The sequence below is a fragment of the Morganella sp. HMSC11D09 genome, from assembly GCF_001807955.1.
GTDB classification, from domain to species: Bacteria; Pseudomonadota; Gammaproteobacteria; order Enterobacterales; family Enterobacteriaceae; genus Morganella; species Morganella morganii.
Window position 1 is genome coordinate 1 of sequence record NZ_KV791661.1, and the last position, 57,671, is coordinate 57,671.

Annotated in this window: 50 protein-coding genes and 2 pseudogenes (1 of these 52 running past the window's edge); 32 read left to right on the forward strand and 20 right to left on the reverse strand. The window is 49.3% G+C overall.

Translation table 11 applies throughout. The features are described 5' to 3' along the window. Nucleotides 1–577: 577 nt before the first annotated feature. The 8 genes from HMPREF3119_RS02650 to HMPREF3119_RS02685 all read left to right on the forward strand — a co-directional run bounded on the left by HMPREF3119_RS02650 (nt 578) and on the right by HMPREF3119_RS02685 (nt 8,446). Nucleotides 578–1,738 (forward strand): N-acetylneuraminate epimerase, encoded by a 1,161-nt coding sequence (locus HMPREF3119_RS02650; protein WP_070578330.1) that lies wholly within the window; start codon nt 578–580, stop codon nt 1,736–1,738. 82 nt (nt 1,739–1,820) lie between these two features. Then, on the forward strand, nt 1,821–2,510 hold the full coding sequence (locus tag HMPREF3119_RS02655) for an oligogalacturonate-specific porin KdgM family protein (RefSeq protein WP_036418029.1): 690 nt from the start codon (nt 1,821–1,823) through the stop codon (nt 2,508–2,510). Nucleotides 2,511–2,714: 204 nt separating this feature from the next. Continuing rightward, nucleotides 2,715–3,413 carry an N-acetylmannosamine-6-phosphate 2-epimerase gene (locus HMPREF3119_RS02660; RefSeq protein WP_004237807.1) on the forward strand — a complete coding sequence of 233 codons (699 nt, stop codon included), beginning with the start codon at nt 2,715–2,717 and terminating at the stop codon, nt 3,411–3,413. Beyond that, the gene (locus tag HMPREF3119_RS02665) at nt 3,410–4,279 is read left to right on the forward strand and encodes an N-acetylmannosamine kinase (protein WP_004237806.1); all 870 of its coding nucleotides are present in this window, start codon (nt 3,410–3,412) and stop codon (nt 4,277–4,279) included. The genes HMPREF3119_RS02660 and HMPREF3119_RS02665 overlap by 4 nt, the downstream gene beginning before the upstream one ends. 51 nt (nt 4,280–4,330) lie before the next feature. Beyond that, nucleotides 4,331–5,821 (forward strand): sodium:solute symporter family protein, encoded by a 1,491-nt coding sequence (locus HMPREF3119_RS02670; protein ID WP_036418027.1) that lies wholly within the window; start codon nt 4,331–4,333, stop codon nt 5,819–5,821. Nucleotides 5,822–5,833: 12 nt separating this feature from the next. After that, nucleotides 5,834–6,307 carry an N-acetylneuraminate anomerase gene (nanQ, locus tag HMPREF3119_RS02675; RefSeq protein ID WP_036418025.1) on the forward strand — a complete coding sequence of 158 codons (474 nt, stop codon included), beginning with the start codon at nt 5,834–5,836 and terminating at the stop codon, nt 6,305–6,307. A 188-nt stretch (nt 6,308–6,495) separates the two neighbouring features. Further along, the gene (locus HMPREF3119_RS02680; protein WP_004237804.1) at nt 6,496–7,383 is read left to right on the forward strand and encodes a MurR/RpiR family transcriptional regulator; all 888 of its coding nucleotides are present in this window, start codon (nt 6,496–6,498) and stop codon (nt 7,381–7,383) included. 172 nt (nt 7,384–7,555) lie between these two features. Beyond that, nucleotides 7,556–8,446 (forward strand): dihydrodipicolinate synthase family protein, encoded by an 891-nt coding sequence (locus tag HMPREF3119_RS02685; protein ID WP_004238807.1) that lies wholly within the window; start codon nt 7,556–7,558, stop codon nt 8,444–8,446. A 229-nt stretch (nt 8,447–8,675) separates the two neighbouring features. Here HMPREF3119_RS02685 and HMPREF3119_RS02690 read toward each other — a convergent pair whose 3' ends face one another. The 6 genes and pseudogenes from HMPREF3119_RS02690 to HMPREF3119_RS19065 form a co-directional block, all read right to left on the reverse strand. Then, nucleotides 8,676–9,335 carry a class I SAM-dependent methyltransferase gene (locus HMPREF3119_RS02690; RefSeq protein ID WP_070578333.1) on the reverse strand — a complete coding sequence of 220 codons (660 nt, stop codon included), beginning with the start codon at nt 9,333–9,335 and terminating at the stop codon, nt 8,676–8,678. A 338-nt stretch (nt 9,336–9,673) separates the two neighbouring features. Beyond that, nucleotides 9,674–10,252, reverse strand: coding sequence for a beta/gamma crystallin-related protein (locus HMPREF3119_RS02695; RefSeq protein WP_123805119.1), 579 nt, complete (start codon nt 10,250–10,252; stop codon nt 9,674–9,676). A 256-nt stretch (nt 10,253–10,508) separates the two neighbouring features. After that, nucleotides 10,509–11,207: pseudogene (locus HMPREF3119_RS02700) on the reverse strand (ABC transporter ATP-binding protein). A gap of 21 nt (nt 11,208–11,228) precedes the next feature. Next, on the reverse strand, nt 11,229–12,929 hold the full coding sequence (locus HMPREF3119_RS02705; RefSeq protein ID WP_004237798.1) for an ABC transporter permease: 1,701 nt from the start codon (nt 12,927–12,929) through the stop codon (nt 11,229–11,231). Beyond that, nucleotides 12,913–13,947 carry a Fe(3+) ABC transporter substrate-binding protein gene (locus HMPREF3119_RS02710; RefSeq protein ID WP_032097909.1) on the reverse strand — a complete coding sequence of 345 codons (1,035 nt, stop codon included), beginning with the start codon at nt 13,945–13,947 and terminating at the stop codon, nt 12,913–12,915. Before HMPREF3119_RS02710 ends, HMPREF3119_RS02705 begins: the two co-directional genes overlap by 17 nt. Nucleotides 13,948–14,106: 159 nt before the next feature. Continuing rightward, nucleotides 14,107–14,275, reverse strand: a pseudogene (locus HMPREF3119_RS19065) (IS3 family transposase); the annotation flags it as partial. 591 nt (nt 14,276–14,866) lie between these two features. Between HMPREF3119_RS19065 and HMPREF3119_RS02715 the strand changes: the two are divergent. Further along, nucleotides 14,867–17,638, forward strand: coding sequence for an autotransporter outer membrane beta-barrel domain-containing protein (locus HMPREF3119_RS02715; protein ID WP_070578336.1), 2,772 nt, complete (start codon nt 14,867–14,869; stop codon nt 17,636–17,638). Nucleotides 17,639–17,701: 63 nt separating this feature from the next. On the opposite strand, the gene HMPREF3119_RS02720 is transcribed toward HMPREF3119_RS02715, so the two are convergent. Further along, complete coding sequence (locus HMPREF3119_RS02720) at nt 17,702–18,955, reverse strand: nucleoside permease (RefSeq protein ID WP_004235905.1); 1,254 nt, start codon at nt 18,953–18,955, stop codon at nt 17,702–17,704. Between the two features lie 129 nt (nt 18,956–19,084). Beyond that, entirely contained in the window at nt 19,085–19,903 is an 819-nt protein-coding gene (locus tag HMPREF3119_RS02725) for a purine-nucleoside phosphorylase (RefSeq protein ID WP_004238831.1), read from the reverse strand. A gap of 169 nt (nt 19,904–20,072) precedes the next feature. Between HMPREF3119_RS02725 and HMPREF3119_RS02730 the strand changes: the two genes are divergently transcribed. The 11 genes from HMPREF3119_RS02730 to HMPREF3119_RS02780 all read left to right on the forward strand — a co-directional run bounded on the left by HMPREF3119_RS02730 (nt 20,073) and on the right by HMPREF3119_RS02780 (nt 32,060). Continuing rightward, nucleotides 20,073–21,281, forward strand: coding sequence for an ROK family protein (locus tag HMPREF3119_RS02730; protein ID WP_004238832.1), 1,209 nt, complete (start codon nt 20,073–20,075; stop codon nt 21,279–21,281). A 194-nt stretch (nt 21,282–21,475) separates the two neighbouring features. Then, nucleotides 21,476–21,877, forward strand: a complete 402-nt coding sequence (locus tag HMPREF3119_RS02735; RefSeq protein WP_024472682.1) for a DUF4878 domain-containing protein — start codon at nt 21,476–21,478, stop codon at nt 21,875–21,877. After that, nucleotides 21,877–22,440 (forward strand): YiiX/YebB-like N1pC/P60 family cysteine hydrolase, encoded by a 564-nt coding sequence (locus HMPREF3119_RS02740; protein WP_036425593.1) that lies wholly within the window; start codon nt 21,877–21,879, stop codon nt 22,438–22,440. The genes HMPREF3119_RS02735 and HMPREF3119_RS02740 overlap by 1 nt, the downstream gene beginning before the upstream one ends. 42 nt (nt 22,441–22,482) lie before the next feature. Beyond that, the gene (gene rnz, locus HMPREF3119_RS02745; RefSeq protein WP_070578339.1) at nt 22,483–23,400 is read left to right on the forward strand and encodes a ribonuclease Z; all 918 of its coding nucleotides are present in this window, start codon (nt 22,483–22,485) and stop codon (nt 23,398–23,400) included. Between the two features lie 91 nt (nt 23,401–23,491). After that, nucleotides 23,492–24,415: a LysR family transcriptional regulator gene (locus HMPREF3119_RS02750; RefSeq protein WP_024472685.1), complete on the forward strand. Its 924-nt coding sequence runs from the start codon at nt 23,492–23,494 to the stop codon at nt 24,413–24,415. Between the two features lie 324 nt (nt 24,416–24,739). Beyond that, on the forward strand, nt 24,740–26,320 hold the full coding sequence (locus HMPREF3119_RS02755; RefSeq protein ID WP_070578342.1) for an L-lactate permease: 1,581 nt from the start codon (nt 24,740–24,742) through the stop codon (nt 26,318–26,320). Nucleotides 26,321–26,366: 46 nt separating this feature from the next. Then, the gene (gene lldD, locus HMPREF3119_RS02760) at nt 26,367–27,509 is read left to right on the forward strand and encodes an FMN-dependent L-lactate dehydrogenase LldD (RefSeq protein ID WP_004238839.1); all 1,143 of its coding nucleotides are present in this window, start codon (nt 26,367–26,369) and stop codon (nt 27,507–27,509) included. A gap of 356 nt (nt 27,510–27,865) precedes the next feature. Next, a complete protein-coding gene (locus tag HMPREF3119_RS02765) occupies nt 27,866–29,440 on the forward strand; it encodes a PTS sugar transporter (protein WP_049241500.1) in 1,575 nt (524 codons plus the stop codon). 123 nt (nt 29,441–29,563) lie between these two features. Beyond that, complete coding sequence (locus HMPREF3119_RS02770) at nt 29,564–30,406, forward strand: hypothetical protein (RefSeq protein WP_004235917.1); 843 nt, start codon at nt 29,564–29,566, stop codon at nt 30,404–30,406. A 42-nt stretch (nt 30,407–30,448) separates the two neighbouring features. Continuing rightward, complete coding sequence (locus tag HMPREF3119_RS02775) at nt 30,449–31,258, forward strand: Cof-type HAD-IIB family hydrolase (protein WP_070578345.1); 810 nt, start codon at nt 30,449–30,451, stop codon at nt 31,256–31,258. A gap of 43 nt (nt 31,259–31,301) precedes the next feature. Next, on the forward strand, nt 31,302–32,060 hold the full coding sequence (locus tag HMPREF3119_RS02780; protein ID WP_070578349.1) for a DeoR/GlpR family DNA-binding transcription regulator: 759 nt from the start codon (nt 31,302–31,304) through the stop codon (nt 32,058–32,060). 11 nt (nt 32,061–32,071) lie between these two features. Here HMPREF3119_RS02780 and HMPREF3119_RS02785 read toward each other — a convergent pair whose 3' ends face one another. Continuing rightward, a complete protein-coding gene (locus HMPREF3119_RS02785) occupies nt 32,072–32,749 on the reverse strand; it encodes a DUF421 domain-containing protein (protein ID WP_070578352.1) in 678 nt (225 codons plus the stop codon). Between the two features lie 310 nt (nt 32,750–33,059). On the opposite strand from HMPREF3119_RS02785, the gene HMPREF3119_RS02790 reads away from it, so the two are divergent. Together HMPREF3119_RS02790 and HMPREF3119_RS02795 are read left to right on the forward strand one after the other, a co-directional pair. Further along, nucleotides 33,060–33,569: a hypothetical protein gene (locus HMPREF3119_RS02790; protein WP_004235922.1), complete on the forward strand. Its 510-nt coding sequence runs from the start codon at nt 33,060–33,062 to the stop codon at nt 33,567–33,569. Between the two features lie 428 nt (nt 33,570–33,997). Continuing rightward, nucleotides 33,998–35,998, forward strand: coding sequence for a BCCT family transporter (locus HMPREF3119_RS02795; protein WP_004235923.1), 2,001 nt, complete (start codon nt 33,998–34,000; stop codon nt 35,996–35,998). Nucleotides 35,999–36,040: 42 nt separating this feature from the next. On the opposite strand, the gene hpaR is transcribed toward HMPREF3119_RS02795, so the two are convergent. Then, nucleotides 36,041–36,472 (reverse strand): homoprotocatechuate degradation operon regulator HpaR, encoded by a 432-nt coding sequence (hpaR, locus tag HMPREF3119_RS02800; protein WP_004235924.1) that lies wholly within the window; start codon nt 36,470–36,472, stop codon nt 36,041–36,043. Between the two features lie 238 nt (nt 36,473–36,710). Between hpaR and HMPREF3119_RS02805 the strand changes: the two genes are divergently transcribed. The 4 genes from HMPREF3119_RS02805 to ggt all read left to right on the forward strand — a co-directional run bounded on the left by HMPREF3119_RS02805 (nt 36,711) and on the right by ggt (nt 42,741). Continuing rightward, nucleotides 36,711–38,183 carry an NAD-dependent succinate-semialdehyde dehydrogenase gene (locus HMPREF3119_RS02805; RefSeq protein ID WP_070578355.1) on the forward strand — a complete coding sequence of 491 codons (1,473 nt, stop codon included), beginning with the start codon at nt 36,711–36,713 and terminating at the stop codon, nt 38,181–38,183. Nucleotides 38,184–38,330: 147 nt separating this feature from the next. After that, entirely contained in the window at nt 38,331–38,855 is a 525-nt protein-coding gene (gene hpaC, locus HMPREF3119_RS02810; RefSeq protein WP_015422505.1) for a 4-hydroxyphenylacetate 3-monooxygenase, reductase component, read from the forward strand. 408 nt (nt 38,856–39,263) lie between these two features. After that, entirely contained in the window at nt 39,264–40,733 is a 1,470-nt protein-coding gene (dtpB, locus tag HMPREF3119_RS02815; RefSeq protein ID WP_015422504.1) for a dipeptide/tripeptide permease DtpB, read from the forward strand. Between the two features lie 244 nt (nt 40,734–40,977). After that, on the forward strand, nt 40,978–42,741 hold the full coding sequence (gene ggt / locus HMPREF3119_RS02820) for a gamma-glutamyltransferase (protein ID WP_049246473.1): 1,764 nt from the start codon (nt 40,978–40,980) through the stop codon (nt 42,739–42,741). An 83-nt stretch (nt 42,742–42,824) separates the two neighbouring features. On the opposite strand, the gene HMPREF3119_RS02825 is transcribed toward ggt, so the two are convergent. The 6 genes from HMPREF3119_RS02825 to HMPREF3119_RS02850 form a co-directional block, all read right to left on the reverse strand. Continuing rightward, the gene (locus tag HMPREF3119_RS02825; protein ID WP_004235930.1) at nt 42,825–43,400 is read right to left on the reverse strand and encodes a TerD family protein; all 576 of its coding nucleotides are present in this window, start codon (nt 43,398–43,400) and stop codon (nt 42,825–42,827) included. Nucleotides 43,401–43,461: 61 nt separating this feature from the next. Further along, a complete protein-coding gene (locus HMPREF3119_RS02830; protein ID WP_070578358.1) occupies nt 43,462–44,040 on the reverse strand; it encodes a TerD family protein in 579 nt (192 codons plus the stop codon). A 42-nt stretch (nt 44,041–44,082) separates the two neighbouring features. Continuing rightward, nucleotides 44,083–45,117 carry a TerC/Alx family metal homeostasis membrane protein gene (locus HMPREF3119_RS02835; protein WP_036418001.1) on the reverse strand — a complete coding sequence of 345 codons (1,035 nt, stop codon included), beginning with the start codon at nt 45,115–45,117 and terminating at the stop codon, nt 44,083–44,085. A gap of 22 nt (nt 45,118–45,139) precedes the next feature. Beyond that, nucleotides 45,140–45,595, reverse strand: coding sequence for a tellurite resistance TerB family protein (locus HMPREF3119_RS02840; RefSeq protein WP_004235933.1), 456 nt, complete (start codon nt 45,593–45,595; stop codon nt 45,140–45,142). 19 nt (nt 45,596–45,614) lie between these two features. Continuing rightward, nucleotides 45,615–46,778 (reverse strand): TerD family protein, encoded by a 1,164-nt coding sequence (locus tag HMPREF3119_RS02845; protein ID WP_004235934.1) that lies wholly within the window; start codon nt 46,776–46,778, stop codon nt 45,615–45,617. Next, a complete protein-coding gene (locus HMPREF3119_RS02850) occupies nt 46,778–47,365 on the reverse strand; it encodes a TerD family protein (RefSeq protein ID WP_070578360.1) in 588 nt (195 codons plus the stop codon). The genes HMPREF3119_RS02845 and HMPREF3119_RS02850 overlap by 1 nt, the downstream gene beginning before the upstream one ends. Nucleotides 47,366–47,659: 294 nt before the next feature. Between HMPREF3119_RS02850 and HMPREF3119_RS02855 the strand changes: the two genes are divergently transcribed. The 6 genes from HMPREF3119_RS02855 to HMPREF3119_RS02880 all read left to right on the forward strand — a co-directional run bounded on the left by HMPREF3119_RS02855 (nt 47,660) and on the right by HMPREF3119_RS02880 (nt 53,305). After that, the gene (locus tag HMPREF3119_RS02855; RefSeq protein WP_070578363.1) at nt 47,660–48,718 is read left to right on the forward strand and encodes an ATP-grasp domain-containing protein; all 1,059 of its coding nucleotides are present in this window, start codon (nt 47,660–47,662) and stop codon (nt 48,716–48,718) included. Nucleotides 48,719–48,725: 7 nt separating this feature from the next. Continuing rightward, nucleotides 48,726–49,868, forward strand: a complete 1,143-nt coding sequence (locus HMPREF3119_RS02860) for a phosphoribosyltransferase domain-containing protein (protein ID WP_070578366.1) — start codon at nt 48,726–48,728, stop codon at nt 49,866–49,868. Continuing rightward, complete coding sequence (locus HMPREF3119_RS02865; RefSeq protein ID WP_004238860.1) at nt 49,858–50,643, forward strand: HAD family hydrolase; 786 nt, start codon at nt 49,858–49,860, stop codon at nt 50,641–50,643. Before HMPREF3119_RS02860 ends, HMPREF3119_RS02865 begins: the two co-directional genes overlap by 11 nt. After that, nucleotides 50,636–51,715 carry a cysteine protease StiP family protein gene (locus HMPREF3119_RS02870; protein WP_070578369.1) on the forward strand — a complete coding sequence of 360 codons (1,080 nt, stop codon included), beginning with the start codon at nt 50,636–50,638 and terminating at the stop codon, nt 51,713–51,715. Before HMPREF3119_RS02865 ends, HMPREF3119_RS02870 begins: the two co-directional genes overlap by 8 nt. Beyond that, complete coding sequence (locus HMPREF3119_RS02875) at nt 51,712–52,659, forward strand: HpcH/HpaI aldolase/citrate lyase family protein (protein WP_070578371.1); 948 nt, start codon at nt 51,712–51,714, stop codon at nt 52,657–52,659. Before HMPREF3119_RS02870 ends, HMPREF3119_RS02875 begins: the two co-directional genes overlap by 4 nt. Nucleotides 52,660–52,822: 163 nt before the next feature. Continuing rightward, complete coding sequence (locus tag HMPREF3119_RS02880; RefSeq protein ID WP_004235942.1) at nt 52,823–53,305, forward strand: hypothetical protein; 483 nt, start codon at nt 52,823–52,825, stop codon at nt 53,303–53,305. Between the two features lie 55 nt (nt 53,306–53,360). Here HMPREF3119_RS02880 and fbaA read toward each other — a convergent pair whose 3' ends face one another. From fbaA to tkt, 4 genes are all read right to left on the reverse strand, one after another. After that, nucleotides 53,361–54,437, reverse strand: coding sequence for a class II fructose-bisphosphate aldolase (gene fbaA / locus HMPREF3119_RS02885; protein WP_024472706.1), 1,077 nt, complete (start codon nt 54,435–54,437; stop codon nt 53,361–53,363). Nucleotides 54,438–54,516: 79 nt separating this feature from the next. Next, nucleotides 54,517–55,680 (reverse strand): phosphoglycerate kinase, encoded by a 1,164-nt coding sequence (gene pgk, locus HMPREF3119_RS02890; RefSeq protein WP_004238864.1) that lies wholly within the window; start codon nt 55,678–55,680, stop codon nt 54,517–54,519. Nucleotides 55,681–55,749: 69 nt separating this feature from the next. Next, a complete protein-coding gene (gene epd / locus HMPREF3119_RS02895; RefSeq protein ID WP_004235945.1) occupies nt 55,750–56,772 on the reverse strand; it encodes an erythrose-4-phosphate dehydrogenase in 1,023 nt (340 codons plus the stop codon). Nucleotides 56,773–57,037: 265 nt separating this feature from the next. Next, nucleotides 57,038–57,671, reverse strand: the end of a protein-coding gene (gene tkt, locus HMPREF3119_RS02900; protein WP_015422500.1) for a transketolase. The gene runs 1,361 nt beyond the window's last position; only the last 634 of its 1,995 coding nucleotides appear in the window; its start codon lies beyond the right edge, outside the window — the gene reads right to left on this strand; it ends in the stop codon at nt 57,038–57,040.

Consider the following 57,671-nt stretch of genomic DNA (forward strand, 5'->3'; position numbering starts at 1 on the left):
ACCCTTGTGAACAGAAACGGATAAAGAAAGTGTAAGTATCCCGGAAAAACGAACCATTAACTTTAACAGATATGTCGATTTCAGCTTTTCATTCACACCAGGCTGTCAGGTTGGATTGTATTCTATCGACGAAACCTGTCAGCTTAAGTCTGAGCTGATACAGTCATGCTACGATCTAATGTGTCTGGCAGATGTACATAAAATGATAGGTGCAGCAGTATTCTGCGCTATTTAATGAGTCCTATCCGGAATACGGAAAGAAACCCGGAGCGGTATATTCAACTATGTCGGAATGTTTTATAACAGTAAGCGTTAGCATAGCTTGCGTGTTCTTATATCACCAACGCAATATAAACATCAATATTATCAATTAGTAACCAGTATTTTTATCGCTCACATTAATTCAAAATTAAATTAAGACTGACCTTCAGGTAAGGAAAAAACATAGAGTTTAAAAAGATAACTTGATCATCTTCACATTTTATAAAACTTCAATTTGAAGTTTTACTCCATTTGATGTTTTATGTTGGAATTATATTTTAAATTGAAATCTCACTTATAACCACCACAAGAGTGAATGCATATGAAAATAATAAATAAAATACCTTATCTCTTTTTCACCATAATACTGTCTTCACCAATATTCTCATCGACCAGCTTTGCTGATAAACTCCCTGACCTTCCTGTGGCATTAAAAAATGGAACCGGAGTAATTAGCCAAAACATTATTTACATAGGTTTAGGTAGTACAGGAAACTCATGGTATAAACTTGATCTTAATGAAAATAAAAAATGGGAAAAAATAGCTGATTTCCCGGGTACGCCAAGAGACCAGGCTATAGCAATTAATTTAAATAATGATATTTATATATTTGGCGGAGCGGGAAAAGAAAATATTGAGAGTGAAACAATAAGCTCATTAACAGATGTTTATCGTTATTCACCAAGTGAAGACAAATGGAGAAAAATAAAAACCAGTTCACCTTATGGCTTGGTTGGTCATGCAGGAGTTAGTATCAGCACCAATAAAGCCATCATTCTCGGAGGAGTAAACAAGCAAATATTTGATAAATATTTCATTGATTTAAATAATACTAAAAACAATTCACCCATGAAAAATAAAGTTATTAATGATTACTTTAACAAACCTATAGAAAGCTATTTTTTTAATAGAGTAATACTGACTTATAATGCAGATAATAATCAATGGAATTCATTAGGTACTATTCCTTTTAATGGAACTGCGGGTTCTTCATTAGTAAAAGATAACAATACAATAACCTTGATTAACGGCGAATTAAAACCCGGATTACGTACCAGTGAAATACAAACGGCTCTATTAGAAAATAATCAACTACAGTGGAATACTACTGTACAGAAACTTCCTCCACCATCACCTGAGCAGCAGCAAGATGGCTTAGCTGGTGCATTTGCAGGTTATAGCGCTCATACTTTACTTGTTGCTGGTGGTACTAACTTTCCGGGCTCTCAGGCTAAGTATTCACAGAAACATTATTTTGCACATCAGGATTTAGATAAAAAATGGCATAAAGAAATTTATGGGTTGATTGATGATCAATGGAAAGTAATTGGTGAACTGCCGATCCCTCTTGGTTATGGAATCACTATTGAGCATGGTAATTCACTATATTTAATCGGTGGTGAAACTACAAAAGGTGAGGCAGTTAATTCTGTAATCACTTTAACAATAAAAGATAAAGATCTAATTATTAACTAAACCAATCACATATATAAATTATAATAATCAACCAAGAACTCTATATTAAATTTATGGCATCCTATCCACTCAGGTAAAAATTATGCTTAATAATAAAATCTTGCTGGCATGTTGTACTTTTTTTATATCACTTCAATTAAATGCGACTACACTAGACTTTCGTCATGAATATTCAGATTCATCGAGAATAAATAAAGACCGCATTGCGTTTATTCATTCATTTTCAAATGGCATAGGTTTTTATATTGATGCCAGTATAAAATCAGGTGGTGTTGATGGTGAAAAAGATAAAGTATTTAGTGATGTTGTTAATAATGCCATCGAAATGGGGCTGAGTTACAATCATAAGATAAATAATAATATAACGTTACAACCAGGCTTAATATTCGAAACAGTTACGGACACATCAATTTACAAACCTTATTTAAAGGCACAATATAATTTTGATAATGGTTTATATATTGCTGGTCGTTATCGTTTTGATTATGCCAGAAAAACAAAACAAGGTGTTGACGACGAGAAAACAAATCGCTTTGATACTTTTATTGGTTATAAATATAGTAAATACAAAGTTGAATATGACTATACACAAATGTATAGCGATGCTATAAAACATGATAATAAGAAACGTAATTATGAACATAATGTCTTTTTTTCTTACCAATTGAATGACACATTTACTCCTTATATTGAAGTTGGAAATGTTGCAGTGAGACCGACCAGTGACGCCCGTCAAACCCGGTATCGCTTAGGATTACAATTCCACTTTTAAGTCCTCTATAACATAATACCAAACCTTGTAGTGAATAATCACCCCATTATTCACTACATTATTTTATATGTTTATCAACCAATTAAATGCAACACTCTATTATTTGATCTCCTTCACAAATTACACCTTTCTCAATTGAGAAATTACACTCCATAAAATAATATCAAATGGAGTTACATTTCAAAAAAGAATGGTGAATTCAAAATGGCATTAATTGAAAAAATGACTAAGGATATTCAACAAAAAGGAGGGCTGATCGTTTCTTGTCAGCCTGTCGATAATAGCCCTATGGATAAGCCAGAAATTGTGGCAGCAATGGCCCGGGCTGCTGTAAATGCAGGTGCCGTAGCAGTACGAATTGAGGGGATAGATAATTTAAAAGCAACCCGCCCCCTTATTGATGTACCAATTATCGGTATTGTTAAACGTGATTTACCGGATAGTCCGGTCAGGATCACGCCTTGGTTAAGTGATGCAGAAGCATTAGCGACAGAAGGTGCCGATATTATCGCTTTTGATGGTACGGATCGTGTACGTCCAGTTCCAATTAATGAGTTACTGGCTTGCATACACCACCTTAATAAATTAGCGATGGCAGATTGCTCCACATTTAATGAGGGAATGCATTGCCGGAAATTAGGAGCAGAATTTATTGGTTCAACAATGTCGGGCTACACAGGTGGCGAAATACCGAAATTACCTGATTTACAATTAGTCACTGCATTGGCTGAAAATGGGTGTCGTGTAATAGCCGAAGGCCGTTATAACACCCCAATAATTGCAGCAAGAGCCATACAAGCCGGAGCCTGGGCTGTCACTGTTGGTTCCGCATTAACCCGACTTGAACATGTTTGTGGTTGGTTTACTCATGCGCTCAAGTTACAGCAGGAGTTAGTTAAATGAATATATTAGCAATTGATATTGGAGGAACAAAGATTTCGGCTGCATTAATCAGCCGGGATAATCAACTTACACAGCATACTCAAATTACAACCCCTGCAAGTGCATCACCAACTCAGCTCTATGAAGCGCTGGCCGCGATAACAACACCACTAAAAGCACATGCAGATGGTGTCGCCGTAGCCTCTACAGGGATCATCTGTGATGGTGTATTAACGGCATTAAACCCCGATAATCTGGGGGGATTAAAAAATTTCCCGTTGAAAAAAATACTCTCTGCATTAACGGATCTGCCTTGCTGGTTACTCAATGATGCTCAGGCTGCTGCATGGGCTGAATATGATTACCGCCATGAAAATATCTCTGATATGGCATTTGTTACAGTATCGACAGGTGTTGGTGGCGGCTTGATTCAGCAAGGACAATTACAGGCAGGAAAACGAGGTATTGCAGGCCATCTTGGCCATACCATTGCTGATCCTCATGGCCCTCTTTGCGGCTGTGGTCGTTATGGATGTGTCGAAGCTATCGCTTCCGGCCGTGCCATTGCTTCACAAGCTGTAAATGAACTTGCAGGGAAAGATGCGAAAGCTATTTTTGCTGCCTATCACCAGGGAAGCCTTCAGGCGAAGACAATAATTGAAAACTCAGCAAATACTATAGCTAATTTAGTTGCTGATATTAAAGCAACAATAGATGCCGACTGTGTTGTTCTTGGTGGAAGTATCGGGTTAGCAAACGGATATATTGAGCTCGTTCAAACAGCTATCAGACAACAACCGGAGGCATTACAGGTGCCTATTTTAGCAGCTCACTATCATCATGATGCCGGACTTTGGGGTGCGGCTCTCTGGGCCAGAGTAAACTAAAAAACTGTCGTACTTCTTACCTTTTACCTTACATATGGCAGGACTAAAAAAATGCAACTACATGATTTTGGTTTCGTTAATTATGCAGTGCTGTTTGGTTATTTAGCAGCAATGCTACTCGTTGGTGTTTATTTCTCTAAACGCCAGAAAACAGCAGATGATTATTTTCGTGCCGGGGGACGGGTTCCCGGTTGGGCTGCCGGCGTTTCTGTCTTTGCAACTACATTAAGCTCAATTACCTTTATGTCTATTCCGGCGAAAGCTTATACCTCTGATTGGACTTTTATTATTGGCCAATATTTAGCGATCGCCATTTTGCCATTAGTATTTTATTTCTACATCCCTTTCTTTAGAAAATTAAAAATCACCTCTGCTTATGAATATTTAGAAGCCCGTTTTGATATACGAAGTCGTTTATTCGCCAGCCTGTCATTTATGTTATTTCATATTGGTCGAATTGCAATTATCACTTATTTGACCGTACTCGCATTACGTCCTTTCATAGGGATAGATCCGATTATATTAGTTGTACTGATTAGCCTGTTATGTATTATTTATACATGGATGGGAGGGATTGAAGGTGTTATTTGGACTGATGTCATTCAGGGATTATTACTTTCAGGTGGTGCTGTTTTAATCTTTATCATGATCTGTTTTAAAGTTGATGGAGGAATTAGTGAGATTTTTACCACAACAGCACAAGCTGATAAATTTTTCCCAGAAGCACAGTTACGCTGGAGCTGGACTGACAGTACTATTCCTGTATTAATGATTGGTTTTTTATTTGCCAATATTCAACAATTTACTGCAAGCCAAGATGTTGTCCAGCGCTACATTGTGACTGATTCTATCGAACAGACTAAACGTACTTTAATCACAAATGCTAAATTAGTTGCTGTTATTCCTGTTTTCTTTTTTGCCATTGGTTCAGCCCTGTTTGTGTATTACAAACAAAATCCAGGTTTGTTACCTGACGGTTTTAATACCGGGGGTATCTTACCCTTATTTATTGTTACAGAAATGCCAGTGGGTATTTCCGGGCTAATCATTGCAGCTATCTTTGCCGCTGCTCAATCGAGCATTTCCAGTAGCTTAAACAGTATTTCAAGTTGCTTTAATTCTGATATCTATATTCGCTTAAGTAAAGTTGAACGACGTTCAGAACAAAAAATGAAAGTCGCCAGATTAGTTATAATTATTGCTGGAGTATTCAGTAGCTTAGCAACAATTTGGTTGGTTTTATCTGACGAATCTGAAATATGGGATGCTTTTAACAGCTTAATCGGTTTAATGGGTGGTCCTATGACCGGACTATTTATGTTAGGTATTTTTGTTAAACGTGCTAATGCAGGTAGTGCGGTCGCAGGCATTATAGTAAGTATCATTGCTGTATTAGCAGCCCGTTATGGCAGTGACCTTAACTTTTTCTTCTATGGTGTAATTGGTGCTATGTCAGTAGTTATTGTTGGTACAATTACTGCGCCATTTTTCTCCGCAGCAAAACAAATTTCATTGGATGATAGTGAAATATCCGGGAACTAACAGGAGGTATCTATGTTATTTGGTCATATATCTGACGTGGCAATAATGCCTGAAATGAATTTGGTATTACGTAATATAATTGAAAAGGCACTCGCACTCGATCCATTATCTTTAGAACCCGGAAGCTATCCTATTGATGATAATGATGTATTTATGAACGTAATGTCATTTGAAACACAATCCCGGGAACAAAAATGTGCAGAATTACATCATCGCTACATTGATATACAAATATTACTATCCGGTGAAGAAGTTATAGATTATGGCGTTCGTCATTCAGCTAAAAATGCCACTGTTTATCATAAAGATGATGACTATCAACTCACTGATACTATTGAAAATAGTCAAACATTATCTTTAACCCCCTCTATGTTTGCTGTTTTTATGCCTTACGAGCCCCATAGACCCGGAATAGCTTCAGAACAAGGAAATAGTATCCTAAAAAAAGCCGTGATTAAGGTAAACTCTGCCCTGCTGGAAAATTAATTTTTGCCGATTCAGTTAAACGCTTTATTCTAAAATATCAGAAATTTTCACTTTGATATCAATGGAATAAAGCGTTTTGCCATTATCACATAATTATCAGAGCAAGGCTTTTTTTAACCCGCCAGAATTGGTACTCTTGTTAGCAGAATTCCACTCCCTTTGAACTTCAGCAAACAAGGATAATTTTCATGACAAAACAGTCAGTTACCAGACTGAAGCCAGGTAAAATACTCGACACACTGGGGGCAATGAAAAATAGCCTGACGCGAGTATCACAGCGTATTGCTGAATATATCCTGTTTCATCCTGTTGAAGTCACTCAGCTTTCCATCGCACAACTTTCCCGGGCGACTAAAGCTGGCGAAGCAACTGTAGTACGTTTTTGCCGCACTCTGGGCTATAAGGGCTTTCAGGACTTTAAAATGGATTTAGCCATTGAAATGGCGACATCGGATAGTGAAGAATCACCAATCCTTGATGCTGAAGTTAACCATCAGGATGATATCCATACTATAGGTTTAAAATTACAAGCAACCATCAATAATGTGTTATCAGAAACATTAAATTTACTTGATATGACGCAAGTTAAAGGCGCTGTAAATGCGTTGCTATCATCGAATTATGTTTTTATCTGCGGCGTGGGTTCCTCGGGGATCACAGCAGAGGATCTAAAAAATAAACTGATGCGTATTGGATATCGGGTGGATGCTGTTACCAATAACCATTTTATGTATATGCAGGCTTCCTTATTGAAACCGGGTGATATCGCGATCGGTATCAGCCATTCCGGAAATTCACCGGAAACAGTTCATGCACTGAAACTTGCAAAAGAAGCAGGGGCTACCACAATTGTGCTAACGCATAATTTAGGTTCACACATTATGGAATATGCCAATTATTATCTGATTAATGGTAATCGCCAGGGGAAATTACAAGGTGATTCTATTGGTACAAAAACAGCACAACTGTTTGTTTTAGATTTACTGTATACCCTACTTGTCCAGGCTCAGCCTGAAATGGTCAAAGAGCAAAAACTGCGTACACTAAATGCATTGAAAAGTACCAATTCAGCATGAGTTTATAATTAGTGTTATGTGGTCTTGAATAAAACCAGCTAAAGATCACACTTTCATTTTTCTCTTTCTTTAACGCTAATTTCATTATTGCGTTCTGAACGATTGAGTCTTAATATAGAGTCAAACTCCATTAAATAACCAATAAAGAAACATGGCTCCAAAAGGAATAATAATGAAAAAACTCTCTGGGTTAATCGCTGCACCTCATACACCTTTTGCTGCCGATGGCAGTGTTAATTATCCTGTCATTGATAAAATTGCAGAACATCTTATTGCAACTGGTGTTACAGGTGCTTACGTATTAGGAACAACAGGAGAAGGTATCCATTGTTCTGTCGAAGAACGCAAAAAAGTCGCTGAATACTGGGCTGCTGCCAGTCAGGGACAATTAGATATAATTGTTCATACAGGTGCTCTCAGTATTGCAGACACTATAGAGCTATCCCGTCATGCTGAAACATTAGATATTCAAGCTACATCAGTGATTGGCCCTTGTTTCTTTAAACCGGGCAATGTAGATGACTTAGTTGAATATTGTCGTTTAGCAGCGATGAACTCGCCTTCTAAAGGCTTTTATTACTACCACTCTACTATGTCGGGACTAAACATTGACATGGAAAAATTTTTACAAGCGGCAGGAAAAACAATTCCGAATTTATCCGGAATGAAATTTAATTCTCCTGATATGTACGAATTTCAACGTTGCTTACGTGTTGATGGCGGTAAATACGACATTCCATTTGGTGTAGATGAATTTATACCGGCAGGGTTAGCGTGTGGGGCGTTAAGCGCTGTAGGAAGCACCTATAACTATGCTGCTCCTTTATATCTTGAAATAATTGATAAATTTAACAATGGTGATTACAAGGGGATCACTGCGTGTATGGATAAAGTAATTGCAATTATTCGTGTGCTGGTAGAATACGGTGGTGTTGCTGCAGGTAAAGTTGCAATGCAATTACATGGCATTGATGTTGGTGACCCCCGCCGTCCACTACGCCCATTAACTGCAGCACAAAAAACGGATGCACTGGCAAAATTTAAAGCAGCTGGTTTCCTATAATTAACCTTACTCTTGTTGAGTATTAACAATACAAGCTTACTTTTTTACATCTCCCCCATTTTATGATGACAGTGGCTTTCGAAGTGAAAGCCACCTTTTATTTCTTAAAATATTCTCCGGTCAGTCATCCGATTAAGCTGAATAACATCATGTATAAAACAAAAAAGAATATATTGTCACCTGTATAAGAAATTTGCTTTTATTACAGATAATTATATTTTACTACACTTTATTTTTTATTTTTAGCAGTGAATAATGCAACCGTACCCTGAATATTAACTGAAACATCTTCAAACAAAGACGAAAGCATAGTTTCAAGTGAATCCGCAGAGTCATAAACGTTGCTAAAAATCCCTTTTTTGTTATAGACTGACATTAGCTTACTTCCAAAACGGTTATGCTTAACCCCCTCTCCAAGAATAGTCGCGCCATATAAAATGCCATCATCTTTAAGTGTTTCAGTGATATTTATTATCGCTTGTTTCTTATCACTCATTTTCCCCGGCAAACAATGTAATAAATAAAATATGGATACTGAATCAAATACCCCCCTCAACTGACCAGTAAATCTATTGAAGATATCATGACATAAACAAGAATTTAATTTTTCATCAGAAATATATTTTTTAGCACATTCCAAACTATGAACATTAAGATCGGAAAGCGTTATTTTATTAATTTTATCTGCGGATCTCTTTAAATAAAAACCAGTTCCAACACCAATATCCATATGGTTGTTACCAAGATGAAATTTAAAGTGAGGAATTAAAAATTTATCAGTATTACAATGCCATGCATAGTTATTAGATATCTTTAGCACCCACCAGTCATATAGAGACAAAGAGAGAGGTGTATATACTTTAGAACCATCGTTTGTGTTCAATGACATAAAATCCCCAGAATGGAAAACATATATATTATTTTTTTATTATTTGTTTTAATAGTCGAAAATAATGAGTAATAAATCAGGTTATCATATGTTATAAGTGCATGATAATATACCTGATATTATTCAGAATTATTTATATCACATACCATCCCTGGTATGCTTCATCCGTAATAATCATAAATCACATGTTTTTCTAAAAATTTCTCAGAAACCATTTATACAGATACTGAATAAAAACCACGAGGTCACGAAATACAAAATAACCAAACGCAATTATAACGATTAAAATTAACACCATTCACACAAGTAAATTAACAAGTTATATTTTCATTATCTTTTTATTTCTTTCGAAGTATTTTCATTGAGCTAATACTGTGTGGAAAATCATCTGCATTTCCCTTTCCTGAAGAGCGGGTATAATAGTCACCCTGAAAGTTTTTTTCTTTGAAAAACCGCACTGTCCATCCATCCGGAATATCAAACGACATGATCTTGTTATCAAAATTATATGTACTAAAATCATCAATACTTTCATTGACCAGCAAATGCTGACCTGTTTGATCAAATCCATTAAATAATACAATAGCAGAGAGCCCCTGGTGACGACTATCTCCATTACTCAGTATCACCGTTGCTGTAGTACACATGGCATCTTTTGGCGTACAAAAAATACTATTACTACCCTCTTTATTTTGACAAGACTGACTGGCGTTGAATTGTGCTTGTGTTTTTTTCACATCAACACCGGCATACATCTTGTTAAATGGGGTTAATACACATACATATACACTTTCTTTAAACTCCCGATTATCAGGGTAAGAGTACACAGGGGAATTCACCGTCACGTGAATATTATCAGCTATAGCAACCAAAGGTAGTCCTATCAATAAAAACAAACCTATAACTCGTTTTTTCATATTAAATTCCAAATCTATTTTTACCACTGCGGATCAAAAGGGTCTGTATCCGGGCTATACGGAATCAGATGTCTTCCCCATATGCTTTGCAGCTTTCAATTGAAAATCTTCCCTAAAAGACTATCCTGTAAAGATAAATAGCACATATGCCCCGTTGCGGCAAACCAGAACAACACAGGGAAAAGAACGGTCAGATGGTACAAAAAATAAAATCGTAGTATCAACTTCCCGTGCACTATTTATCTCATTTTTTATTTTAAGTATTTCTGATTTTGGTTTTCTCATCATTCTGAATTAATCTGCCATTTTTCAGGTAGTTAATTTTGTCAGCCATCAATTGTGCTTCATCTTCGCTGTGAGTCACTAACAGTGCTGTTTACCCGGCTTCCCGTAAAATATCTCTCACTTCCAGCCCTAAACGTTTACGGCTATCCGGATCTAAGCTCGACAAAGGCTCATCTAACAACAATACTGCCGGCTGTGTCGCCAATGCACGTGCTAAAGCAATACGTTGCTGTTGCCCACCAGACATTTCATGTGGATAACGCCCGGCAAGTTCTTTTAATTCTACTAAATCCAGCAGTGTTTGAACTCGTGTTTGCTGATATCCTTTCGGTTGTTTTCTCAGACCGAAAGCAATATTTTGCGCTGCGGTTAAATGGGGGAACAGCGCGTAATCCTGAAATACCATTCCCACATTGCGTTGTTCCGGCGGAAGATGAAGGCCCTCTCCTGCAACACAGCGGCCACCAACATGGATGGTTCCCTGCTCTGTACGTTCAAACCCTGCAATAGCACGTAATGCAGTGCTTTTTCCGCAGCCGGAAGTACCGAGAAGACAGCCGATCTCCCCTGCATTAATGTGCAAAGAAAAGCCTTTCAGAACATGATTACGTTGATGTTTACTCCCGTAAGAGACATGCACATTATCAAGAACTAACGTTGTGTCTGACACCTGATGACGACTCCCTTCTGATTATCGTTGTTTTGGCCCGGATGAAGATAATTGACTACGTGCTAATAGTATTACCGGGAGCGTTCCGGCCAATACAATCAGTAATGCTGCAACAGCCCCCTCCTCATAGGTACCTCTCGCCGCTTCTGCATACAAAGATGTTGCTAATGTTTCAAAGTTAACCGGACGAAGTAATAAAGTAGCCGGTAACTCTTTCATCACATCAGCAAAAACCAGCAAAGCACCTGTCACTAATGCCGGACGCAATAACGGTAAATGTACGCGGAAAAAGGTTCCCGACTCACTTTCACCAAGTAATCTTGAGGCCTGTTCCATGCCCGGCGGAATACGGGTTAACCCGGCATCAATCGCCCCGACTGAAATCGCCATAAAGCGGATAGAACAACAGATAACTAATAAAACCCCCGAAGAGAGCAGCGGTAAACCGCGATAATTGAACAATTCGGCCAGTATATTATCCAACGACATACCCGGTGTTAATAACCCGATGGCCAATACCGTTCCCGGCACCGCATAGCCCAATGAGGCAACTTTCATCAATGTACGTCTGGCCTCCGGAGCCCCCCCCGAAATCGCACTTGATCTCGCATACCACGCCACAATCAGGCTGACAAAAGTCACCACAAGGGTAACTCCTGCCGCTAATAATAATGAGTTTTGTAATGATTGCAGGAGGCTGGCAGAAATTTCCATACTATCACTAAAACGCCTGATACTTTCCCAACCCAGAAATAGTGCAGGGGCAACAAAGCCCAGTAAAACAGGCAGAGAAGTCAATAAAGTCGCCAGGCATGCGTGAATTCCCGTTAATCGTGCCGGTAAAATCCCCCGCATTTGCCGGCCGGAATTATAACGCTGATTCTTGCGCCCATAATATTCCAGGGCCAGCAACAGAATAATTACCGTCAACATGGAGCACGCAATTTGCGCTGCTGCCGCCAAATCAGAACGCGTCACCCACGTGGTATACACTGTGACTGTCAGAGTATTCACGCCAAGGAATTCGGATGCGCCAATATCATTCAGTGTTTCCAGTAATGCTAAGCTTGTTCCTACCACCAGTGCGGGACGTGCCATTGGCAGCGCCACCCGGAAAAATGAGCCGGTTGAACTTAAACCAAGTGTGCGGGCTGCTTCCAGTAAATGCGCCGGCTGGCTCATAAACATCGCCCGCATGGTGAGATAAACATACGGATATAACACCAGACCCAATAACAAAATCGCGCCGGTCATGGAGCGAAGATCCGGAAGCCTGAACTCACGGGGGTTGCTATAGCCCAACAGGCTGCGAATGACTTCCTGAACCGGCCCGATGGGATGCAGTAAATCAAGCCAGGCAAATGCCACTATGTAGGTTGGCATGGCGAGGGGAAGCAGCAATGCCCAACTAAATAGCCGCTTTCCCGGGAAATCGAATGCAGTGACTAACCAGGCGCACCCCGCACCAATAAGCATGACCAGTACGCCGACACCAAGTAATAAAATCAGGGTATTGAGTATCGCATCAGGCAACACATACTTCAGTAAATGTTCCCAATGACTGACACCTGAGCTTACCGCGAGCCATAACAGGAATAACAAAGGGGTCATTACACCAAGCGTAATGACCACCACAGTAAGACTTAAAGGCGAAAAACCGAAACGCGGCGCTCCTGCGGCGCCACGTAAATCAGATAAGCCTGTTTTATTGATCGAATCCAACTTTATCTACCAACTGGCTGGCTTGTTTACGGTGTTTAACGATTTCAGCCAGTGGAATGTTATCAACATTGATTTCACCAATCGCACTGTTGATCGTCGCATCCAAAGGAACCCCTTTACGGATTGGATATTCGTAGTTAGCTTGCGCATACAGCTGCTGAGCAGGAACTGAAACTAAATACTCCATCAATTTCACAGCTTGTTCTTTATGTGGCGCATTGCGGGCAACTGCAGCACCAGTGATATTGACGTGCGTTCCGCCACTGGTAAAGGTTGGCTGAACGACTTTAATGGCATCCCCCCACTGACGGGCATCAGTGCCTTCTTTCGCATTTTTCATATGACCAACATAGTAGGAGTTCGCTAAGCCAACATCACAGATACCACCGAGGATGTCACGGGCAACATCACGATCGCCACCAGCAGCTTTACGGGCTAAGTTATTTTTCACGCCACGTAACCACGCTTCTGTTTTCGCTTCACCATCATGAGCAATCATTGCGGCTACTAATGCTGTGTTATAAGGGTGTTGTCCCGCACGAATACAGATTTTGCCTTTCCATTGCGGGTCTGCCAGGTTTTCATACGTGATGCTGTTTAATGGTATGGATTTTTCTGCATACAACACACGTGCACGCATTGACAAACCAAACCATTGGTTGTCTTTATCACGTAAAGAAGCCGGAATAACTTCTGTTAATACTTCGGATTGAACAGGTTGAGTTACACCTGCTTCAACTAAATCGATGAGGTTACCTGCATCAACTGTCATTAATAAGTCAGCCGGAGAGTTTTTACCTTCGGCTTTTACTCGTTCTAACATACCATCTTTGATATAGACAGTATTTACATCAATGGCAGTTTCTTTCGTAAAGGCATCGAGAAGAGGCTGAATTAAGCCCGGTTCACGTGTGGTATATAAAGTGAGGGAATCTTTTGCCATCGCTGGTAATGCACAGGTAACCATAAGCGATGATGCCAACGTAATCAAACGAGTCTTATTACATAAAAAAAACATTTTTTTCAACATGTTGCGATCTTCTCCATAGTGAAGTGATGCTTAATTTAATCTATTGAATATCTTGCAGGCTGTAAAAAAGTATATATGATAATAAGTCTCGTTTGCAAATTAGTTTCATTAAAAAATAGTAAAGTTAAGTTATAACTAAAATGAATGCATTCTAAGGTAATCGAAGATCTCTGTTCGGGCCAAACTCCGGCCTTATAAATACGCTTTCTGATGCGCTCTTTTTTCAGTAAAACGATTAGATCAAAGCGTTATCGCGGCAGTTGCCACTCCGGCTGATACTCTGTACCAGGTTGTTGGCCCGGCAGAAGCGCAGCCAGTGCCAGTTTGCGTGAGAGGGTAGGTTCCATAGCCCCCCTCACCCGGGCTGAATTATCTGCTGTGGTGGGGTGTCAGCTCAGAACATAACGGTCAATGTATAAAAAGGGGCATATTGTGGGTCCCTGACAAAAAGATATCCTCAACACTACTCCGCCGCAACGAATATTATAGAAATAACGTAGCACTTGTAATGTGCACCATAAAAAACCTTACTTCATTCAATATCCGAACCGGAATATTTTTCATTGCCTCTGAAAGTAATTTATTAAAATAGATACAGCCTGATAAACCATCCCGTATTTTTCACCTGTCACTGTTATTCCCTTACTATTCTCAAATTGTTACACATTACCGCCTTATTACAACACATATGAGTAGAGACATACGCGTCTGAGTGGTATTTTTCTTATTAACGAGCTGTATATCTGAATTAATTCCGGCGGACGGTATTTACTGGCTGTTTCATTATTTTATCACCTGTTAAAAAATAATATTCCGTTTTATTTCCGGACGATTTTCTTACAGCTCACAGCACCACATTCAATCTGATAAATAATTTTAATTCGCTTTTTAAAGCAAGGATTTGGATATGACATTTAATAATTCAGTGCTGATTGCACTGTTTTCCGCTTCTTTCAGCGCTTATGCCACGGAACCACCACCACCTTATCAGTCAGAAGTTGAAGTTCCTGATATTAATACCATTCTCAGCAGTGCCACTGATGGCTGGCCGACCGCAAAAGATAAGTGGGATAATAAATATCAGTCAATTATCACCGGTAACCAATATATTAATGGTCAGACATTAACCAGAACCTGGTTCCCGGAACAATTTCTTTATGTTGAGAATAATTCTTACAGCCTGAATAACACCATTGATTCCTTCCAGACCACATTCCGGAGCGGCAGTGTCGCTATCGGAAATATAGTCAAAGGCGGAATTACCAATCCGTCCGATCCTTCCAAAGTCTATCGCGGATTTATGTCGATGATGGAAGACTCCATAGCGTATAACACTATTGTTGAAGATAACGGCAGCCTCAGCCTGGGGAATGACGCCAAAGCGTATAACACCACAGTGAATACCGGCGGCAGAATGGTTGTCGGTACACGGGGCTATGCACAGGCAATTTTGATCGACGGCGGTTATCTGGAGCAATCCGTTACCAGTACCTCAAATACCAAAGATGTGATTGTCGTGAATGGCGGACAGCATATTATCTACGGCGGTACGGCAACCAACAGCCATATCGGCAGCGGCAGCTATCAGATGAGCAGCGGCAACACGATAGATACCGTGCTGTATGACGGTGCAGTTCAGCAGATTTATGCCGGGAAAGATGGTGTGACTGACCGCAATACCATCGTTAACCACGGTGCATTACAGTTTGTGACCCACGGTAATACAGAAGATACCCGTGTTTACGGTACCCAGATTATTACCGGTGTTGACGGGGAATGGGAAAACGGCGAGTGGACATCCGACGATTCTTTCCGGATTGATGATCAGACAGCCAAAAATGCCACCATTTATGCCGGCGGTGTGCAGCGTATTCAGACTGGCGAAGCCATTGATACCCAGGTTTACGGACAGCAGATTGTCAGCGGCAAAAAAGGCGGCTGGAGCGGCGGACAATGGGTTGAGCAGGACGCCTGGATTGGCAAAGATCAGGTTGCCACCGGCTCAGTGATCCACCAGGGCGGTGAACAGATTGTTGAATACTATGCCGATGCGGTTGGTACGCTGGTTAACGGCGGTACACAACTGGTCAAGGAGTTTGGTCATATTCAGGATACTACCGTTGAGAACGGAGGTTCATCCTTTATCGCTTACGGTGCCTACTCCACCGGTGACCTGAATGTTAATGACGGTTCAGTAACGATGGAAGGCGGTAGTCTTCACAGCTGGACCGGCGCACTGGATGCAAAAGGCGCTTATGTTACCCGCCTTAATCTGGCCGGTGACAATGCGTTTATGTATCTGAAGCATAATGACACCACCAGCGAATCCGAAGCAACGATTGAAACACTGGCTAACAACGGTACCGTGATATTCGGCAGCAGCGACGGCACTGACGCCGGTAAATACAGCCGGTTACAGATTTCAGATCTGACCGGTTCCGGCACCTTTGTGATGAACACCAATATTAACGGTGGTACCGGTGATTTCCTGAATATCAGCAACAGTATCAGCGGTGAGTTTAATGTCAGAGTAATGGATTCCGGTCAGGAGCTGAAAAGCCGCGGCGGTGTGAATCCTCATCATCTGATCTTTGCCAACGGCAGTGACAGCAACAGCTTTGCACTGGTGAACGGCAGTGTTGACCTGGGTGCTTATAAATATTACCTGGTACAGGGTGATGAGCAGGACAGCGATAACTGGTATTTATCACCGAAAGCAACCGATCCGGCACCAAATCCGGATCCGGAGCCGGGTCCCGATCCGAAACCTGAAATCTCCGAAAGCGGGAAAAACGCTATCGCGATGGCCAACGTGACGCCAACTATCTGGAACAGCGAATTATCCACACTGAGAACCCGGCTGGGCGATCTTCGTGATAACCAGACGGCACAGGATGGTGTGTGGGGCAAATATATCGGCAGCCGTAACCGCATCTCAACCAGTAATGTCGGTTACACCCAGGATATGAACGGGCTGATGCTGGGCGGCGACCACGCGATTGCGCTGGAAAACGGCCGCCTTCTGGTCGGGGGAATGTTCTCCTATACCCATTCAGAACTGGATGCCCGCACCAGTGACGGCAAGGTGGACAGCTTAGGTCTTGGTGTCTACACCACCTGGATGCACAACAGCGGTTACTATGTGGATGGCGTGCTGAAAGCCAACCATTTCAGAACCAAAAACAGCGCGCAGTTTAATGACGGAAAAACCACCGCCAAAGATAACACCAACGGCATCGGTTTCTCTGTGGAAGGTGGTAAACACATCACCGCAGGCAGTTACTTTATCGAGCCTTATGTGCTGGGATCTTACTTCCGCGGCGAAAAAACGGCCTACCGTTTCAGCAGCGATATGAAAGTGAAAGCGGATGCTGCTGAATCTGTTAAAGGTGAAATCGGTACCACCTTCGGTAAGACGTTTGTCACTGAAAACGGCGGACTGATTAAACCTTATGCCCGCCTGGCGGTCAGCCACGAGTTCAAAAAGAACAATGATGTGGTGATTAATGACACTGAATCATTCAGCAATGATATGTCCGGAACCGTCGGTAAATACGGCGTGGGTCTGACAGCGCAGATGAATAATCAGTGGTCCGCCTATGCAGAGTTCAACTATGCCAAAGGCAGCCATGTGGAAACCCCTTACAGCGGCAACCTGGGTATCCGTTACAGTTTCTGATAACCCATACAGTACAGAATGACAAAACCGGCCCTTAAGGCCGGTTTTTTTTATGCTGTTTCTTTATACCACCGCTTTTTCTGCGGCTTTTTCAGTCCTATGGTCATAGCGGAAAGTGAACTGGAAAATAATCGCCAGCACCACAGTATAAGAGGCGAATATCAGCCAGATTGACTGCCAGTCTTTCACGCCGTCCACCGTGAACATATCCACAACCTTACCGCTGACAATCGCACCGGCATAGGCTCCCACACCGTTAACCATCATCATGAACAGTCCCTGCGCACTGGCGCGGATTTTGGAACTGACGGTTTTTTCAATGAAAATCGAGCCGGAGACATTGAAGAAATCAAATGCACAGCCATAAACAATCATCGACAGCACGAGGAAGAAGAAACCGATTGATACCGGCTCACCAAAGGCAAACAGACCAAAACGCAGTGTCCAGGCAATCATACTGATCAGCATCACGGTTTTGATGCCGTAGCGTTTAAGGAAATACGGGATCGCGAGGATAAACACCACTTCAGCCATCTGTGAGACAGAAAGCAGCACAGACGGATACTGCACCACCAGCGTGTCTTTATATTCCGCGATACGGCCGAAATCATGCAGAAACGGGTTACCGAATGTATTGGTGATTTGCAGCACTGCGCCGAGCAGCATGGCAAACAGGAAAAACACCGCCATGACCGGCTGTTTAAACAGCACAAAGGCATCCAGGCCGTAACGCTGTGCCCAGGTGGTCGTACCGGTCTGTTTTACCACCGGAATTGCCGGCAGTGTCAGTGAATACAGTGCGAGCAGCAATGATGCGCCGGCGGCAATATAAAGCTGCATATTGCTCAGCTCGAATTTCATCAGACTGACCGCCCACATCGCCGCGATAAAACCGACAGTACCGAACACCCGGACAGACGGGAAATGCGTAACCGGATCGAGGTTATATTTTTGCAGGCTTGCGTAACTGACGGAGTTTGACAGGGCAATGGTCGGCATAAAGGCCATCGCATTCAGCAGCATCACCCAGAATAGTACATTCACATCGGTGACAGTTGCGGCATAAAAGAGTGCACCGGCGCAAATCAGGTGACACAGGCCGTAAAGCCGGTTCGCCGGAATAAATTTATCGGCAATAATCCCGACCAGGCCCGGCATAATCACCGCCGCCAGCCCTTTGGTGCTGTAGATCCAGCCCACATCAGCCCCGGTAAATTTGAGGGTTGCCATCATATACGAGCCGAGGGTGATTAACCACGCGCCCCAGATGAAATACTGGAGGAACAGCATCGCTTTCAGTCTGACTTTTATATCCATGGGTATCTCCGCTGAGATAAAGAAAAAAAGGCCGCCGACGTCCCATGATGTCAGGGCGGCCTCTGAACGACGGTTTTCTTAATGTTATACTGAGAAAAAGAAAACCACGCTTAGCTGATGATTATCTGATTAAAAACGGGAAATAATACCGGTAACCAGCTTCAGGAAAGTGCTTTTCACCCGCTCAGCGGTTTCAATCACTTCGTCGTGGCTCAGCGGCTGGTCGAGAATACCGCACGCCATATTCGTCAGGCAGGAAATCCCCAGGGTTTCAATCCCGGCGTGGCGCGCCACCAGTGCTTCCGGAACGGTGGACATCCCCACCGCATCCGCACCCAGTGTGCGGATCATCCGGATTTCTGCCGGTGTTTCATAAACCGGGCCGGTCCACCACGCGTAGACACCTTCGCGCATAGTCACACCCTGCTCTGCGGCGACCGCTTTGGCGATACCGCGCAGATTTTTGCTGTACACTTCACTGACATCCAGAAAGCGCACACCGAGATCCGGATTATTCGGCCCGATCAGCGGATTATTTGCCGTCAGATTGAGGTGGTCCGTGATCAGCATCAGGTCGCCCGGGGCAAAACCGGTATTTACTGCACCACAGGCATTGGTGATGATCAGCTTTTCGACACCCAGCGCTTTCATCAGACGCACCGGGAAGGTAACCTGATCCAGCGACACGCCTTCGTAATAGTGGAAACGGCCTTTCATCGCCACCACGGTTTTGCCGCCCAGCGTGCCGATAACCAGCTCATTGGCATGGCCGACAGCGGAAGAGCTGGCGAAATGCGGAATATCGTTGTACGGAATGCGGACAGCATTCTCCAGGGTATCGGCAAACGGTCCCAGGCCGGAGCCTAAAATGATACCGATAGTCGGTTTAACAGTGATCTGCGCTTCGACGAACGCTTTGCTTTCTGCGATATCAGCGGTGAGATGCATTATTTATCTCCTGAATTTATCCGGGATGTAACAATTGATGAAATGTATGCCGCGATTGTAGATCAGATGTAAACACGGAAACAGGATCTTCTTCTCAATATGAGAAAAAGGATCCGGATACAATGATGAATAACAGACAGTGCCCCGTGATAAAAGGAGATTCGGGCTTATGACGTTATCCGGCATACTCAGTGAATTCCGGTCATCCAAAAACTCCAAAACCCGGAAACTGAAAACCCTCTGGCAGCTGATTCTGAATGACGGGCCTATCCGAGCGGAAACGCTGTCAGAAAAAGCCAACATGAATGGCGCCACCTGTGCGCGGCTGCTGGATGAGCTGAGCAGGCTGGGCCTTATCAGCGCGGCAGAACTGGGGCAATCCACCGGCGGGCGCAAACCGATTCTCTACAGTGTCAATCCGGACAGAGGGCGGCTCGCCGGGATTGAAATCAGCAATATCTATTCCACGATTGTGCTGCAAAACCTGAAGCTGGATGTGCTGGCGACCTGCAAAATCAAAGCTGCCGGACAGGAAACGCCGCAGGTGCTGCTGGAGCGTCTGCTCACCCGGCTGTTATCACTGCTGGAGGAACATCACCTCAGTACGGATGATCTGCTCGGTATCGGCATTGCGGCGGATTACACCCTGCCTCCCGGCAGTGACCGCCGCGCCATGAATGATTATCTGATCCCGTTACTGCGTGAGATGGCGGAAAGCCGTACCGGATGTCAGGTGACTATCGGCAGCGGGGTGAATTTTGCCGCACTGGCAGAATACCGGCTGCGCCACAAAGAGAGCCGCCGCCTGTTTTTCACCACCTGTGACGCGGAGATCCGCAGCAGTACCATTCTCAGCGAGCCTGTCCGCTTTATGCCGCCGGGCTCGGAAAATGCGTTCGGGCATATGACGCTCGATCTCCACGGCCGCACCTGTGAATGCGGCTCGTTTGGTTGTCTTAATCAGTACAGTTCGCTGGAAGCTATCCGCAAAACCGTGATTCAGCATCTGCGGCGCGGCAAACCCTCCGTCATCACCTCGCTGGTCAGTGATGAGCAGGAAATTGATTACCATGTGATTTTTAAAGCCCTTGAGCTGGCTGATCCAATCTGTACCGATGCACTCGAAGAGGCTGCTTATTATTACGGTCTGGCAATCGCCAATACCATTCTCTCCTTCCAGCCGGATGTGGTGGTCTGCGGCGGGACGCTGACCCCGAAACACACTTTCTTCGCCACTGTGCAGAAAACCGTGGCGCAAAAACTGGCCGGATTCCCGCAGATTAACACCCGGATAGTGCCTGCGTTTGATTCCTATGAAGTGGTTTCTCAGGGAGCCGGCGCGATGGTGCTGGAGAGCCTGCTCAGTGATACGCCCTGATAATCCTCTGCCGGGGTTTTCCTGAACAGGTATCCGCATAATAACCTGCGCAGTGTCGCCCTCACTGCGCTATCTTTCCCTGAATCCGCCGTCAGCGTTATATACAGGATTGCCAAGCCGCCGGATGTCCGTATACTGCCGGTATTTTCATCAGAAAATAATAAAAACACCTGTTGTCTTTTAAAGGAAAAACTATGTTTAAAAAAATCGCCCTCACCCTGATGCTGCTGGCCGGCAGTATGATGCTGACCGCCTGCGGCAGTGATTCCCCGCAGGATGTTGTTAAACAGTTCTACAGTGCTGTTGAGAAAAAAGATGCGGATAAAGCTTATGATCTGCTCGCCATCCCGGAAAAAGATAAACAGAAAAATGAGATGGAAATCAAAGGCAAAGTACAGATGATTGTCGGTGATATGGCGCGCCGTATTGAAGGCAACGGCGGCGTGGAAAGTACAGAAGTGAAGTCCGTCGATATTGATGAAAGCAAAAAACGCGCAACCGTGATCCTGACGGTCAATTTCAAAGACGGCAAACAGAAAGATGAGCGTTTCCTGCTGACAAAAGATGAAGGCGACTGGAAAATCATCCTGCGCTGATGAGACACACACTCTGCGCCGGGTTTCTGCTCCCGGCGCTGCTGACAGCCGCATTGCCGCTGCGGGCAGCAGTACCGCCGCCCGGCATTCAGAGCGGTGACCTGGTTTTCCGTGACGGCGGCGAAGCCATCAGTGATATTGTCAGAAGTATCGATAACAGCGGTTTCAGCCATGTCGGTATTGTTGATATCACGCCGGAAGGCACTTATGTTATCCACGCCACCCCGCAGGAGCACCCGGACGGTATCAGCGGCGTGAACCGCGATCCCCTTGATTTCTTTATTGAACACGCCAAAGACGGACAGGTTGCCTGGTATGCCGTACAGGCAGACAGCGAAAATCACCGCCGCGCCCGAGATAATGCCCTTGCGCAGCTCGGCACGCCTTTCAGCATCAACCCGCAGGACGGGCTGTACTGCACACAACTGGCAGCAGATACCTGGCAGTCGGCCGGGGTCACGATCATCACCGGCAAAACCCGTCTGAGTTTACCGCTGGCGGAAGAACCGTTAATCTTACCGGAAAATATTACCCGCTCGCCGCAACTGCGCCGTATTCCGTAATACCGGCCTCCGCGCGGCGGCAACTGCAATACAGGGAACAACATGGAGTTAATTTTTCTGGGTACCGGTGCCGGTGTTCCGTCGAACAACCGCAACGTCAGCAGCCTGGTGCTGGATCTCAAATCATTACAGCGCGGCCTGTGGATGTTTGACTGCGGCGAAGGCACTCAGCATCAGATCCTGAAAAGTCCGGTCAAAATCCCGAAACTGGAAAAAATCTTTATCACCCACCTGCACGGCGACCATATTTTCGGCCTGCCCGGCCTGTTATGCAGCCGCTCCATGGGCGGATGTGAGGACCCACTTACTCTCTTTGGCCCGCAGGGGCTGGCGCAGTTTGTTGAAACTGCACTAACACTCAGCGGCTCGTATCTGACCTTTCCGCTGGAGATCATTGAGATAGATGAGGAAGGGGTGATTTACGATGACGGACAACTGAAAGTCAGCGCTTACTCACTCGAGCATCCGGTGATCAGCTACGGTTACCGGATTGAAGAACATGACAAACCCGGCGCACTGGATGCACAGCGCCTGAAAACCGAAGGCGTACCGGGCGGCCCGTGGATGCAGACTCTGAAACAGGGCGGCGAAGTGACACTGGACGATGGCCGGGTGATTTGCGGGGCGGATTATCTCGGCGAACCGCAGCGCGGACGTCATCTGGTGATTTTCGGAGATACCGCGCCGTGTGAAAATGCGCTGAAACTGGCACAGAATGCAGATGTGATTGTGCTGGAAGCCACACTTGACGGCACTATGACAGAAAAAGCCAACAGCCGCGGACACTCCTCCACCGTGCAGACCGCCACTCTGGCGCGTGATGCCGGGGTTGGTACGCTGATCGCCACCCATTTCAGCGGGCGCTACAGCGAAGAAGATTGTGAGCGTTTACTTCGCGGGTGTCAGGCGATTTTCCCGGCCACAGTGTTTGCCTTTGACCACATGGTGTACCCGCTTTAACCTGTCTGTCTCCGGCGTGATTATCACTGTTACACAGATTTTGATATAGTGAATGCTGTTTATTATTTCATTCACTGCCGGAGGTTTTACCATGCTGCCCGCCCACGAGTACGCTAATGATCTGATTTTATTTGCGCTGATTGTGGATTGCGGCTCATTCAGTAAAGCGGCGGAAATGGCCGGTGTCACCGGCTCTGTGCTCAGCAAGCGGGTAGGACGGCTGGAAAAAGCCCTCGGTGCCCGTCTTCTCTACCGCACCACCCGCAGCCTGTCTGTCACGGAAAACGGCCGCGTACTGTATCAGCATGCCAAATCCCTTACCGGCCAGGTTCACAGCGCCCTGCAGGCAGTCAGTGCCAACAGTGATGAGCTGACCGGTCTTATACGTATGTCAGTACCCACTATCTCCGGAGAACTGGTTCTCAGCGACAGCGTCGCGGAATTCTGTGAAAAATACCCGAATGTGAAAGTGGAAATGCATCTGGAGAACCGGTTTGTTGACCTGGTGAATGAACGGATTGATCTGGCTATCCGCACCGGGATGATGAGTGACTCCAGCCTGATAGCCCGTCCGCTGATTGATTCTCACTGGGTGATCCTCGCCTCCCCCCGCTATCTGGAAAAACACCCTGCGCCGCAGAATCCGGAAGATTTGCTGACACACAACTGCCTCACTTACACCTATCAGCAGAGCGGTACCTCAAACTGGCTGATGCGCCGCCCGGATACCGGTGAAATCTATGAATTGCAGGTAAGCGGTAATATCGCTTTCAATAATGCCCGTGCCATCCGCAAAGCGCTGCTCAGCGGCCACGGTATCGCCATGGTGCCGCGCTGTATGGTGCATGAAGATCTGGAAGCCGGGCTGCTGACGGAAGTCCTGCCGGGTTACAGCGGCAAAAAACTCGGCGTGTATGCCGTGTATCCGTACACCCGCCATCTGCCGGTCAAAATCCGCCTGCTGATCGATCATATTCAGCAGTCATATCAGGCAATCCGTCCCTATTTCGGCTGACAGATTCAGGATTGTTATATATCTGTAATGCCGATTAGTCGATTTTTGGAATTTCTCTATTGACCATAGTGGCCTAATTAATGTGACCCCGTCCTTTTATCATACAAATTAACCTATTAATTTACTGATAAATAACATTTTTTTATTTCCTTTTTTCGCCTGATTTTCTGCGTTTTCCGTCATTTCCCTCCCGCATTCAATTGTTAAAAAAATGCAGCATAGATAATTCTTTTTGGTTGTGATTAAAATAATTACGTAATGAAAATTTAACGAATCCTGCATGCAACATTAATTTTTAAAACAATAATAATGTCAGAGGGCTTTATGGCTATTTTTTTCAGTCTTGCACCGATCGTGATGTTAATCTGGATGATGACAAAACGCCGCAGTATCCCTTCTTACGTCGCATTACCCTTCACGGCCGCCGTGGTGTTCTGTATCCAGCTGTTCTGGTTTAAAACGGATCTCACACTACTGAGTGCCAATATTGTCACCGCCTTTATTTCTGTGCTGACACCGATCACCATCATTGCCGGGGCAATTATGCTCAATAAGCTGATGCAGGTGAGCGGCGCGGAAAACGTGGTGCGCAGCTGGCTGGAAAATATCAGCCCCAATCCGGTGGCACAGCTGATGATTATCGGCTGGGCATTCGCCTTTACCATTGAGGGCGCAAGCGGGTTCGGAACGCCTGCCGCTATCGCCGCACCGATCCTGGTCGGTCTCGGTTTCCCGGCCATGCGGGTTGCCCTGCTGACGCTGGTGATGAACTCCGTGCCGGTTTCGTTCGGCGCCGTCGGTACACCGACCTGGTTTGGTTTTGCCAACCTCGGGCTGAGTGAGGAGAGTGTTTATCAGATAAGCCACTACTCCGCGCTGATCCACTTTGTGGCTGCATTTGTGATCCCGCTGCTGGCGCTGCGTTTTATTGTCAGCTGGCAGGAGATCCGCCGTAATATCGTGTTTATTCTGATCAGCGTGCTCGCCTGTACCGTGCCGTATCTGCTGCTGGCCCAGGTCAACTATGAGTTCCCGGCGCTGCTCGGCGGAGCAATCGGCCTCGGGATTTCTGTCGTGACCGCCCGTGCCGGTATCGGCCTGACCCGTACTGAACAAAAAACAGAGAAAAAAGTGATCCCGTTCGGGCAGGTTATCAAAGCGATGACCCCGACCCTGCTGCTGATCGGCATTCTGATTGTCACCCGTATCCACCAGCTCGGCCTGAAAGGACTGCTCAACAGCACTAACGTGATTTGGGAAGGTACTCTGGGTTTCCTCGGCCATATCACACTGAGTGATGCACTGATTGTCCGCCTGAGCAACGTATTCGGCACCCCGGCGGCGGCAGATTATAAAACGCTGTATGTCCCGGCGCTGATCCCGTTCTTCCTCGTGGTGTTTATCGGTATTTTCCTGTTCCGCCTGAAACGGACTCAGGTAAAAACCATGTTTGTGCAGACCGCACAGCAGACCAACAAGCCGTTTATTGCCCTGTTCGGTGCACTGATTATGGTAAACCTGATGATGCAGGGCGGCGAAAATGCGCCGGTTTACATTATCGGCCGCTCACTGGCGGGAGCCACCGGTGAGAGCTGGATCTATTTCGCCTCTTATCTCGGCGCACTCGGCTCGTTCTTCTCCGGCTCCAATACCGTGTCCAACCTGACCTTCGGCGGGATCCAGCAATCCATTGCCCAGACCACCGGCCTGAATGTCAATTTAACCCTCGCGCTCCAGTCTGTCGGCGGTGCCATGGGGAACATGGTGTGTCTGAATAATATTATCGCTGTCTGCACCATCCTCGGCATTACCAACGCCGAAGGATCCATTATCAAAAAGACAGTGGTTCCGATGTTTATCTACGGCGTGATTGCCGCCGTGATGGCACTGATACTGACCCTGTAACCGGGCACAGTGCTGAGTTTGTTACATACATATACAGGTACTTAAGATGATTATTTCCGCTTCAACAGACTACCGGGCGGCTGCCGAATCCAGACTGCCACCCTTCCTGTTTCATTATATTGACGGCGGGGCGTATGCCGAGCATACCCTGAAGCGCAATACGGCGGATCTGGCGGATATCGCCCTGCGTCAGCGGGTGCTGCGCGATATGTCGTCTCTCAGTCTGGAAACTGAACTGTTCGGGGAAAAACTGGCGATGCCGGTTGCCCTGGCGCCGGTCGGGCTGACCGGTATGTACGCGCGGCGCGGTGAAGTGCAGGCGGCAAAAGCGGCAGCCAATAAGGGCGTTCCGTTTACTCTGTCCACCGTCTCCGTGTGTCCGATTGAGGAAGTCGCCCCGGCGATTGAGCGCCCGATGTGGTTCCAGCTCTATGTGCTGCGCGATCGCGGTTTTATGAAAAATGCCCTTGAGCGCGCCAAAGCCGCCGGGGTCAAAACCCTGGTCTTTACTGTTGATATGCCGGTGCCGGGTGCGCGTTACCGTGATGCCCATTCCGGGATGAGCGGCCCGAATGCCGCCATGCGCCGTGTGTTACAGGCGATGGTTCACCCGCGCTGGGCGCTGGATGTCGGCGTGCTGGGCAAACCGCATGATCTGGGTAATATCTCGGTCTATCGCGGCGCGCCGACCAAACTGGAAGATTATATCGGCTGGCTGGGGGCAAACTTCGATCCGTCCATTTCCTGGAAAGACCTCGAATGGATCCGCGAGTTCTGGGAAGGCCCGATGATTATCAAAGGGATCCTGGATCCGGAAGATGCGAAAGATGCAGTGCGTTTCGGTGCGGACGGTATTGTGGTCTCCAACCACGGCGGCCGCCAGCTGGACGGCGTGCTCTCCACCGCCCGTGCTCTGCCTGCTATTGCCGACGCGGTGAAATCAGACATCACTATTCTCAGTGATTCCGGGATCCGCAACGGGCTGGATGTGGTGCGGATGCTGGCGCTGGGGGCAGATTCTGTCCTGCTCGGCCGTGCTTTTGTCTATGCCCTCGCGGCGCAGGGACAGGCGGGAGTCGAAAACCTGCTGGATCTGATTGATAAAGAGATGCGCGTGGCAATGACACTGACCGGAGCAAAAACCATCCGCGATATCACCCGCGACTCACTGGTTAATCTGCCGGGCTGATCCGTTTTTTATCTTTATTCTGAAGCCACTCCCCGGAGTGGCTTTTTTTGTTTTATGTAGTTTCTCTGTGTGATTGACACGGTTAATTATGATCAAACTCACACAAAACAACATAAAGCAAAATAATTAGCTAATAATTAAACAGCATTAAATAAAATATAATCCCGATATTACCAGCTAATCACACTACAAAAATCACATTTCCACACTATTTTACCCGAAACGAATCAATTCAGTGATTATTTCATAAACAATACGCCCTATTTTGATGTGTTGATTTACGTTGTTATACCAAGCAATATCAACAAAAAACAACAATAAGTCGTTACTTACCCTGAACCCCCTGAGGTCCGATTATGAAAAAAATTGTCATACTGGGCAGTAGTGGCGGGAACCTGTACAACCTCGGTGGTGCAGATCCTGAAAAACTTCTGAGCGAAATCTACACACAATGTCAGTCCGCCGGTGTTTCTGTTGCTGCGGTGCAGTTTATTGCAGCACAGGCGTCGATGGATGTTGCCAAACCCTCTACCGCCGCCGCGGTCTACACCCTGACAGAAGCAGATGCCGTGCCTGCCGTTACGTTCTCCGGCACCCTCGCGGAAGTGAATGATGCCGTGCGCGGCAGTGATGAACAGATTGCCCGGCTGATAGAACAGGGCGATATCGACGGTATCATTATTATGAGCGGTGATCCGCACAACGCCAACCGCCTGGCACTTCAGGCTGCGGCGGAAAAGAAAGTGCCGATCGCCGGTACCGGCGGCACCTCGATGGCCCATATCGCCGCTGCCGGTGCCAATGTGATTGCCACCTCGGGTACCACCGGCACCACCAGCAGAACCCGGGCTATCTCGTTTATCTCCTCCCTGTGTAAACACTGGGGTATTAAATTCCGTCCGGTACTGGGCAGTGCAGGCAGCACCGGCGGGCCGTCCGATAAGAGTCTGCTTAAGCGGATGAATATCCGCGGCATTATGATCCCGGCTCTGCCAGGCTTTATTGCCATGGCGATTGTACTGGCGCTGAGCCACATCCCGGGGCTGGAAAGCCTGGATGCGATTTTCCAGCTGCTGCTCAAAGGTCTGCCGGTGATTGTGGCGGTGATTGCGGCCAAACAGGTCTCCGAACTGGATGAGGTTTCGATTGTTTCCGGGGTTGTCGCCGGGGTGCTCTCGGTCGAGGGTGGTCTGATCGGCGGGATCGCCGGCGGGATCATGGCGGGTATTTTTGTCCGTTACCTGTTTGCCCTGTGCATCAGCTGGAAATTCCCGATGACCACCGTCAACATCGTGGCGGGCGGGATTTCCGGTCTGGCCGCCGGTCTTATCATGTTCTATTTCCTCAGTCCGCTGGCGCTGCTGGCCGGTAACCACATCAAACTGGCGCTGGAAAGCACCCTCGCCTTCAGCCCGGTTCTGGCAGGCCTGCTGGCCGGTCTGGTTATCTGGCCTGCGATCCTCGGTGGTGTGTATCACGCGGTGATCCTGCCGCTGGTGCTGCTCGAGATGGAAAAAACAGGTGTCAGCTTCCTCGGCGCGGTGGATATGGTCGGGCTGGTGATGGTCGCCGCCGGTATTAACCTGGCAAACGTCATTGCCCCGCGTGAACGCAGTGAGGCTGCGGTTGCCGCCCCGGGACTGCTTATCAATCTGGGATTCGGTACCTTTGTGGAATCGGCGTATCCCTTCATGTTTGCCAACAAAATCGTGTTCGGCGGTGCCATTCTTTCCGCCGGGATCGGCGGCATGATGCTCGGCATGTTTAATGTCAAAGGGGTGGCGTATGTCCCGGCGTTTGCCTCTCCGTTCTTATCCAGTAACGCACTTTACATGGCGCTGACCATGACCGTGATTCTGGTTTTAACCTGCGCCATAACTGTCATCGCCAACCGTTTCAGTGCCGTGACAACCGTGAAAGCCGCAGGCTGATGCAAAGACGACACAGCAAAGAATAAGTGTGAAAAATATCACACGCCAACACCAGGGCTTTATAAAAACGGCACCTCCGGGTGCCGTCATACAAAAACACAAAAAAAGTAATAAGAGGTTGATATGTTTATAGGTGATATGAATAAAAAACGTGAACAGGCCATGGCGAAAGTCAGAAATGCTATTGCGCTGCACAACGGGCAGACTCTGCTCAGCACAGGTATCACCGGTGATGACGCGCGACTGGCGAAAGCAGTGTGTGATGCCGGGGTCAAAATGCTGGAGCCGAACCATCCGGCGCTGGCGCTGGCACGCGGACACAGGGGCGTGAATAACATGCACGCTGCCGAACAGATCCGCCATGAGATCTCCACCGCGCAGATGGCGGAAGCCGTCAACGGTATCCGCAATGTGATCCCGGATGATGTCTTTATTACGGTCGGGATCGCCGGCGGATTCACCGAAACCATCCCGGTGCCGGTGACAGAAGAGGATATTTTACAGATCGCCCGTGCCGGAGCTGACGGCCTGCACACCCATAAATCCACTTTTGAGGATCTGGCAGATATTGTCAGTCTTGCGCACCGCTTCGGCCTGACCGTGGATGCCTACATCGGCCACCCGGACGATCTGCATACCTTTGGTATCCCAGCGGAAACCCCGGAAGAAGTCGCGGAAGTGGCGAAGAAAATGGAAGCCATCGGCGTGGATATGATCGGCCTGATGACCGGTATGAGCTACGAGGGCGTGGCTGCCGGTGAAATTCCGGAACAGATTAAAGCCCGGCTGAAAGCGCTGGTCGGCGCAGTCAGTGTCCCGACGCTGGCGGAAGGCGGTATTAACGTCGCCAATGCCAAAGCGTTTAAAGAAACCGGGGTGAATATTTTAGTGGTCGGCACCGCGATTGATAACGTGGTATGTCAGGCGGCCGCACAGGTCACCCAATCCTTTATTCATCATAACTGACGGTATTCCCGGGCGGGGGCACAGCTCCCGCTGAGGCTTTTTATGACCACACTGGCTATCGATCTCGACGGCACGCTTTTACATCCGGATAACCGTATTTCAGAGGGCAACCGCCGGGCACTGCTGGCGCTGCCGCCGGAAACGGATATTGTTATCTGCTCTGCCCGCCCGCTGCGGGCGATTTTGTCTCTGACGGACAGCGCCGGGCTGCTTCCGGTGCTCCGCGCTATCGGCGCCTGTAACGGCGCGGTGATTTATGACTGCCGCACACAATCCGTTCTCAACCGGGCAACCCTCTCTCCGGCCGTGTTATCCGCACTGCAAAACCTGCTCACCACCGGCTGGCATGCTTTCGGGGAGGATGCTCTGCTCTGTCCGCCGGGGGAAATATCAGAATACACAATTCATGAAGCTGAATTATTCGGCCTGCCAATACAGACACTCGCGGCAGACGATATTTTCAGCCGGACAAATATCATTAAAATCACCCTGTGCGGGGAAGCGGAAGCCCTGCGGCAACGGGCTGAAATCCTTCGTCCGCAGTTACCGGCAAAGGTCAGCGCATTCTTTACCGATCAGCACTATTTTGAACTGGTTCCCGCATCCGTGAGCAAAGGCAGTACCCTGCAAATACTGGCGGAGCGCGGTATTCTGCGGCCGGGAACCATCATGGCCATCGGGGATCAGGAAAACGATCTCTCTTTATTTGCCGCAGCGGATCTGCGCGTGGCAATGGGCAATGCCGTACCGGCGCTGAAGCAGGCCGCCGGGTATATTACGGCTGACTGCCGGGAGGATGGCGTTGCTGCCGCACTTCATCATTACAAAGCGGCATTCCGCAACGACACATAATGCGCTAATATTGTTCATGTTTACGAGTGTGATGAGAACGGTCATGAATCCGATAAAAAGAAAGGAATACATCCTCGATCTGCTGAATCAGCAGGGGGAAGTCAGTGTGCAGGATCTTGCTGATACACTGAATGTCACCTCTGAGACGATCCGCCGTGATCTCTCCATTCTGGAGAAAGAAGGCGAGATCATCAAAATTCACGGCGGGGCGATGAAGAAAAAGAGTGTCAGCGAAGGCAGCTTTGAACAGCGGCTGGAACTGAACCGCGAGGAAAAAATGACCCTCGCGCGCTACGCTGCCGGGCTGATTTCCGAGCACGACACACTGTATATCGATTCCTGTTCGACAACGCTGCTGTTTTCCGCGCAGTTACCGGCGATTGCATTTACCGTTTTCACCAACTCCGCCCTTATCGCGGATAAAATCGCCTCGCAGAACCCGCTGGCAAAAGTGTATGTACTGGGCGGTGAATACAGCCATGAATTCCGGGCCAATCTCGGTGCGAAAACCCTGCATGAAATTGATCATATTTATGCGGACTTCGCCTTTGTCGGCGCAGGCGGTGTGCGTGATGAAGGTATTCTGGTCAAAAGCGTTGAAGAAGGCATGATTGCGCGGAAAATGCTGGAAAAAAGTAAGCAGAAAATTATTCTGGCCGACTCCAGCAAATTCGGCCAGCAGGGGATTTTAAAGATCGCGGAGATTGCCGTTATCGATAAAATTATCTGTGACGATAAATGGCAGAAAGCACACGAATTCCGTGAAAAATATCCGGAAAAAGTCGTTATCGTGCTGCCATAAGGGAAAAAACCTTACGGCTGTGACGGCTCGCTGTGATGGCTGGTCATCCGCCCGTCCTTCATCACCACATTGAGGCTGCCGTTATAAAATTCCGCCAGGAATACGGTCTCAGGATCGTCAATTCCCTGCTGTTTCAGGCACTCTGCCAGCCACGCCTCATCATGACCAATCTGTTCCAGTTCATATTTACGCGGCACGCCGTCTTTCATCACAATGACTGACGGCATCTGTGACTGATCACAAATTACCGTCAGCTGGCCGTCCGGCTCTATCTGCGCATAATACACATCGCGGTATGAATAGATCCCCTGTGCATGCATGCGGGAGGTGATATTCAGAATATCGATCTTATTGCGCTTCTCATGAATGCTATCCATGATAAATACCCCGTTTTTAATAATGGGGATCGGGTTACCGATAGTCACCGCGCGCAGCACACTGATATGTTTGCTGACCCAATTGATTATGCTGATAAAACTCACCCCCATCAGCAGAATAATAATATATTGTGTCAGCGGAATGGTATCACTGTAAATAACACCACCGATAATGCCGCCCAGTACAAAGTTTCCAATAAAATCAACCGGTGTCATTTGTGATAATTGGGTTTTACCGGAGATATTCATGTGCGTTAACACAATAACAAAGCCGATGATAAATTTAACGATAACCAGAAGATAATATGTCATGGTATTTCCTTACACAGACAAACTACGCTAACCAACTGAAATAAAACACGTTACCATGTTACGCTTATAAGACTGCATTCTGTATTGATATTACCGGATATTTTTATGCAGCGGGATATTATTTTATGGTGTTACTGATAAATTCCCCTCAGCACTATACAACCGGCGCTTCATTTTCTATGCTGAAAGGGATAACCCTGACAGAAAATTATATCTGTCAGCAGACTGCCTGATTTTATTATATAATCAATAATCGCGGACACGATGTTATCCGGTTATTTTACTCAGTATTGCTGAAGAGGAGTTAATCATGAAAAAAGCATTATTAAGTTCACTCATCCTTGCGGGGGTATTTGCGCTGGCCACCGGGTGTGACGACAGCAGCAAAACGGATCCTGCCGCGCAGAAAGCACAGGAAGGTGCCGCGCAGATTAAAGAAGCCGCAGAGCAAAAAGCGGATGAAATAAAGCAGGATGCCAAAGAGGCAGCGGATAAAACAGAGCAGAAAGCCGCTGAACTGAAACAGAATGCAACAGAAGCCGCCGGTGATGCCAAAGAAAAAGCAGGTGCGGTGATGGCTGACGCCAAAGAGAAAGCTGCTGAAATCCGTGACAGTGCCGATGCCAAAGCGGATGAGCTGAAAAAAGAGGCTGATGCCCTGCTGGCTGATGCCAAAGATAAAGGCGAAGATGCCAAAAAAGCCGCGGAAGAAAAAGCCGCAGAGCTGAAACAGAAAGCGGATGAAGCCAAAGCCGCCGCTGATAAAAAAATTGATGAGCTGAAACAGGATGTCAGCGGAAAACCCGCAGATGCTCAGTAAACCTGAACAGGTAATATCCCGTATCAATCCGTAAAACAGCCGTCAGCCGGAAACAATGACTGTTTCCGGCTTTTTTATTGTGTTATTTCAGGTAGTTTGCCGGTTTCGGTAAATAAAATTCACAGATAAAAATATCTCTTTTTCCCGCAAAAATACCCCGTGACTTGCCGCAGAGTGACATTTTTGGCACTATAATCCTCTTTTTTCACCAACCGGGGGAATAAAATCTAATATCACCGCTTTTTTTCCGCAGGTTTAGCCTGTATTCATCTCCGTTTTTTCTGATCTCCCGCTGATACTATTTTGCCGGGGTTTCTATTTACCGCTACGCAGCCGCGTACCGTTTTCAGAAGGAAAATCTGACGCTTTGATGCAGTTCTCCCCTTTTTACTGCCGGCGTTATCTGCAACTGATAAAAGGAATAATTCATGAGTCATCAGGACACTGAACAATCCGCAAAAAAAATGAAGATTAACCCGCCGGTTTTTTATATTTCGGCCCTGGTTATTCTCCTGATTGTCGGCTTTGCCGCCCTGTTTCCCCAAACGGCGGACATACACCTTAAAGCCCTTCAGACCAGCCTGTTTAAAAATGCCAGCTGGTTCTATATCCTCGCTGTCGCCCTGATTTTACTGAGTGTCACCTTTATGGGGTTGTCCCGTTTCGGTGATATTAAACTCGGCCCTGATCACGCCCGTCCGGCATACAGTTATATTTCCTGGTTCGCCATGCTGTTCTCCGCAGGGATGGGGATCGGGCTGATGTTCTTCGGTGTCGCCGAGCCGGTGATGCATTATCTTTCCCCGCCTGTCGGCACACCGGAAACGGTTGAAGCGGCAAAAGAGGCCATGCGCCTGACCTTCTTCCACTGGGGGTTACACGCCTGGGCTATTTACGCGGTTGTGGCGCTGATCCTTGCGTTTTTCAGCTACCGCCACGGCCTGCCGCTGACACTGCGTTCCGCACTCTACCCGATTATCGGCGACCGTATTTACGGCGCGGCCGGTCATGCGGTGGATATTTTTGCCGTGGTCGGCACGGTATTCGGGGTCGCGACCTCTCTCGGCTTCGGTGTGTTACAGGTGAATGCCGGGCTGAATCATCTGTTCGGCCTGCCGCAGACAGAAACCGTACAGGTGGTGCTGATTGTGGTGATCACCTCACTGGCCACGCTGTCGGTGGTATCCGGTCTGGATAAAGGCATCCGTTTTCTGTCAGAGCTGAACCTCGGCCTGGCGGTTCTGCTGCTGATTATGGTCGGTGTGTTAGGCCCGACCGTACTGCTGCTGAAATCCTTTGTTGAGAACACCGGCGGTTATCTTTCTGAAATCGTCAGTAATACCTTTAATCTCTTTGCCTATGAGCCGAAGTCAGACGACTGGCTGGGCGGCTGGACCCTGCTTTACTGGGGCTGGTGGCTGTCGTGGTCGCCGTTTGTCGGGATGTTTATCGCGCGGATTTCACGCGGGCGCACCATCCGTGAATTTGTCTTCGGCGTGTTGTTTGTCCCGGCGGGCTTTACCCTGCTGTGGATGACCTTCTTCGGTAATACCGCCATTGATCTGATCAAAAATCAGGGTGCAACCGCCCTCGCCGCGGTGGTGAAAGAGGATGTGTCACTGGCACTGTTCCAGTTCCTCGAGTATTTCCCGTTCTCCACGGTGCTCTCTTTCTTTGCCATGCTGATGGTGATTGTCTTCTTCGTCACTTCCGCTGACTCCGGCGCGATGGTGGTGGATACCCTGGCCTCCGGCGGGGATACCCACACGCCGGTCTGGCAGCGGATCTTCTGGGCCGGACTGATGGGCGTGGTGGCGATCACTCTGCTGCTGGCCGGGGGATTATCCGCCCTGCAGACCGTAACTATCGCCAGCGCCCTGCCGTTTGCGGTTGTGCTGCTGTTCTCGATTTACGGACTGATCAAAGCCCTGCGGATTGATGTGCATAAACGCGACAGTCAGCAACTGGCGACCATTGCACCAACCGCCAGCCGCAACCCGATCCCGTGGCAGCGCCGTCTGCGTAATATCGGCTATTTCCCGAAACGTTCGCTGGTCAAACGCTTTATTGATGAAGTGGTGTCAGAGGCGATGGACATGGTGTCTCAGGAGCTGGAAAAACAGAGCACACCGAGCCATATCGACCGCAGCCGCGACGACCGGATCACCTTTGAGGTCGATCTGGGGGATGATATGAACTTTATCTATGAAACCCGGCTGCGCTATTACAATCAGCCGTCCTTTGCCCTTTCCGGTATGACCGACGAGGAAAAAGATGAGGAACACCGCTATTACCGCGCGGAAATCCATCTGAAAGAGGGCGGACAGGATTATGACATTATGGGCTGGAACAAGGAGCAGATTATTCATGACATCCTTGACCAGTACGAAAAACATATTCACTTCCTGCATCTGCTCGGCAAGAAGTAAGCCTGTCACTGTAAAAATGCCGCTCATCTGAGCGGCCTTTTTTTATTCTTCTTCGTTGTCGCGCTGCGGCAGTGCAACCAGGTCATCCAGCAGTGCATAGAGCTGGCGTACCTTCTCCGGTGTGAACTGTAATTCCAGCGCCTGATAGCCGGTCTCCACTTCCGCCTGCACACGGTGATACAGTGCCATGCCTTCGTCAGTCAGGGAGAGGTAGAGTTTGCGCTGATCACTGAGGGGCTTGAGGCGGTGGATAATGCCCGCTTTTTCCATCCGCGTCAGAATACCGGTCAGGCTGGGACGCAGAATACAGCTTTTCTGTGCCAGAAGATGAAAATCGAGCGACGGGGTCTTAGCCAGTATGCGAATGATCCGCCACTGCTGCTCCGTCAGTTGGTGTGCTTTCAGGGTCGGGCGAAAGTAGCCGAGGACCACTTCACGGGCCTGCAAAAGGGCGATAAGTAATGATTCATGCATAATGGGTAATTTCTCCGCGATGTACTCACATCATAAACATCGACGTTATCAAAAAAAGGCGCAATTTTATCGGGAAAATGCGCAATCAGACATCCTCTGTTAGAATAAAAAGCATATCAGTCACGAAGACCCAAAGGACTCTCCTTTTATTAACGCCATATTAACAATAAATCAATGGTCTTCTGCTGATATCTCAGTGCCCTCATCACTTTTTTGAGAAAACGCAACGGAGCTCTCTATGTTCACCTCATCGTTAACCAATCCTTCCTTTTCCCTGCTGCGCACCGGCGGCTATATCAATGGTCAGTGGACCGATGCACAGGATAAGGCCACGTTTGATGTGACCAACCCGGCCACCGGCGGACTGATCACCCGCGTCAGCGACCTCGGCGCACACGAAACCCGGCTTGCCATTGCCGCCGCTGAAAATGCCCTGCCGGGCTGGCGCGCCCTGACCGCCAAAGCCCGTGCGCAGATCCTGCGCCGCTGGTTTTTTCTTGTCATGGAGAATCAGGAGGAACTGGCACAACTCCTGAGCCTGGAGCAGGGCAAACCGCTGGCAGAATCACGCGGGGAAATAGCCTACGGTGCCAGCTTTATTGAATGGTTTGCCGAAGAAGGCAAGCGCGTGTACGGCGAAACCATTCCGGCCACACAGAGCGGACAGCGGATCGCCACCATACGCCAGCCGATCGGGGTGGTCGGTGCTATCACACCGTGGAACTTCCCGAATGCGATGATCACCCGCAAAGCCGCTCCGGCACTGGCGGCAGGCTGTACCATGGTACTGAAACCGGCAGCGGAAACCCCGCTTTCCGCTCTGGCGCTGGCGGCACTCGCGGAACAGGCCGGTATTCCGGCCGGGGTATTCAATGTTGTCACCGGGCTTGATGCGGCGGCTATCGGCGGCGAACTGACCACCAGCCCGGTCGTGCGCAAGATCTCCTTTACCGGCTCCACCCGTGTCGGCAAGTTGCTGATGGCGCAGAGTGCGGAGACGGTTAAAAAGCTCTCTCTCGAACTGGGCGGTAACGCACCGTTTATTGTGTTTGATGATGCCGATCTCGATGCGGCGGTTGCCGGTGCCATGGCCGCCAAATTCCGTAACAGCGGGCAAACCTGTGTCTGCGCCAACCGTCTCTATGTGCAGGATGGTGTGTATGATGCCTTTGCCGGGAAACTGGCGGAGGCTGTCAGTGCCCTGCATGTCGCGCCGTACACCGACGAAAAAGCACAACAGGGGCCGCTGATTAATGAGGCTGCTATCCGCAAAGTCAGTGAGCATATCGCCGATGCGGTCAGCAAAGGTGCGACTGTTGTCAGCGGCGGGAAACCGGCGGCACAGGGCGGATTATTTTTTGAGCCGACAGTCCTGACCGGTGTGACTTCAGACATGCTGGTGACCCGTGAGGAGACGTTTGGCCCGCTGGCACCGCTGGTGCGTTTCCGCGATGAGGAAGAAGCCATCCGCGCGGCAAATAACAGTGAGTTCGGTCTTGCCGCTTATTTCTATTCCCGCGATATCGGCCGGGTCTACCGCGTGGCTGAAGCCCTGGAAGCCGGAATGGTCTGTATTAATGAAGGGATTATTTCCACGGAAGTGGCACCGTTCGGCGGTATCAAGCAATCCGGCCTCGGCCGTGAAGGCTCCCGCCACGGTATTGATGACTATCTGGAAATCAAATACCTCTGCTTCGGCGGGATCCGTTAATCCCCGCTGACCACCGCCTGCGGCTGTCCTTCCGGCAGCCGCATTTTCTGACTCTCCCTTGTATTTTTCCCCGGCTATCATTAGACTGCGTATCATTCGCAAATAAGCAACAATTGCGTCACATTTTTTATCCCACCGGGAGTTGGTATGTCTTTGGATAATTCACAGCGTCTGTTGTTCCGCGACGCAATGGCGACACTCTCCGCTGCCGTCAATATCGTCACCACCGACGGCGACGCCGGGCGCGGCGGGCTGACCGCCACCGCGGTCTGCTCTGTCACGGATACGCCGCCGACCCTGCTGGTGTGCATCAACCGCAGCAGTGCGCTCAGTGAGGTGTTCAGAGCCAACGGACGTTTGTGTGTCAATGTGCTCACCCATGAACACCAGGCACTGGCGTGTGATTTTGCCGGGATGACCGGCCTGAGTATGGACGCGCGTTTTGCCGGTGATCACTGGCAGCCGGGAGCGCTGGGACAACCTTGTCTGCACGGCTCACTGGCCTGTCTGGAAGGCGTGGTGACTCAGGTGCAGGAAATCGGCACACACAATATCTTTATGGCAGAGATCAGCAATATTGATGTCCGCGACGAAGGTCACGGCCTGATTTACTTCCGCCGCGATTTCCGCACTGTCGAAACCGGTGATATCCCCGCTGCTGCAGTTGCCTGATCCTCTTTCATTATTGTCATAATATTCGTTAACACATCATGTGTTAACGAATCATTATTCATCAGAAAAATACCTGTTACAGTTTGTCATATTTAATTCCGCCCCCCTCCGGACAACAGAATAAATAACCATCAATCTGCTCAATACGCCATCAACAAAACCATTGCGGACTAATTATTGATGTCAATCTAATGAATTTTATTTCAATTATGATATTAATTATTGCAGTAAGTGTGATCTGTCTTTGAGATGCTCAGACAGCAATATATTAGTCTGAGCCCTTTGGCAAATACCCTGACAAATACGCAAACACTCAACCTTACGCAAGAGTTTATCTTTTAGCTTTGCCTCCGCGATGCCGGGAAGGCTTTTGCGTGATGAATAATTATTAATAAGAGGCATTAAACCATGAGTAAACCCGCGCAGGTTGGTTTGTTTAACCAACCCAAGCCATTCTTCATGATTTTTATCGTGGAGCTGTGGGAACGCTTCGGCTATTACGGTGTGCAAGGCATCCTGGCCGTCTACTTTGTTCAGAAACTGGGATTCAGTCAGGAACAGGCATTCATCACCTTCGGGGCATTCGCCGCGCTGGTATACGGTCTGATCTCCATCGGTGGTTACGTCGGTGACCACGTCCTCGGGACCAAACGGACCATCATCTTAGGGGCCATCGTGATGGCTGTCGGTTATTTTATGACCGGCCTGTCTATAATGCACCCGGATCTGATTTTCTACGCACTGGGTACCATTGCTGTCGGTAACGGCTTATTCAAAGCCAACCCGGCCAGTCTGCTGGCAAAATGCTATCCGCCGAAAGACCCGCGTCTGGACGGGGCATTCACCCTGTTCTATATGTCGATCAACATCGGCTCTCTGATTTCCCTGTCACTGGCACCGGTTATCGCGGACAAATACAGCTATACCGTTACTTATAACATCTGTGGTATCGGCCTGCTGATCGCCCTGGCGGTCTTCCTGTTCTGTCAGAAAATGGTGCGTAATATCGGTTCCGAGCCGGATCACAAACCAATAAAATTCGGCAGCCTGCTGGTCGTCATCGCCGGTAGTGTGGCAACTGTTTTCCTGTGTGCATGGTTACTGCACAACGTCATTATTGCCAACTATGTGTTACTCGGCGTCACCGCTGTGGTTATCTTCTTCTTCTTCCGCGAAGCCTTCAAACTGAAAGGCGTTGAGCGGAACAAGATGTATGTGGCGTTTGTTCTGATGCTGGAAGCGGTTATCTTCTATGTGCTGTATGCCCAGATGCCGACTTCACTGAACTTCTTCGCTATCTATAACGTACATCACACCATTATGGGTATTGATGTGCATCCGGTCAGCTTCCAGGCACTGAACCCGTTCTGGATCATCGTACTGAGCCCGGTTCTGGCTTACTTCTACAGCAAGATGGGCGCACGCGGCAAAGACTTCTCCATGCCGGGTAAATTCACCATCGGTATGTTCTGCTGCTCCGCCGGTTTCCTGACAGCCGCTGCTTCCGGTATGTGGTTTGCCGATGCGTCCGGTCTGACATCTCCGTGGTTTATCGTTCTGGTTTACTTCTTCCAGGCAGTTGGTGAGCTGATGATCAGTGCGCTGGGTCTGGCGATGGTGGCTGCGTTCGTTCCGCAGTACCTGATGGGCTTTATTCTCGGGATGTGGTTCCTGACCCAGGCAATGGCAACACTGCTGGGCGGTTACGTGGCGACCTTTACCGCACCGCCGGAAGGCGTGACTGATCCGCTTCAGACTCTCGGTATCTACACTGATGTGTTCGGTAAAATCGGTATCGCAACGGCAGTTGCCGGCCTGATTATGTGGGCTATCGTACCGAAACTGAACAAAATCATGAAAGAAGAAAAAACAGCCTGATTGTGTTAACCGGTGCGGCGGCACCGGTTTTCCGTCTCGTTTGCGTAATGACACGCTGTTCTGCATAACCCGGGCTATCCGGGTTTTTTATTATCTCCCCGTCCTGCTTTTCTGCCCGGTTTCACATTTTCCCGCACGCCATTTCTCAAATATTGGTATCCCTGCTATACGTTAATTAACTATTAATTAACAAATAGTCAATCAATCCCTCATACAAAACCCTGCACGATCAACGGAGATAATAATGATAACCCCATGGCGAACACCTGTTCTTCTGCTCTCTCTGCTGCTTTCCCCGCAATTGTATGCCGCTTCCGAACCCGCCGCTGAAGCCCGCAACGGGATGGTGGTCTCTTCCCAGCATCTGGCGTCACAGGCCGGGGCTGATATTCTGAAAGCCGGCGGTAACGCGGTGGATGCGGCAGTGGCTGTCGGCTACGCTCAGGCGGTGGTGAATCCCTGCTGCGGTAATATCGGCGGCGGCGGCTTTATGACCCTGCATCTGGCAGACGGAAAAAATATTTTCATCAATTTCCGCGAAACGGCCCCGGCGTCCGCTTCTGCGGATATGTATCTCGATAAAGACGGCAATCTGATCAAAGATGCCAGCCTGTACGGCTACCTCGCCGCCGGGGTGCCGGGAACGGTGAAAGGGCTGGATTATGCCCTGGAAAAATACGGTACCATGAAACGGGAGCAGGTGATGGCTCCGGCGATAAAACTGGCCCGTGACGGTTTTATCCTGACCCGCGCAGATACCGATGTGCTGGACACCACCACCGCCCGCTTTAAGCAGGATCCGGAAGCAGCGCGGATTTTCCTTAAACCTGACGGCTCCGCATTCCAGCCCGGCGACCGCCTGATTCAATCCGATCTGGCCAATACCCTGGAACGCATCGCCAAAGAAGGCCCTCCCGCTTTTTATGAAGGTGACATACCGCAAATCGTGGAAAAGGCCTCTCAGGCAGGCGGCGGTAAGCTGACCGCCAAAGATTTCGCGGATTACACCATTTCTGAGGTTGCGCCGGTCACCTGCACCTATCGCGGCTATGAATTTATATCCGCCCCGCCGCCGAGCTCCGGCGGTGTGACTATCTGCCAGACCCTGAATATTCTGGAAGGTTATGATCTGAAAGCAATGGGCTTTAACTCAGCGGATTATATTCACACTCTGACAGAGGCAATGCGCCATTCGTATATGGATCGCAACACCTTCCTCGGTGACCCGGCGTTTGTGAAAAACCCGACCGAAAAACTGACCAGCAAAGCCTATGCGGAAGAGCTGCGCAAAGAAATCATTCCGGGCAAAGCCACACCTTCCGCTCAGGTGCAGCCGGGTACAGGCCCGCATGAAAAACCGGAAACCACACACTATTCCGTGGTGGATAACAAAGGCAATGCGGTTTCCACCACCTATACCATCAACGGTCGTTTCGGTGCGGTGGTGATCCCGCCGGGTACCGGTTTCTTCCTCAATGATGAAATGGATGATTTCACCACCAAAATCGGCGAGAAGAATATGTACGGCCTGGTTCAGGGTGAGCGCAACGCGATTGCCCCGGGCAAACGTCCGCTTTCCTCCATGAGCCCGACCATTGTCACCAAAGACGGTAAGATTTTCCTGGTGCTCGGTTCGCCGGGCGGCTCACGGATCATCTCTATCACTCTGCAGACCGCGCTGAATATTATCGATCACGGCATGGCACCGCAGGAAGCTGTGAATGCGCCGCGTATCCACCATCAGTGGCTGCCGGATGAGGTGTATTACGAGCAGCGCGGTGTGTCAAAAGACTCACTGAATCTGCTGGATAAAATGGGTTATAAGATGGTTGAGCAGACACCGTGGGGTGCCGCCGAGCTGATTATGGTGGGGTTACCGGGTGCCGCCGGAGTCAGTGCGGACTCTTCCGGCAATGATGCCGCCGTGTCCGGTAAGGTGCGGGAAGGCTATTTATACGGTGCCAACGATGTGCGCCGTCCGGCCGGGGAGGCAGCAGGAGTCGAGTAATCTCCCGGCCGGATTTGTAAACGCAGCATGCCCTGTCCGTGACGGACAGGGCATTTTTTACGGCAACCAGCTGATATCAATAATTAAATATTAACACCGTGCTGAGATGCTAATGCAGACAGACCACCGGCGAAGCCCTGGCCGACGGCTTTGAATTTCCACTCTGTACCGTGACGGTACAACTCACCGAAGACCATCGCGGTTTCTGTTGATGCATCTTCAGACAGGTCGAAACGGGCAATTTCACTGCCGTTATCATTGTTACAGATACGGATGAAGCTGTTGCTGACCATACCGAAGTTCTGTTTACGTGCTTCCGCATCATAAATCGTGACGGAGAAGACCAGTTTTTTCACATCTGCCGGAAGGGTGTTCAGGCTGATTTTAACCTGCTCATCATCACCGTCGCCTTCACCGGTGCGGTTGTCGCCCTGGTGCTCCACCGCGCCGCACGGGCTGGTTTTGTTATTAAAGAAGATGAAATGGCTGTCGGATAATACTTTTCCGTCATCACCCACCATAAATACAGATGCGTCGAGGTCAAAATCCTGACCATCAGTCACACGCGCATCCCAGCCCAGACCAACCATCGCCACGCTCATTGACGGGGCTTCTTTGGTCAGGGAGACGTTACCACCTTTTGTAAGAGAAACTGCCATTTTCGGACTCCTGCTGCGGATTATAAAGAGGGCTGGTTATCAGCCCGCTGAAAAAAAATACTCAGGACGCGTTGATACCGTACTGTGCACAGACTGATGACAGACCACCGGCATAACCCTGGCCGACGGCACGGAATTTCCACTCGGCTCCGTGACGATAGAGTTCACCGAACAGCATCGCGGTTTCAGTGGAGGCATCCTCAGTCAGGTCATAACGGGCGATTTCGGTATTGGTATCATCATTGACCAGGCGGATAAATGCGCCGGATACCTGGCCGAAACTCTGACGGCGGGTCTGCGCGTCATGGATAGTGACCACGAAGATGATTTTGTCGATCTCCGCCGGAATCATATCCAGTTTGATGATCAGGGATTCATCATCACCATCGCCCTGGCCGGTGCGGTTGTCGCCGGTATGGGTGACTGAACCGTCAGATGAACGCAGGTTGTTATAGAAAATAAAGTCTGCATCGCCACGCACTTTACCGGCGGCGGTCAGCAGAAAGGCAGAGGCATCAAGGTCGAAATCCTGACCATCTGTGGAACGAACATCCCAGCCTAAGCCAATCAGGACGTTTTTCATTGAAGGGGCTGTTTTGCTCAGCGACACGTTACCACCTTTAGAAAGAGAAACGCTCATTTCACTTACTCCTTAGTTAAATCAGTGACGGGTGGCGGATAATTACTTATCCGCACTTTCCGTTTTTTCCGGGAAAACAAAGCTGGCGACAATACCCAGTGCCAGGACCCCGAGCACCACGAACAAGCTGCTGGTGGCCGAAATATGTAATCCGTGACCCCAGAGGCTGTCTGTCGCATTCAGACCCAGTTTCACCGCGATAAAGAACAGTAACGCAATAACCGCTTTTTCCAGGTGAACCAGATACTGCTTCAGTGCTTCCAGGACAAAATACAGGGTACGCAGGCCGAGGATCGCGAACATCATGGCGCTGTAAACAATCAGCGGCTCACGGCTCACCGCGATAATCGCCGGTACGGAGTCAAACGCAAACATCACATCGGACAGTTCCACCACGGCCACACACAGCATCAGCGGTGTGGCATACAGAGCGGCTTTTTTACCGCGTCCGATAGTGACGTCTTTGTTCTCCGGTTTTGCCAGTTCGGCATCCACTTCTTTCTGGGTCAGCAGGAAGGCGTGTCCGCTCAGTTTCGGCCAGATCGGGAACAGTTTTTTCACCATCCGGTAAGCAATGTGCTGCGAGTAATCTTCAATCTCTTCCTTCTCTTCGCGGTTACGCAGCATCATGACAGCGGTCCAGGCGACGATCAGGGCGAAAATCACTTCCACATACGGCCCCAGGCTCAGCAGACCGGTACCTATCGCCACGAAAATCCCGCGGAAAACGATAGCCCCGATAATGCCCCAGTACAGCACCCGGTGGCGGAAACGATCCGGAACCGAGAACCAGGAGAAAATCGCCATCATCACAAACAGGTTGTCGACCGACAGCACTTTCTCAAGCGCATAACCGGTGACGAACAGGCTCGCAACTTCCGAACCGTGGTGGATATAGAGAAACCCGGCAAAACCCATTGCCACAGCCACCCAGAAAACAGACCAGATTGCCGCATTTTTCAGTGAAACCGGCTTATCGCCCCGGTGCATAAACAAATCAATAAAAATCGCACCGATTGCGAGGATGACGAAAACGGTGACTGTTTCCATCGGAAAACCGATATGTGTTGATTCCATAATTAACCCTTAGGTATAAAAATCAGAGACCGAACTCTGCCGGGTCAAACCCCAGAGCAGCGGCGATCTCTTTTACTGCTTTCTGCTCATCCTGATCGAAGTTACCGTCACTCTTCGCGACTGCAATCCCGACACGCACCGCTAACTGCGCTGCTTCCGGCTGATCCTTCAGCGCCAGGATATATTTCATGGTTTCACCTTTGCCGATTTCCATGTCGAAATCGAAACTGGTGACCAATTTGTTGAAAAATGTAATGACTTCTTCGGTTTCAAATACTTTCAGTTCTTCAGAGGATTTCAGAAAACCGATCATTTTCTGTTTTTCTTCCGCACTGACCCCGTCACTGGAAACCGCAATACGGGCACAGACAGCGATTGTACCTTCCATAAACTTACGGTTTCTGAAACGGCTGACCTGTTTTGTCAGCTCTTCGCGGCCTGAATTAAACGCACTTTTGACCCGGTTAAGTATACTCATTGCTGTATCCTCACTTAAATTATTTCGAGCCGGCTTTCCAGCGGAAACCCCACCCGAATGCTTCATCCATATCGCTTTGATTTTTAAAGAAACGGTTAAGGCGTTCGACTTTTATCGCCCCGTTCTCATTGACCAGGCGGGCAATCGCGCACATGGTGCGGCGGTCGTCCCCTTCTGTCAGCCGGGTTTCCACCGGCGGCTGCTCCGGTACAAAGACCGTCACCACGCCATCTGTTTTGTCCCAGCTCGGTACGCCCTGATAAATAAAGGCGTAGATGAGAATTTGGCGGATGTGTTTCCACTCGCCGCCGTTGATATGCAGCCACTCACCTTCTGAAACCGCGCCGGTACGATCATCGCCCTGCAGCTGAATAAAGGGTTCACGCCGGTAATCACCAAATGCATTACCCAGCGCCTGAATCACCGATTTCTGACCATTCTGTAACTCAACGAATGCGCCCAGATCCAGGTCAATCCCCTTGTTGCCGCCACCGAACACATTGCTGAGGAAGCCCCCGGAGTTGCTGCTCTGAGTGTCCCGGTGCCAGTTCAGATTAATGCGGATTTCACCGAAGTTATCCCGCTTGCTCAGACTGATTGACGGCTTTTCTTTGCTCAGCGATATCTTGCTTAAACTGATTTTACTTTCTGCCGGTTTTGGTGCAGGCGCTGCTGCCGGTGCGGACTCTGCCGCCACATCCACCCCGAAGTGCTCCGCCAGCGGTTTCAGTCCGCCGTTGAAGCCCTGGGCAACAAAGCGGAATTTCCACTCATTATTACGGCGGTACAGTTCACCGAGGATCAGTGCCGCTTCCTGACGACCGGCGGTGTCCACAATGCCGCTGAGCAGTTTTTCATGATCCGCCTCAACCTGAACTTCCAGGCTGCGCAGACCGGCAACAGTCTGCCCGCCGTCACAGGTGACCACAAACGCAACTTTCTGCACATCCTGACGCAGACGGCTGACATCCGCCGTAAAGACGGTATTGTTGCCGTTCTGCTGCCAGCTGATGGTGTTGTCATCATTCTGCGGCTGGCCGTAGAAGACCATGTCCGGATCGCCCTGTACTTTGCCGTCAGCATACAGACGGAACGCAGAGGCATCCGCCGCCGCACCGGACAGCACCGTAATCCGCAGTGTTTTCAGCGGTACGGGCGCATTCGCCCCGGGCGTCATGTTCATCAGCGCACCACCGTACTGACTATGTCGGAAGACATGTCGTCAATCGTGCGGCCGCGGCATGCAGCACCGTGGGCGGTAAAGTTCCACTCACCGCCGCGGCGGCACAGAGAGGCGATCACGATACCGGTGTGTGAGCCCTGTTCATTCAGCTGATAACGCACCAGCTCTTTACCGCTCTGATCCAGTACACGGCAGAAGGCATTTTCCACATCGTTAAATGTCTGACCACGGAAGCTGTTCACCGTAAAGGCCAGATATTCGGTATTCTGCGGCAGACGGTTCAGGTCCACGCGGATCACTTCATCATCTCCGTCACCCTCACCGGTCAGGTTATCCCCTTCATGGATCACGGATTTACAGTCTGATTTCAGTTTGCGGAACCAGATGGTGTCGAGAATACGGCCGTCTTTATCCAGCAGGATGCAGCTGGCATCCAGATCAATGGAGTCGTTACCGCCGCCGAACAGCGAACCGAGAAAACCTTTCTTTTTCTGAACAGGATCCCAGCCGAGACCGAAATGCAGCTGATTTAATGCGGCAGATGCCTTGCTGAGAGATACCGTCTGATTCTTCGTCAATGAAACCATATTTTCATTCCTTAAACGGGAGATAAAACCCGGCAACAGGTGCTGGTGATAATGAATTTTAAAAAATCATATCATGACGGAGTTCTTTGGCAAGATATATTTCACATTAAATTAATAATACAATCTAAACATATAGTTAAAACATAAATGATGACATTAATAGTTACAGGAAATGTCAGGTTTAGTCAGTAGATTGTCAATTTAAACATAATCATAATATGATTGACATGTTGATTAATCCTAAATAAACTCGCTCCTAATCTATCGGATAAAACAGAACAGGAATAAACAATAATGGTGCATGCGATCTGGCTGACGGAAGGGCTCTCTTCCCAGCGTGATTTGATCCGGAATATCAGGCTGTTCGCGCAGACATTACAGGTTGATCTCACGATTTATGCCTCTCACCGGCAGCCCCGCCATGAGATCCTGTCAGAGGCGGATTTTTCCCTGACTGAACCGGCTGATGAAAATGAGCGGCTGGCGTTTATCCTGTCTGTTACGGAGAAATACGGTATTCAGGTAATCCACGCCGGGCGGAATATCCCGTGGTTTGAAACGCACAGAAACACTATCACGGCTTCCGGCCCCCGGCTGATAACCGGTGTCGCCTCTCTGTCTGATTACGCCGTGGCGGATGATAAAGTCCGCTTTGCTGCTGAGATGGCATCACACGGCCTGCCGGTTGTGCCTTCTGTGCAGATTACCTCTGCGGCGCAATTGCGTGATGCACTCGCTCATTCCCCGTTTCCGGGGCTGCCGCTGTGTATTAAACCGGTTCAGGGTATTTACGGTTCCGGTTTCTGGCAGTTTGATGACAACGCACAGCCGATGGCCATGTTCACAAACCCTGAACGGCGGATCACCACACCGCAGCAGTATTTGTCCGCCCTTGAAAGCGCTGACAAATGCCCCGCGCAGGTACTGATGCCTTATTTGCCCGGCCCGGAGTATTCCGTGGATATTCTGGCGGATAACGGTGAGGTGCTGGCTGCTGTTGCACGGCGCAAAGAAGGCTCCCTGCAATACCTTGAACATGACGGTGCTGCATTTGAGCTGGCCTGCGCCTGTGCGCGGGTGATGAAAGCCGACGGACTGGTGAATGTGCAGACCCGCCATGACCATCACGGGCAGCCGCTGCTGCTGGAAATCAATATGCGGCCGTCCGGTGGTATCGGTTATACCGCGCTGAGCGGCGTGAATCTGCCGGGCCTGTTTGCCCTGTACAGTACCGGGCTGCTCAGTGCGGATGAGGTCAGAGAATATAACCGCACTGCATTCCGTCCGGCAATTGTCCGCCCGCTGACCGAAGCCGTCAGCTACCCGTCTTCCCTGAACAATGCAATACACTGAGGTCACTATGCCCGGTTTTTCCCGTCCCAGTCACCACCGGTTCACCCTGACCACCGGCACGCTGGAAGTCCGCAGCGACGCCAGCCCGGAAACCCTGAACGCCCTGTTCGGGATTGCGGAGCGGCGTAACCCGAAACGGGCATTTCTGTTTGTCAGCAAAGTGCTGGGCCGTCATATCCCGGTCGAGCCGGAAATCATGCGCGGTGTTTACCGCCGCCTCAGTGAGCAGTTTCCGCAGGATCTGCCGCAGCCGCTGCTGGTTATCGGTATGGCGGAAACCGCTGTCGGTCTGGGAGCCGGCGTATACAGCGAAATCCGCCGTCAGTACCCGGAATCCCTGTATCTCTCTTCCACCCGCCATCCGGCGGACGGTGAACTGCTGTGTGAATTTAAAGAAAATCACAGCCACGCCACGGATCATCTGCTCTATTTCCCGGCCGATCCGCAGCTGAAAACCCGGCTGCAACAGGCAAAAACCCTGGTGCTGGCAGATGATGAAGCGACCACCGGCAATACGTTTACCAATTTGCTGACTGCATTGCATGAAAGCGGTCAGCTGCCTGATTTACAACAGGTTGTGACTGTCACACTGACGGACTGGCGTGAGGATCCGGCCACTGTTCAGCACGGGCTGCCGTTGCGGCATGTCTCTCTGATCAGCGGCAGCTGGCGCTGGGAAGCTGATCCGGATGCGGCCCTGCCGGAGATGCCGGATGTGAATGTCAGCGCTGCGGGAGCCGTGCCAATCCGCCGTCCGCTGACGCGGGTGCGGCTCGGTCTGCATGATCCGCACACCGGTTTTGGCAGTACGGTGACGACCGCACCCGGTGAGCGGCTCCTGGTGCTCGGCTCCGGGGAGTTTGTCTGGCAGCCGTTCCTGCTGGCCGAACGGCTGGCAGAGGCCGGAGCGGATGTAAAATTCAGCGCCCTGACCCGCTCCCCGATAGCCCCGGGCGGTGCCATTGAATCCGTTATTTCCTTCACGGATAACTACGGGCTGGGGATCCCCAATTATCTCTACAATGTGGCACATCAGTCATTTGACCGCATTCTGCTGTGCACAGAAACGGATCCGGCGGCGTTTGATCCGCAGTTATTACAGGCGCTGGCCCGCTGTGCGCCGCTGACGGAGGTGATTTATGACGACTAAACCGGTGATCCTGAGCGACCTGGATGACACCCTGTTCCAGACAAAACGCAAAATGACACAGGAGCAGGCACTTACGCCGTTTCGCGCCGGTGCGGTTGACCGCACATTACAACCGCGCAGTTTTATGACGGAAGAACAGGCCATGCTGACAGACTGGCTGCTGGCGCATGCCGATCTCATTCCGGTTACGGCACGCGGTACGGAGGAACTCCGCCGCGTCACTATCCCGTTCCGCTCTTATGCGATAACCACGCACGGCGCGGTGATCCTGCGACCGGACGGTTCGCCGGAACCCGGCTGGCAGTCTGAAATGCTGACCGCCCTCGGCCCTTACTGTGAACGGCTGTTGTCACTTCAGCAGTTTTGTACTGAGCGGATGACAGAGCGCGGTATTGATGCATGGGCGCGCATTAATTATGAATACGATGATGTGCCGGTCTATCTGGTGATGAAACACACTGACAGTACCCGCACAGCGGAACTCTATGCCGTTGCCGCAGAGATTGAACAACAGTTTCCGGCAGACGGATTTTACATCCACCGCAACGGCAACAATATCGCCTGGCTGCCGGATCCGGTAGAAAAAGGCCATGCTGTTACGTACCTGCTGACGTTATTACGGGCAGAGCGCGGCACCTTTCCGGTTATCGGCCTCGGCGACAGCTTGAGTGATTACCGCTTTATGAAACACTGTACCTGGTTCGGGATGCCGTCCCGCAGTCAGTTTGCGGAGGCAGTCGCCGCCCGGATTTTCAGTGAGGTATCCGATGTATAATTTCCTGCCGTTCTCAGGCAGTTATCTGCCGGATGATGTGCAGTTTCTGCTCCGGCCGGTCACCATTGATATGACCCCGGTGGAACTGAAAGAGCAGCTTATTCAGTCCGGACAGAAACACTATTCCGATATGCTCAGCCAGGAGCCCGCTCCCACAGACTGGCATCTTGATCTGTTTAACCGCGCACTGAAAAAAGGTGCACCGCGTCTGGCGCGGGATGTGAACGCCCTCGCCCGTACACTGGGTGACTATTTTGCAGATCAGCCGGTTGTGCTGGTCAGCCTGGTCCGCGCCGGTGTGCCGTTAGGGGTGATGCTGCATCAGGCGCTGCGTGATGCGGGAAAAATCTCACACCATTACGGCATCAGTATTATCCGCGATCGCGGTATTGATACGGCGGCGCTGGAGTGGATCGAACACCATCACGGCACCGCCGGTATTGTGTTTGTTGACGGCTGGACAGGTAAAGGCGCCATCACCGGTGAACTGATCCGCTCCCTGAAAGACAGACCCGGCTACCCGGCCGATCCGTGTCTGGTGGTGCTGGCTGATCCTGCCGGATGCGCCTGGCTCTCCGCTGCGGATGATGACTGGCTGATCCCCTCCGGGATTATGGGGGCGCCGGTTTCCGGGCTTATCTCCCGCTCTGTCTGGTCGGAGACCGGCCCGCACGGCTGTGTGCATTGTGAGCACTTACAACCTTATGAGTGCAGCCGGACACTCACCGATACCGTTGCTGCCCTGCGCCGTCAGGAAACTGCGGTTCCGGCTGCAGCCTTTCCGGATCCTGACACTAAAACCGCACTGCGGAAAAAAAGCCGCGCGGTGATCACCGCACTGGCTGAACGCTGCGGTGTCACCGATCTGAACAGAATCAAACCCGGCATTGCCGAAGCCACCCGTGCTGTCCTGCGCCGGGTGCCGGATCACGTCTTTGTGCGCGACTGCACAGAGCCGGATGTGGAATTGCTGCTTTATCTCGCCCGTCAGAAAGGGATCACTATCACGGAAGCCGGCGATGCCCTCGGGCAGTACCGCGCCGTCACTATTATCAGGAAGGTATCACCATGACCCGACGTCTCTCCCCGTGGAATTTAGGGGCCTCACTCTATATGCCCGCCACCCGCACCGATATCACGGATGCGATTATCCGCAATAAAATCAGCGGGCTGCGTTCACTGATTATCTGTCTGGAAGATGCGGTCAGTGAGGCGGATATCCCGCAGGCACTGAATAATTTACAGGGTATTCTGGCCGCGCTGACAGCGGAAAAACAGCGTGCCGGAAACCAGAACTGGCCGCTGGTGTTTATCCGTCCGCGTCACCCGGAAATGGGATTGTGGCTGCGCGAGGACTGCGATCTCAGTGCCGTTGACGGGCTGGTGCTGCCTAAGTTCACACAGAAAACGCTGCCGGTCTGGTGGCTGGTGGTGAAAAACACCCCGCTGTGTATGATGCCGACCCTGGAAACAGAAGAAGTCTGTGATGTGGTGCAGATGCGGGAACTGGCGCAGGTACTTAAATCCCATCCCTGCCATGACAAAATCATCGCACTGCGTATCGGCGGCAATGATCTGATGAATGTGATTTCCCTGCGCCGCCCGCGTCATCTCACCCTGTATGACGGCCCGATGGGTTATGTGATTAAAATGCTGGTCTCTGTTTTCGCCCCGCACGATTTCGCCATGACCGCACCGGTCTGCGAGCATATTGATGATCACGATGTCATGACACGGGAACTGGCGCTGGATATCGCTCACGGACTGGTGGGTAAAACTGCTATCCACCCGAATCAGGTGGCAGTGATTGAGCAGGCGCTGCGGGTCTCCGCTGATGAGCACGCGGATGCACTGCGGATCCTCAACTCCACACAGGCAGTATTCAAGTCACAGGGGGCTATGTGTGAACCGGCGACACACCGGCGCTGGGCATCTGCCATTCTGGCCCGTGCACGGGTGTACGGGATCGCACAGCGGAAAACAGACGGACAGCCGTTTAAAACACAAAACGGGTGAAACTGAGGACAGAAATATCATCAGACTGAATATCCTGCACTATTATATCTGAATGCCTTGATATATCCTGATCAGCTGATTAAATAGAACTGTTATGCGGAACAGCCGTTTCCGGCATAACAGCGGCTTTGTCTCTTTGTTTTTATACAGGTGTCCCCAGACTATGCAATTAAGCACACGACAGGTTCGTTTATTCACCCTGGCAACCCTGCTCGGTACCGGAAAACCGGTTCCGTCAGATGAAATCCTGGCGACACTCCGCTGCTCAGAGGCAACTCTGACCCGTACTTTCAAAGAGTTACGTGATACCTGGTCAGCGGAAATCCGCTACCGCAAAGCCTCACATACCTATGAAATGACTGACTCCGGCACACTGGATCGCAAAACACTGAAAAAGATGAGCGAAGAGCTGGAAAACCATAACGGTCAGAAATCGGTGTATTACAGCGGGAAAGTGTCACTGGATAAAGAGAAGAAGAAGGCAGTTTCGCTGTCACTGACCGGCACAACCGTCCGGAAAATAGCGCATTTATCCATGCTCTCCGGCAAAACCCGCAGTGACGCGGTAGAGATGCTGGTCAATCTTCATATCGATGAGTTAATTGAATCGATAATCCGGCGGAATGAAAGCCAGCAGAAAAAATAATCCGTAAAAAAAATCGCCCGGCAATACCGGGCGATTTTATTATTCACGCAACAAATTACAGAACGTTAACGCAGTTCAGTTCTTTGAATGCTTTTTCCAGACGTTCGATCATTGTCTGCTGACCGGCACGTAACCATGCACGCGGGTCATAGTATTTTTTGTTCGGCTTGTCTTCGCCTTCCGGGTTGCCCAGTTGGCCCTGCAGATAACCTTCATTTTTCTGGTAGTAGTGCAGGATACCTTCCCAGGTCGCCCACTGAGTATCGGTATCGATATTCATTTTCACCACACCGTAACCCACTGCTTCTTTGATTTCTTCCGCAGTAGAGCCGGAACCGCCGTGGAAAACGAAATTCAGGCTGTTGTGCGGCAGGTTATATTTCTCAGAGACGTAGTCCTGAGAGTTACGCAGAATTTTCGGCGTTAACTGCACGTTACCCGGCTTGTAAACGCCGTGCACGTTACCGAATGATGCCGCGATAGTGAAACGCGGGCTGATGGCATTCAGTTTTTCATAGGCATACGCCACGTCTTCCGGCTGGGTGTACAGCGCGGAGTTATCGAGGTGGGAGTTATCCACGCCGTCTTCCTCACCACCGGTGCAACCCAGTTCGATTTCCAGGGTCATACCGATTTTCGCCATACGGGTCAGGTATTTGCTGCAAATCTCAATGTTTTCTTCCAGTGACTCTTCTGACAGGTCGATCATGTGAGAAGAGAACAGTGGTTTACCGGTTGCGGCAAAGTGTTTTTCACCGGCATCCAGCAGGCCGTCTAACCACGGCAGTAATTTCTTCGCGCAGTGGTCAGTGTGCAGAATGACCGGTACGCCGTAATGTTCCGCCATCTGATGCACATGATGCGCACCGGAAATAGCACCCAGAACAGCGGACTGCTGGCCTTCGCCTTTGAAACCTTTACCGGCGATAAATGCGGCACCGCCGTTTGAGAACTGAACAATAACAGGCGCACGGACTTTAGCCGCCGCTTCCAATACGGCGTTGATCGAGTCTGTCCCGACGCAGTTTACCGCTGGCAGTGCAAAATTATTCTCTTTGGCTACCGCAAAGATTTTCTGAACATCATCGCCAGTGACGACACCGGGTTTTACAAAATCAAAAACTTTAGACATGTCAAATTTCCTGTATTGGTCTTTCGGAAGTTGTCACGGGCAGCTCACACCGCCCGTTATTGTCATCTGATTATGACTGTTACTGTTTTGCACGTTCTTCGAGCATGACAACGGCAGGCAGTTTTTTGCCTTCGACGAATTCCAGGAATGCGCCGCCGCCGGTAGAGATGTAAGAGATTTTGTCAGCAATGCCGAATAAATCGATAGCAGCCAGGGTATCACCGCCGCCTGCGATAGAGAATGCGTCACTGTCAGCAATGGCGTTAGCCACGATTTCAGTCCCTTTACGGAAGTTCGGGAACTCAAACACGCCGACCGGGCCATTCCACAGAATGGTTTTGGCATTTTTCAGGATTTCAGCCAGGTGCAGTGCGGATTCATCACCGATATCCAGTACCTGCTCGTCATCTTTGATGTCATTGGCTGATTTCAGCACCGCTTCTGCGGTTTCTGAGAACTCAGTCGCCACACGGACATCAACCGGTACCGGGATATCACAGCTGCTGAGTAATTTTTTCGCTTCCGGAATCAGGTCATCTTCATACAGTGAACGGCCGACATTGTGCCCTTCCGCTGCGATAAAGGTGTTGGCGATACCACCGCCGACGATGATCTGATCCGCGATTTTGGACAGAGAATCCAGTACGGTCAGTTTGGTGGAGACTTTAGAACCGCCGACAATCGCCACCATCGGGCGTGCCGGGTTATCCAGCGCTTTGCCGAGTGCATCCAGTTCCGCCCATAACAGCGGACCGGCACAGGCGACAGGGGCAAATTTTGCCACGCCGTGAGTCGATGCCTGGGCGCGGTGTGCAGTCCCGAATGCATCCATCACGAAAATATCACACAGAGATGCATACTGTTTTGACAGGGTTTCGTCGTCTTTTTTCTCGCCTTTGTTAAAGCGGACGTTTTCCAGCACCACCAGCTCACCGGCGTTCAGCTCCAGACCATTGAGGTAATCTTTTTCCAGGCGCACCGGGCAGCTCAGTTTATCTGCCAGATAATCAACAACCGGTTTCAGTGAAAACTCTTCGTTGTATTCTCCTTCAACCGGACGGCCGAGGTGAGAGGTCACCATGACTTTGGCACCCTGTTTCAGTGCGGCTTCGATTGTCGGGAGCGAGGCACGGATACGTGCATCAGAGGTAACTTTGCCATCTTTGACAGGAACGTTCAGGTCAGCACGGATAAAAATACGTTTACCCGCCAGATCCAGATCGGTCATCTTAATTACGGACATGGTGAATCCTCTTGTTGATTCTCTTATCAGTTAAATTGTGTTCAATTTTCTGCCGGGGCACGCCGTCCCTCAGTGAAAACCAGCCTCAGCCATTGCCAGAGTGGTATCCAGCATACGGTTCGCAAAGCCCCATTCGTTATCGCACCAGACCAGCATTTTTATCAGATGCTGTCCGCTGACGCGGGTCTGGGTGCCGTCAACGATAGCACTGTGCGGATCATGGTTAAAATCCGCCGAGACTAACGGTAACTCTGTGTAGTCCACTATACCACGAAATGCCCCCGTCGCTGCGTTTTGCAGAAGGCGGTTTACATCCTGCGTGGTGACATTACTTTTTACGGTGACGCTCAAATCAATCGCCGTCACATTAATTGTAGGCACCCGGACCGAAATCGCCTCAAAATGATCCTCAAATTTCGGGAAAATCCGCCGGATCCCCGCAGCCAGTTTGGTATCCACCGGAATGATGGAGTGCCCGGCCGCCCGCGTGCGCCGTAAATCACTGTGATACGCATCAATCACCGGCTGGTCATTCATCGCCGCGTGAATGGTGGTCACTGTACCGGACTCGATGCCGAATCCCTCATCCAGTAATTTTATCACCGGAATGATGCAGTTGGTGGTACAGGACGCATTCGATACAATTTTATCCTGCGCCGTCAGTGTGTCATGGTTAACGCCGTAGACAATAGTGGCATCCAGGTCATTACCGCCGGGATGGGAAAACAGCACTTTTTTCGCGCCGCCGGCGATATGTGCCAGCCCGTCATCACGGGAGCCGTACACGCCGCTGCAGTCCAGCACCACATCCACACCGAGTTCCTTCCAGGGCAGCTGGTGAATATCCGCTTCATGCAGGATGCGGATAGTGTCATCACCAACTTTCAGCACATTTTTTTCTTTCAGCTGTACCGGTTTAAAAAAGCGTCCGTGGCTTGTGTCATATTGAAGTAAGTGTGCAATACCTTCGGAATCCGCCAGCTCATTAATAGCAACAACGGTAATCTGCGTGTTACGCCCGGTTTCATACAACGCCCGCAGCACACTCCGCCCGATTCGCCCAAACCCGTTGATTGCAATTTTTATCGTCATAGTATCCTCAGAAATAGCCAAATTATCAGCGGACTAAGAATAACGGACTCACGGGTTTTTGTACGGGGTATTTATCATAGAAACCGCAATCTTTTTTATCCTCTGCGGTACATTCAGTACACCCTCAAAACTGAAACGGTTCAGCTCAATAAAGACAGGTTATGCTAAATGAAAAAAGATCGCAAGACAGTCAGAGAAGCAGATATAAAAAAAGCGCATTCGGTCAAAAAAACCGGAATGCGCTTTCAGAATCTGTATCAGCAGATTATTTCAGCAGAGCTTTTGCCTGAGAAACCACGTTTTCAACAGTGAAACCAAATTCACTGAACAGCTGACCGGCTGGTGCAGATTCACCGAATGAATGCATGCCGACGATGGCACCCTGCATACCGGTGTATTTGAACCAGTAATCCGCAATACCCGCTTCAACAGCAACACGCGCGGTCACGGCTGACGGCAGAACAGATTCACGGTAAGCAGCATCCTGTTTGTCGAATGCATCGGTGGACGGCATGGAAACCACACGCGCTTTACGGCCTTCGGCTGTCAGCTGCTCGTATGCTTTCACGGCCAGTTCCACTTCAGAACCGGTGGCAATCAGGATCACTTCCGGCTGACCTGCGCAATCTTTCAGGATATACGCCCCTTTTTCGATATCTGCCAGCTGCTGCGCGGTACGCGGCTGCTGTGCCAGATTCTGACGGGAGAAGATCAGGGATGTCGGGCCGTTTTTACGCTCAATCGCGTATTTCCAGGCTACCGCAGATTCCACCTGGTCACACGGACGCCATGTGCTCATGTTTGGTGTCACGCGCAGGCTGGCGATTTGCTCAACCGGCTGGTGAGTCGGGCCGTCTTCACCCAGACCGATAGAGTCGTGAGTGTAAACGAAGATGCTG

What these genes read in the sequence shown, in the direction of transcription:
- HMPREF3119_RS02650 (WP_070578330.1), top strand. Translation starts at nt 578, where the DNA reads ATGCATATGAAAATAATAAATAAAATACCTTATCTCTTTTTCACCATA.
- HMPREF3119_RS02655 (WP_036418029.1), top strand. Translation starts at nt 1,821, where the DNA reads ATGCTTAATAATAAAATCTTGCTGGCATGTTGTACTTTTTTTATATCA.
- HMPREF3119_RS02660 (WP_004237807.1), top strand. Translation starts at nt 2,715, where the DNA reads ATGGCATTAATTGAAAAAATGACTAAGGATATTCAACAAAAAGGAGGG.
- HMPREF3119_RS02665 (WP_004237806.1), top strand. Translation starts at nt 3,410, where the DNA reads ATGAATATATTAGCAATTGATATTGGAGGAACAAAGATTTCGGCTGCA.
- HMPREF3119_RS02670 (WP_036418027.1), top strand. Translation starts at nt 4,331, where the DNA reads ATGCAACTACATGATTTTGGTTTCGTTAATTATGCAGTGCTGTTTGGT.
- nanQ (WP_036418025.1), top strand. Translation starts at nt 5,834, where the DNA reads ATGTTATTTGGTCATATATCTGACGTGGCAATAATGCCTGAAATGAAT.
- HMPREF3119_RS02680 (WP_004237804.1), top strand. Translation starts at nt 6,496, where the DNA reads ATGACAAAACAGTCAGTTACCAGACTGAAGCCAGGTAAAATACTCGAC.
- HMPREF3119_RS02685 (WP_004238807.1), top strand. Translation starts at nt 7,556, where the DNA reads ATGAAAAAACTCTCTGGGTTAATCGCTGCACCTCATACACCTTTTGCT.
- HMPREF3119_RS02690 (WP_070578333.1), bottom strand. Translation starts at nt 9,335, where the DNA reads ATGTCATTGAACACAAACGATGGTTCTAAAGTATATACACCTCTCTCT.
- HMPREF3119_RS02695 (WP_123805119.1), bottom strand. Translation starts at nt 10,252, where the DNA reads ATGAAAAAACGAGTTATAGGTTTGTTTTTATTGATAGGACTACCTTTG.
- HMPREF3119_RS02710 (WP_032097909.1), bottom strand. Translation starts at nt 13,947, where the DNA reads ATGTTTTTTTTATGTAATAAGACTCGTTTGATTACGTTGGCATCATCG.
- HMPREF3119_RS02715 (WP_070578336.1), top strand. Translation starts at nt 14,867, where the DNA reads ATGACATTTAATAATTCAGTGCTGATTGCACTGTTTTCCGCTTCTTTC.
- HMPREF3119_RS02720 (WP_004235905.1), bottom strand. Translation starts at nt 18,955, where the DNA reads ATGGATATAAAAGTCAGACTGAAAGCGATGCTGTTCCTCCAGTATTTC.
- HMPREF3119_RS02725 (WP_004238831.1), bottom strand. Translation starts at nt 19,903, where the DNA reads ATGCATCTCACCGCTGATATCGCAGAAAGCAAAGCGTTCGTCGAAGCG.
- HMPREF3119_RS02730 (WP_004238832.1), top strand. Translation starts at nt 20,073, where the DNA reads ATGACGTTATCCGGCATACTCAGTGAATTCCGGTCATCCAAAAACTCC.
- HMPREF3119_RS02735 (WP_024472682.1), top strand. Translation starts at nt 21,476, where the DNA reads ATGTTTAAAAAAATCGCCCTCACCCTGATGCTGCTGGCCGGCAGTATG.
- HMPREF3119_RS02740 (WP_036425593.1), top strand. Translation starts at nt 21,877, where the DNA reads ATGAGACACACACTCTGCGCCGGGTTTCTGCTCCCGGCGCTGCTGACA.
- rnz (WP_070578339.1), top strand. Translation starts at nt 22,483, where the DNA reads ATGGAGTTAATTTTTCTGGGTACCGGTGCCGGTGTTCCGTCGAACAAC.
- HMPREF3119_RS02750 (WP_024472685.1), top strand. Translation starts at nt 23,492, where the DNA reads ATGCTGCCCGCCCACGAGTACGCTAATGATCTGATTTTATTTGCGCTG.
- HMPREF3119_RS02755 (WP_070578342.1), top strand. Translation starts at nt 24,740, where the DNA reads ATGGCTATTTTTTTCAGTCTTGCACCGATCGTGATGTTAATCTGGATG.
- lldD (WP_004238839.1), top strand. Translation starts at nt 26,367, where the DNA reads ATGATTATTTCCGCTTCAACAGACTACCGGGCGGCTGCCGAATCCAGA.
- HMPREF3119_RS02765 (WP_049241500.1), top strand. Translation starts at nt 27,866, where the DNA reads ATGAAAAAAATTGTCATACTGGGCAGTAGTGGCGGGAACCTGTACAAC.
- HMPREF3119_RS02770 (WP_004235917.1), top strand. Translation starts at nt 29,564, where the DNA reads ATGTTTATAGGTGATATGAATAAAAAACGTGAACAGGCCATGGCGAAA.
- HMPREF3119_RS02775 (WP_070578345.1), top strand. Translation starts at nt 30,449, where the DNA reads ATGACCACACTGGCTATCGATCTCGACGGCACGCTTTTACATCCGGAT.
- HMPREF3119_RS02780 (WP_070578349.1), top strand. Translation starts at nt 31,302, where the DNA reads ATGAATCCGATAAAAAGAAAGGAATACATCCTCGATCTGCTGAATCAG.
- HMPREF3119_RS02785 (WP_070578352.1), bottom strand. Translation starts at nt 32,749, where the DNA reads ATGACATATTATCTTCTGGTTATCGTTAAATTTATCATCGGCTTTGTT.
- HMPREF3119_RS02790 (WP_004235922.1), top strand. Translation starts at nt 33,060, where the DNA reads ATGAAAAAAGCATTATTAAGTTCACTCATCCTTGCGGGGGTATTTGCG.
- HMPREF3119_RS02795 (WP_004235923.1), top strand. Translation starts at nt 33,998, where the DNA reads ATGAGTCATCAGGACACTGAACAATCCGCAAAAAAAATGAAGATTAAC.
- hpaR (WP_004235924.1), bottom strand. Translation starts at nt 36,472, where the DNA reads ATGCATGAATCATTACTTATCGCCCTTTTGCAGGCCCGTGAAGTGGTC.
- HMPREF3119_RS02805 (WP_070578355.1), top strand. Translation starts at nt 36,711, where the DNA reads ATGTTCACCTCATCGTTAACCAATCCTTCCTTTTCCCTGCTGCGCACC.
- hpaC (WP_015422505.1), top strand. Translation starts at nt 38,331, where the DNA reads ATGTCTTTGGATAATTCACAGCGTCTGTTGTTCCGCGACGCAATGGCG.
- dtpB (WP_015422504.1), top strand. Translation starts at nt 39,264, where the DNA reads ATGAGTAAACCCGCGCAGGTTGGTTTGTTTAACCAACCCAAGCCATTC.
- ggt (WP_049246473.1), top strand. Translation starts at nt 40,978, where the DNA reads ATGATAACCCCATGGCGAACACCTGTTCTTCTGCTCTCTCTGCTGCTT.
- HMPREF3119_RS02825 (WP_004235930.1), bottom strand. Translation starts at nt 43,400, where the DNA reads ATGGCAGTTTCTCTTACAAAAGGTGGTAACGTCTCCCTGACCAAAGAA.
- HMPREF3119_RS02830 (WP_070578358.1), bottom strand. Translation starts at nt 44,040, where the DNA reads ATGAGCGTTTCTCTTTCTAAAGGTGGTAACGTGTCGCTGAGCAAAACA.
- HMPREF3119_RS02835 (WP_036418001.1), bottom strand. Translation starts at nt 45,117, where the DNA reads ATGGAATCAACACATATCGGTTTTCCGATGGAAACAGTCACCGTTTTC.
- HMPREF3119_RS02840 (WP_004235933.1), bottom strand. Translation starts at nt 45,595, where the DNA reads ATGAGTATACTTAACCGGGTCAAAAGTGCGTTTAATTCAGGCCGCGAA.
- HMPREF3119_RS02845 (WP_004235934.1), bottom strand. Translation starts at nt 46,778, where the DNA reads ATGAACATGACGCCCGGGGCGAATGCGCCCGTACCGCTGAAAACACTG.
- HMPREF3119_RS02850 (WP_070578360.1), bottom strand. Translation starts at nt 47,365, where the DNA reads ATGGTTTCATTGACGAAGAATCAGACGGTATCTCTCAGCAAGGCATCT.
- HMPREF3119_RS02855 (WP_070578363.1), top strand. Translation starts at nt 47,660, where the DNA reads ATGGTGCATGCGATCTGGCTGACGGAAGGGCTCTCTTCCCAGCGTGAT.
- HMPREF3119_RS02860 (WP_070578366.1), top strand. Translation starts at nt 48,726, where the DNA reads ATGCCCGGTTTTTCCCGTCCCAGTCACCACCGGTTCACCCTGACCACC.
- HMPREF3119_RS02865 (WP_004238860.1), top strand. Translation starts at nt 49,858, where the DNA reads ATGACGACTAAACCGGTGATCCTGAGCGACCTGGATGACACCCTGTTC.
- HMPREF3119_RS02870 (WP_070578369.1), top strand. Translation starts at nt 50,636, where the DNA reads ATGTATAATTTCCTGCCGTTCTCAGGCAGTTATCTGCCGGATGATGTG.
- HMPREF3119_RS02875 (WP_070578371.1), top strand. Translation starts at nt 51,712, where the DNA reads ATGACCCGACGTCTCTCCCCGTGGAATTTAGGGGCCTCACTCTATATG.
- HMPREF3119_RS02880 (WP_004235942.1), top strand. Translation starts at nt 52,823, where the DNA reads ATGCAATTAAGCACACGACAGGTTCGTTTATTCACCCTGGCAACCCTG.
- fbaA (WP_024472706.1), bottom strand. Translation starts at nt 54,437, where the DNA reads ATGTCTAAAGTTTTTGATTTTGTAAAACCCGGTGTCGTCACTGGCGAT.
- pgk (WP_004238864.1), bottom strand. Translation starts at nt 55,680, where the DNA reads ATGTCCGTAATTAAGATGACCGATCTGGATCTGGCGGGTAAACGTATT.
- epd (WP_004235945.1), bottom strand. Translation starts at nt 56,772, where the DNA reads ATGACGATAAAAATTGCAATCAACGGGTTTGGGCGAATCGGGCGGAGT.